Here is a 57,671-nt window from a genome sequence, read left to right on the forward strand (position 1 = left end):
CAGCCTGAGTAGCACGTTCTGAGGGCCGGCCAGCTGGCCGGCCCTCACGCGTCAGCTCCGCCGGCGTCACCGGCACAGTCAGTCCGTCGGCGCCGCCCCGCCGGGCCGACGTCCCTGTCCGGTCGACCCGTGTGCCTCGGCGCCTCGGCTTCGGGTGTCAGGCGCGGTCGCCGTCGTCGGCCGTCCCCTGGTTCGCCGGCACGAGGCCGAATCGGCGGGACAGGTGATGCTGCTGCCCGAGCTGGCGCATCGCCGCGAACGCCTGGTGTAGCAGGACGTTGCGCGCGAGGGCCTCGATGCGCGCGGTGCGGTCGTTCGCGATCCGACCGACCTCGTGCCGGGCGAGCCGGTCCGCTGCCTCCCGGTAGACGTCGAGAAAGTCCGGATCGCAGTCGCAGCCCAGGCGCCGCATCGCGGCGAGCGCGAGGGTGAGGTGTGAGCGGGCGGCGGCGTCCGGGTTGACCTGCCAGCCGGACGATTCGATGATGCGGTTCGCGTCGGCACGGGCGAGATCGAGGCTCTCGTCCTCCTCGGCGGCGGTGTCCTTGCCCGCCATCGACACCTGGTTGAGCACCTCGAACAGCTCGATCGACGACAGGTGCTCGTCCTCGGCGGCGATCAGGAGCCGCCGTACCGACGTGAGGTCGAGTTCGCCGATGGAGGTGAATATCTTGATCAGCCGAAGGCGTCGTAGGTGATTCTTATTGTAAAGTGCCTGGTTGCGTCCCGTGGGTTCGCCGGGTGGGAGCAGGCGTTCGCGCAGGTAGAACTTGATCGTCCCGACCGGCACCCCGGACTGCCGACTCAGGTCAGATATTCGCATCGTGGCTCCCGGTGATCAACGTTTCAGGCCCGTGGATCGCGACCGCTCGTGCTAGCTGTGGCTGCGCCGCGGAAATAACGCTGTCGTTGCGGCGTCGCTGCCGGCGGAGGTCGTCGTGGCTGTCCTGGGCTGGTGTGGACCGAGAAGCACGGGTGATCGGCTCCTTCCGGGTGGTGCCGGATGCGCAATCGAGGTGGCTGATGGTTGCGCCGTCCGATAGGAGACTAGGAGACTCGGACATACTTCGGCAACCCTTAATTACCACACAAACACTGTTAGTAACCAGAGCTGGCCTCCCAATCATGCCCGTCAGTGGCCGGTGAACGGATCGGCGTGACCCGCGTTCCGCGAGCCACGCCCGTTGTCGCGGTTGACCGCACAAATAGAACTGTCCACCATGAAAGCCCTGGCTGAGACACGTATCTGAGGCCCCGCCGGCATGCTGATCACGTATCTGGCCGGTGTTACCGGCGGGTATCGTCGCAGGGGCGGCCGATGACGGCAGGAGGCCGGCCCGACCTGCTGGCACGCCGTCCAGAGTACGTCACCGCCAATCCGCCACGACCGGCTGCGTGCACTCCGAGCAGTGCCAATGGTGATCAATTCCAGTCATGCGCCGACGGATCAAGGCCGCCCGGCCGACCTGGACCGCTTCGGCCACGAGGTGTGCATATATCGGTGATTCACGCTATCCATATCCAGCAGCGCCAATACCCGCTGCTTCTCCACGATTGCGTCGCGCGCTCACCCAGGGTTGATTGCCGACGTGCCGTCCGATAGTGTTGCGATAAGTCGAGAGATCATTCGACGTAATTGACCGCACTGTTCCGGCTTTTATATTCAATTGTCAGGTAGGCGCGCACATATCTGACTGCCACGAGTTGAATGATGCAGCGGAACAGCACCTGGGGGAGTGCCATGAAAGACGTTTCTGAGCAGGCGGTGCTGCGGGCAGTCGCAGCGATGCACGACCGCATGGGTGAACAGTTGACTGTCGACGACATGGCCCGTGCTGCAATGTTCAGCAAATTCCACTTCACTCGCATCTTCCGGCGGGTGACCGGTGTGTCGCCGGCCCGCTTCCTCTCGGCGCTGCGCCTGCAGCGGGCGAAGGACCTGCTCATCACCACATCGATGAACGTCGCGGACATCAGCGTCCGCGTGGGTTACAACAGCGTCGGTACGTTCAGTTGGCGGTTCAGCCGCAGCGTCGGTATGTCGCCCACCGCGTTCCGTCGACACGCCGGCTACACGCAGTCTATCCACCCGCACTTCGAGTGGCGCTCCGGCCGATCGCCGAGCGGCCAGGTGTCGTGCCAGGTCCGTCTCGCCGAGGACGATGACCACCCGCTTATTTTCGTCGGTCTGTTCAGCGGCCGTATCCCGGAAGGACGTCCGGCGCGGTGCGCCGTTCTGCAGCAACCCGGCTGGGTCCACTTCGACGCGGTTCCCCTGGGCTCGTGGTACCTGTTGGCCCAGTCGGTGTCGGCCGATCCGGACGGTGCCGAGCAGCGCGCCGACGTGGCCGATCGTGCCGTGTCGGTGGCGACGTACGGCCCGCTCACGGTCCGCGCCGACTCGAAGGTCACCGCGAACATGGTGCTGCGGCGCAGCAGCGCACTGGATCCGCCGGTGCTGCTCGCCCTGCTCGACGCGCGCAAGTACGCGCTGAGCCAGGCCCAGCACGGCAGTACCGCGGTGCGGGACCGGGTGGGCGCGGCCGCCTGAGGGCGTCACCCCGCAGGGCAGGAGGCGGCCGAGTCCGGCCGTGGGTGTGCCGATGCGCGAGGCGTGCGGTCACCGGCGGGCCCGCAAACAGCGGGAGCAATCGGGGAATCTGACGCGGGAGGTTCTGATGGTCGCGAGACGGGTTGCTTCCTCGGTCGTTCAGAAGCACGTCAGGTTCCTGACCGTCGTGCCCGCCGCGACGGCGCGTGGACTCGTCGCGGCGGTGTATCGCCAGGTCGCCGAGGAATTCCAGATCGTGGTGCCGCCGGCGTTGTTGCACTCGCCGTCCGACGATGTCCTGGCCGCCTACTGGACCCTCACCCGGGAGCCGCTGTTGCCGGCCGGAGTGGTGGACCGCGCTGTCAAGGAAGCGGTCGCGGCAACGGTGTCGGTGGCCAACACCTGTCCCTACTGCGCCGATCTGCACGTGGCGGGCCTCTTCGAACTCTCCGACGAGCGCGACGCCGAGGCGATCGCCGCGGACCGGCCTGACGAGATCGCCGACATCCGAATGCGGCGCTTCGTGCAATGGGCCCGCGGCGCACACCGTGCCGACGGGCCGCCCCTGCCGGCCGGAGTGTCCGAAGTGGAGCGAGCGGAGCTGGTCGGGGTCGTGGTGGGCTTCCATTACCTGAGCCGCGTGGTCAACGTCTTCCTTGCCAACTCGCTGCTGCCGCAGGGCCTCGGCCCACGCGCGCGGCGCCGGCTCAATCAGGGGCTCGGCCGGGTGCTCCGGCCCACCCTCCGAGGACAGCACCTCGCCGGCCGAGCCACCCGCCTGCTCGACGCCGCGCCGCCGACCTCGGACGTCAGTTGGGCCTCGGGCAGCCCACGCATCGCGGACGCGATGGCGCGCTCCTACCGCGTCTTCGAGGTCGCCGGCGAGCGCTCGCTCGACCCCGCGGTCCGCAGCCTCGTGGTGACCCGGCTCGACGGGTGGGCCGGGGAGGACGCCGGCCTCAGCACCCGCTGGTGCGAGGAGCTGATCGAGCCGCTGACCGCACCGCAGCGGGCGGCGGCACGTCTCGCGCTGCTCACCGCGTTCGCCTCCTACCGGGTCGGCCCCGAGGTCGTCGAGGATTTCCGCCGCCACCATCCGGCGGACGCCACGCTGGTCGACGTGGCCGCCTGGGCCAGCTTCGCCGCAGCCCGTCGGATCGGGGCCCGGCAGAGCGCACACGAGGAGAAGAACGGCGGACGCCCGCGGCGTGACAATGGCGCTGTCGTGCCTCGCGAGTCGTGAAAGGCGCGTACGAAGAGCCAACGCCGGTGGGAACCAGTGTCGTTTCTCGTTGGCCCCGTGCTGTGGCGATGCGGCGCGTGAATCGAACCCCACGGAATAGGAGAACCGAATGGTTGTCGCACCGGTTCGCACACTCAACCATGCCTATCACCGGGCAGCGCTCGGTGGCTTCCTGGTGATCACGCTCGCGCACTGGGCCGAACACCTGGTCCAGGCTTACCAGATCTGGGTGCTCGGCTGGGCCCGTCCCCAGGCACGCGGTGTGCTCGGGCAGTTCCTCCCGTGGCTGGTGACCTCGGAATGGATGCACTACGGGTACGCGCTGGTCATGTTGGTCGGCCTGTTCCTGCTCCGCCCCGGCTTCGTCGGCCGGGCCCGGACCTGGTGGACGGTCGCCCTGGTGATCCAGTTCTGGCACCACATCGAGCACTTCCTGCTGCTGTTGCAGGCGCAGCTGCACACCAACTTCTTCGGCGCGGCGGTGCCGACCAGCGTCCTGCAACTGATCTACCCGCGGGTCGAACTGCACCTGTTCTACAACTCGGTCGTGTTCCTGCCGATGATCATCGGGATGTATCTGCACCTGCGCCCGAACGATCGGGAACTGGAGCAGACGCGCTGCAACTGCGTGCAGACGCAGCCGCACCCGAGCGTCGTAGCGGCCTGACCGTGTCCCGTCGGACCCGCCTGCTCATCGCCGCCGTGCTGGTCCTGCTGCCACTGGGTTTGCTCGTCGCGGTCACCGACCGCGCGCCGGCGGTACGCCTGATGGGCAGCTCGCCCGCCGACGCGCAGAGCCTGACGACGGCGCCGGGCGAGGCACGACTGAACCTGTCGGCGGCCGCCGACCCCGCGCTGTCGCACCTCTCGGTCGTCGACAGCGCGGGGCGGCGGGTGGACTCCGGTGCCGTGAGCGCCGGGCCGGGCGACATCCTGCGGGTGCCCGTCCGGATCGAGGCCAACGGCACATACACGGTCGTCTACCACGTCATCGGCGTCGCTGGCGGACAGACCAGCGGCGTCATCCGCTTCGCCGTCGGCACGCAGGCGTCCGGCGCCACGGCCGCCGACGCCGACGCGGGGCACGAGCACGGCGTCGACGGTCTCAGCGCGGTACTGCTCCTGGTCAATCTCGTCACGGTCGTCGTCCTGGCGATCCTGCTCGTCCGCCGACCAGCGCCACGCCGCGTACCTCCGCGGTAGCGCCCTTGACGAGCCGCATGGTGAAGGGCCCCGGATGCCGAGACATCCGGGGCCCTTCACCGTGCGGTTCAGCTCCGCAGGGCCGCGACGAACGAGCGCAGGTCACCGACCAGCAGGTCCGGCTGCTCCATGGCGGCGAAGTGGCCACCCCGCTCGAACTCGGTCCACTGCACGATGTTCGGGAAGCCACGCTCGGCGAAGCGCCGGACCGGCTGGCCGGGGTCGCGGGGGAAGATCGCCACGCCCAGGGGCACCGGCAGGGGCGGGGGAGGCGGCGGGGGAGTCTTGGCGATGGGCAGCAGCTCGGCGTTGTCGTAGTAGAAGTGGGCCGACGACGCGCCGGCGCCGGTCAGCCAGTACAGCATCACGTTGGTGAGGATCCGGTCGCGGTCGATCGCCTCTTCGGGGGCCTTGGTCGAGTCGCTCCACTCGTGCAGCTTCTCGACGATCCAGGCGAGCTGGCCCACCGGCGAGTCGTTCAGGGCGTACGCCAGCGTCTGCGGCCGGGTGGCCTGGATCTTCATGTACCCGGACTGGTCGTCGACGTAGTTCATCAACAGCCCCAGCCGTCCCCCCTCGACCTCGGTCAGCCCGGCCAGGTCGGCGGGGTCGCCCGAGGGTGGCGTCGGCAGGAAGTTCACGTGCGCGCCGATGACGTGCTCGTGATCGAGGCCCGCCAACACCAGGCTGATCCAGGCGCCGAAGTCGCCGCCCTGGACGACGTACCGCTCGTAGCCCAGGCCGGCCATCAGCTCGGCCCAGGCGGCGGCGACCCGCGGCATGGTCCAGCCCGGACCGCTGGGGGGCCCGGAGAACCCGAAGCCGGGAATGGTGGGAATGACCAGGTGGCAGGCGGTCGCGGGGTCGCCACCGTGTGCCCGCGGATCGGTGAGCGGCCCGATGATGTCGGTGAACTCGGCGAAGGAGCCGGGCCAGCCGTGCGTGATGATCATGGGGGTGGCGTCCGGCTCGGGGGAGCGCACGTGCAGGAAGTGCACGGTGGTGCCGCCGACCTCGGTGGTGAACTGCGGGAAGGAGTTGAGCCGGGTCTCGGCGGCACGCCAGTCGTAACCGGTTCGCCAGTACTCCACCAATTCGCGCAGGTAGGTCGCCGGCACGCCCCGGCTCCAGTCCTCGGCGGGCGAGTCGGCAGGCCAGCGCGTGTCGGCGAGACGGCGGCGCAGGTCGTCCACGGCGGCCTGCGGAATGTCGATCCGGAACGGTTTCATGCGGCAATCCTCACTCGATGAGGGAACGGAACGCCATTCCTCGCGACAAGAGACATCGCGGCGGCGTCCGCGGACCATGTTAGCGATGCGAAGGTGGGCCGGAAAGGCTTCCGGAATCCCTTTCCGGACAGAGCATTCTGGAAGAAGAAATGGCGCTTCCGGTCGATACCATAACTGGAAACAATTGATTCTTGTCCCAATCCAGGAGGCTGACGGTAATGGGCGTTCCGCTGATTGCGCATGCGGTGGTCCTCGGCGGCAGCGTCGCCGGATCACTGGCGGCCCGGGTGCTGTCCCCGGCCTGCGAGAGGGTCACCGTCGTCGACCGCGACGACCTCTTCGGGCCGGTGGAGCCCCGTCAGGCGGCGCCACAGGGCCACCACATCCACGCTCTGCTCGCCCGCGGCCAGCAGATCCTGGAGGAGCTGTTCCCGGGTTTCACCGACGAGCTGGTGGCCGGCGGGGTGCCGATCGGCGACTTCGGCACCAGCCTCAGCTGGTACTTCAACGGCCAGATGATCCGTAAGGCCGAGACCGGGCTGGTCTGCGTCGCGAGTGGTCGGCCGCTGCTCGAGTCGCGCGTACGGGCCCGGGTTCGGGCCCTCGCCAACGTCACCTATCGAGAGCGCACCGACATCGTGGGTCTGGTCGCGTCGCCGGACCGGCAGCGGATAGCCGGCGTCCGCGTGCAGGGACGGGCGCCGGGCGCACCCGAGGAGGTCCTCGACGCCGATCTGGTCGTCGACACCACCGGACGCGGCTCGCGGACGCCGCTCTGGCTGGAGGAGCTGGGCTACCAGCGGGTCCCGGAGGAACGGGTCAAGATGGACCTGACGTACACCACTATGGACTTTCGCGGCCCGCTGTCGTTCGACCCGATCGGCGAGGACATCGCGCTGCTCCCGGTCGCCACCCCGGCGCAGCCGCGCGGCGCGATCTTCGCCCGGATGCCCGACCGGTACGCCGTCTCGCTGACCGGCATCCTGGGCGACCGGCCGCCGACCGACCACGAGGGCTTCCTGGCGTACGTGCAGTCCCTGCCCGTACCGGAGATCTACAAGGCGGTCCGCGACGCCGAGCCGATGGGGCCGGCGGCTTCTTTCCGGTTCCCGGCGAGCATCCGTCGACGCTACGATCGGCTGGCGCGGACGCCGGATGGGCTGATCGTCCTCGGTGACGCCGCGTGCGTCTTCAACCCCGTCTACGGCCAGGGCATGACGGTGGCGGCGATGTCCGCCCGATTGCTTGGTGAACACGTGCTCTCCGGTCCGCCGGCGCCGCGGGCCTTCTTCCGCGACCTGTCCCGGCTCATCGACGCGCCCTGGGACATGTCAGCCGGAGCCGACCTCGGCTTCCCCGGTGTCGTGGGCCGACGGACGGCGAAGGTGCGGATGGGCAATCTGTACATCCCCCGCCTGCAGGCGGCAGCGGCTCACGACGGCGTGCTGACGACTGCCTTCCTGCGCTCCGCGGGCCTCGTCGACCCGCCGCAGGCTCTCATGCGCCCCGCGATCATCTCCCGCGTGCTGCGCTCGCGGCGCTGACCCGCTTCAGCCATCGAGACGAAGGACAGCGACATGGACACAGCTCAGCTCGCCGGCACCGCAGCGCCGCCGGACTCGCGCCGATGGTGGGCGCTCGTCCTGCTGTGCACCGCGAACTTCATGGTCATCCTCGACACGCAGATCGTCATCCTGGCGCTGCCGACGATCGGCGCCGACCTGCGACTGGCGCCCAGCGCGGCCCAGTGGGTGCTCAGCGCCAACCTTGTCACCTTCGGTGGCCTGCTGCTACTCGGTGGCCGAGCCGCCGACCTGCTCGGGCGTCGCCGGATGTTCTTCGCCGGCACGGTGCTGTTCCTGCTGGTCTCGCTGGCCTCGGGCTTCGCGTGGAACGGCGAGGTGCTGATCGCCGCCCGGGCCGTGCACGGCCTCTCGGCGGCTCTGATGGCGCCGACCGCGCTCTCGATCCTCACCAGCATGTTCCCGGAGGGCCGCGAGCGGCATCTCGCCCTGGCCGGCTGGGCCGGCATCGCCGGTGTCGGCGCGACCGTGGGTCTGCTCATCGGCGGCTGGCTCACCAGCAGCTTCGGCTGGCCCGCCGTCTTCTTCGTCAACGTGCCGGTGGCGCTTCTGATGCTGGCCCTGATCCCGGTCCTGCTGCGCGAGAGCCGGGACCTGAACGCCACGCGCACGTACGACGTCGCGGGCGCCGTGACGAGCACCGCGGCGCTGGTGCTCGTGATCTACGCCCTCGTGACCGCGCCGGCGGAGGGCTGGCTCAGCGTCCAGACCCTGAGCACCGCCGCCGCCGCGATCGTGCTGGCCCTGGTGTTCGTCGCCATCGAGGCCCGGTCCAGCGTGCCCCTGCTGCCGCTGCGGCTGCTGCGCTCGGCGTCTCTGGTCGGCGGCAACCTGGTCATGGTCACCATGATCATGTGTGCCTTCGGGATGTCGCTGGCGATCGCCCAGTACACCCAGGGCCCGCTCGGGGACACCCCGCTGGAATCCGGCATCCGGCAGTCGATCATGCCACTGATGGCGTTGGTCGGTTCGTACGCCGGGCAGTCGTTCATCACGCGGTACGGCTTCCGGCCGGTGGCGGCGATCTGCCTCGTTCTGCTCGGTGCCGGCAGCCTGCTGCTGGCGCAGGCGGTGGCGGCCGGTGGCTCGTCCGTCGGGCTGTTCATCGGGCTGTTCGTCTTCGGCACCGGCCTGGGGCTCGGCACGGTAGCGGCCTCGGCGGCTGCTCTCGCCGGTGTCGCCGAGACCGATCTCGGCCTCGCGTCGGGGATGAACACCGCCTCCCAGCAGATCGGCGGCGGTCTGGGGATCGCCATCGTGTCGACCGTGCTCGTCTCCTTCTCGGCCGACGCCGGGCCCGCGGCGGGCTTCCGCCCCGCGTTCATCACCTGCGCGATCTTCACCGCCCTCGGGCTCGTCATCGCCATCGCCCTGCTGGGCGGACGCCGGCAGGTCGCCCCCGCCGAACTCGCGACCGTCCCCCGGCACTGACCGGGCTGTCCGGACGCCATCGAACTGAGAGGCAGAACAGTGACCGAACACCAGTATCCCAAGGTGATCGCCGACCTGGCCGCCGACGGCGACGACCTCGACCGCCTGGTCAGCGACCTCGACGTGGCCGCGTGGGCGCTGCCGACCCCCGCGCCCGGCTGGACCGTCGCCCACCAGATCGCCCACCTCGCGGCCACCTTCCGCATGGCCGGACTCGCGGCGGCCGACCCCGACCAGTTCGTCGCCATGACGGGACGGCTGGGCGCCGACTTCAACGCCAACGTGACCGCGGCACTGTCCGGCTACCTCGCCGAGGAACCCGCCGAGTTGTTGCGGCGCTGGCGTGAGGAGCGGGCGTGGGCCGAGAAGGCGCTGGGCGCCCTGCCGATGAACCAGCTCGTCCCGTGGTTGGTGCGCCCGCTGCCGGCGGCGGTGCTGGCCATGGCCGGGATGATGGAACTCTTCGCCCACGGCCAGGACATCGCCGACGCCCTCGGCGTCCGGCGCACGTTCACCGACCGGATCGGGCAGATCGTGGGATTCGCGGTCCGGACCTGGGACTTCGGTTACCAGGCGCGCGGCCTCGAAACCCCGGACGTCGAGTTCCGCTTCGAGATCACCGCGCCGTCCGGCGCGCTGTGGGAGTTCGGCCCAGCCGAGTCGCCGGAGCGCGTCACCGGGCCCGCTGAGGACTTCTGCCTCCTGGTCACCCGCCGCCGGCACAGCGACGATCTCGCGGTCCGTGCCCAGGGGGACGTCGCCACGCACTGGTTGGAGATCGCCCAGGCCTATCGGGGCCCCGCCGGCCCCGGCCGGGAGCCGGGTCAGTTCGCCAACTGATCGAAGCGTCGTCGCCGGGTGGACACACCCGGCGACGACGCCGGTCCCACCCGACCGTGCGCGACCACGCCGAAAGCCCAGCGCAGGGCCGGGAACCGACCGGGCACGCTCGGAGACGCGCGGCTCCTCGAACCCGGCCAGGATGAAATCGTCGCGGTGACCGCCGCCGTGGCACCGAACGAAGGGTGGCCGGTATGTCGAGAGTGTTCGGGTCGATGCGCCGCATGGTTCTCGCGCCTTCGCTGGAGCAGGTCTCCTTCGCCGCGCTCGGATTCCCGGTCACGGCCTCCGCCACCACAGTCCACCTGGAGGCGATCCCGCAGGCGGTGGTCTGCGGCTTCGAGTGGGGGATCGAAGGTCCGAGCGTCGCCGAGCTGGAACGCCGGCTCGCTCTCGTGGACCCGGAACGTCGTGGCTTCGCCTACGAGGGCGCGACGATGGCCTACACCGTGCTCGATGCGACGGCAGGCGGTTCCCGTACCCGTGAGTTGCTGGAAGGGCCGGGGCGCCCGCACTACTTCCTCGCCTGCATCGGCATCGGCTTCGCGATGGCCCGGCTGCCGCGCGTGTTGTGGCGCAAGGTGCTGCCGGACCTCACCGGGATCCCCTACCACCCGACGATGAGCTGGCTGGCCGTCGACGGCTACGGCTTCGACAAGGCGTACTTCGACCAGGCCACCTGGATCGTCGGGCAGCGACGTCCGCGGCCGTACCCGTGGCAGGGGCACGCCGACTACTTCCCGCGGGCGTTCGACCAGGGCGTCGGCCGGGCGCTGTGGTTCCGGCACGCGGCCGATCCGGCGGCGGTGGCCGCGACCGTCGACGGCTTCGCGGCCCCGCGCCGCGCGGACCTGTGGAGCGGTGTGGGACTGGCCGCGACGTTCGCCGGCGGGTGCGACACCGCGGGCTTCGAGTCGTTGCGGTCGCTGGCCGGCGAGTACGGCCCGCACCTCGCCCAGGGCGCGGTCTTCGCGGCCAAGGCGCGGACGTGGGCGGGCTACTGCCCGGAGCACACCGACGCGGCGGCGCGGGCGCTGACCGGCCTGTCGTCGGAGGCCGCCGCCGAGCTGGCCGATGCCGCGGCGGTCGACGCGCCCGCCGACGGCCTGGCCTACGAGGAGTGGCGGCGGGTGATCCGTGAGCGGGTCATTCAGCCCGCCGGCGTCAGCGACAGCTAGGACCCGCGCGCGGACGACGACCAGAGGAGCCTTCGATGACCACCAACAACGCCGATCCGGCGGCGCTGGCGCCCCGTGATCTCGCCATCTTCGTCAAGAGCACCCCGATGCCGGACGTCCGCGCGCTGATGAGTGGGGAACGCCGGGACGCCCTGTTGCAGGAGATCTTTCGGCGGATGCCGGACGTGTTCCGGGCCGACCGGGCCGCCGGTCTCGACGCCGTCATCCACTGGGTGATCGGTGACCGGCCCGACGGCGGAGTCGACCACTACCAGCTGGAGATCGCGGACGGGGTGTGCCGGGTGTCGCCCGTCGCCGATCGCGAGCCGAAGCTGACGCTGACGATCGGCGGCGCCGACTTCCTGCTGGTGGTGACCGGCAACGCGCATCCGGTCGTGCTGACGATGAAGGGCCGACTGCGAACCCGGGGCGACCTCGCGCTGATCGCGAAGTTCCCCTCCCTGTTCGACGTGCCGAAGGTCTGACAGCGCCGCGGGGCCGGCTCGGCCGGCCCCGGCCGGGGCCGGCCGACGTTCGCCGGTCAACCCGCCGTTTCGTACGCCGTGGCGAGCGCGTCGCCGTGCCGGCGTGCCGCGGTCAGGGCGGCCCAGGCCGCCAGGCCGAGCAACGCCGCGTCGTCGTGGCCCTCGGCACGGACCGCGGCCACCGCCGAGTCGGGCACCCGGTACGAGGCGAAGGCGACGAGCATCGCCAGTCGTCCGGTTGCCCGGTCCGCAGAGGACAGACCCGCCAGCCGTGAGTCGAGCCAGTCCGCCACCCCCGCCAGGTCGTCCGGAGCGTCGTCGTCGACGAGGCACTCGCGTACCAGCAGGCGTACGGCAGGAGGCACCGACCGCTGCCCGGCGTCCTCGATCACCGCCGCCGCTCCCGTCATGGCGGCGGCGACGTGTGGCAGCCCCGCCGCCCAGCGGAGGTCGTCCGGCAGGCGCCGCACCGTGCCGGCCGTGCCGGGCAGCAATGGCAGGGACTGCCCGGCCACCGCCTCCCGGCCGGCCAGCCGACCCATCAACCGTGCCGCGACGCTCCGGGCGCCACCGAGCAGGGGAGCGGGAACCGCCGCCAGCGGTGAGTCCCGCAGGAAGACGTTCACCATGCGGTTGAGGTAGTGGAAGTCGACGGCCACGCCGATCAGCTCCGGCGACAGGACCGTCGGAAGCGGCGGCGGCGAGGCGCCCCGGCGCCCGAGCCCGCGTACGGCTGCCTGGTGGACGTCCACGCAGTAGGGACAGGTGTTGGCAGCCGACACCGCGGCCGCCACCGCCTCGCGCTCCCGACGGCTCGTCGTGCCCGAGACGAGCAGGGTCTCCCGCAGGATGCACCAGGCCGCGACGAGCAGTCCCGGCGCGGCGGCGTGCAGGGCGATGGGCGGCGCGAGCAGGCCGAAGTCGCGTTCGACCTGCTCGTACACCTGACGGACCCGCACCGGCGCGGCCTCCGGAGGTACCGGGGAGACGTGTCGCAGGTGCGCGAAGGTGGCCCGCCGCGTGAGCCCGGCGACCGTGAAACTCATGACCGCAGGCGGGCGACCGCACGCCGTCCGGCGGTCTCGCCGTCCGGCGACGGCGCACCGTAGGTCACCTCGACACCCCGCTCCTGTGCGGCCCGCACGATGCCCGGCATGGCGCGTTCGGCGAGGGCCGCGATCGTCGAGGCCGGGTTGACCGTCAACGCGCCGGGCACCGCGGAACCGTCGGTCACGAAGATGCCCGGGTGCCCGCGCAGCTCGTGGCGGTCGTCCAGCGCCGAGGTCGCCGGGTCGTCGCCGATGCGGCACGAGGCGAGGGGATGCACGGTGTACGCGCCCACCAGGTCGTTCGTCCACGGCATCACGCGGGACAGCCCGTCGCGCTCAAGGATGTCCTTGACGTCGGCGTCGGCCAGCGACCATCCGCGCCACGTGTTCGCCGTGGGCCGGTACCGCAGCGGGCCGTGGCCCAGCATCTGCTGCGAGAAGCGGTGGGCGTTGCCGGTCTCCGGCGGCGGGCCGAAGACGCCCTCGTTGTCGTCCTCCGACATCGTGAAGATCGTCAGCCACGACTGCCAGCGGCGCAGCATCTCCTTCTTGTCCCGGCCGAACCAGCTGGGGCTCGCGTCGGGCACCTGCGCCAGGATCGTGCCCAGCGCGGGCGGGAAGTAGAGCTGTTCGAGGGAGTAGCGCTCGAACTCGGGCAGGGCGCCGTCGAGCCGGTCCCAGCTGGCGACCGTCGGACCCCGCCCGATCTGGTACGCCTCGTAGGCCCGTCCGTCCGGCCGCGACAGCTTCAGCACCTCGCGGACCCGGTCCTCGTCGAACACGGCCGTGTTGAGGCGCTCACCGTTGCCGGAGAAGTACCGCCCGACCGCGTGCGGCATCCGGCCCAGGTGTGGCTCCGAGCGTTGCAGGATCACCGGTGTGGCGCCCGCGCCGGCGGCGATCACGACGATCTTCGCGTCGATCGTCCCCTCGCCGTGCAGGATCCGGTAGTCCTCCTCGTCGACGACGCGATAGTGGACCCGGTAGCTGCCGTCGGCGTTACGGACCAGGTGCTGCACCTCGTGCAGCGGCCGGATCTCGGCGCCGTGCGCCAGGGCGGCCGGCAGGTAGTTGAGCAGCAGCGAGCGTTTGGCGTCGAAGCGGCAGCCGGCCATCATCCAGTTGCAGTTCGTGCACATGTCCACGTCGATGGCCGACGGCGCCGGGTTGGCGGTACGTCCGGCGTGGTGGCAGGCGGCGGCGAACAGGCCACCGGCGTACGGGACCCGGTCCCACGTCTGCTGGGTCACCGGCAGCGCCTCGGCCACCCGGTCGTACCAGGGCTCCAGGGTGTCGCGGCTGATGGCGGCGGGCCACATGCGTCGCCCGATGCTGCCGTGGCGCTCGAAGACGAAGCGTGGCGCCCGCGGCATCGTGGCGAAGTAGACCACGCTGCCGCCGCCCACGCAGTTGCCGCCCAGCACGCTCATGCCGTCGCCGATGACGAAGTCGAAGACCCGGGTGTACGACGCGCCCAGCTTGAAGTCGTGCTCGAAGTCGTCGGCCTTGAGCCACGGGCCACGCTCGAAGACCTTCACCCGGGCCCCGCCGGCGGCGAGGTGGTACGCGGCGATGGCGCCGCCGAAGCCGCTGCCGATGACCAGGACGTCGGTGGACTCGGTGGCCGTCATGCCGGGCTCCCCGTGGCGGTGGTGGACGGGTGGGGGTTGGCGAGCTGCCGGCCGTACGAGAACGTGGGGAACCGCCAGAGCCCGTCCGGGTCGGGCGTCTCGTACCCCATCGCCAGCAGGCCCGGATGCCCGGCGGCCAACGCGTCCACGGTGTGCAGGTGTGGCGCGCTGTCGAAGGCCATGTTGCAGAAGAGCGCCAGCCCCACCCACATCTGCTTGTCCGGGTGATCGGGGCTGGTCAGCTTCTCGATCAGCGCGGTCCGGGCCTCGAACGGCAGGCCCACGAAGGGCGGCAGGTCCGGGTTCAGGTCGAGGCCCGTGGCGGCGGCGTGCTCCCGGGCGTACTCGTCGAGTTCCACGCAGATCGTGTCGAGCGCCGGCGCCAGCCCTCCGGCGGGGTCTTCGAGCAGTTCGATCGCGCCGCCCGTGACGGCACCGCCGCCGACGTCGACGCCGGCGATCGCCGCATCGTCAGGGCCGCGTTTCTCGCCCGGGATGATGGTGTCGGCGAATGCCTCCAGAATCATCGTGCGCACCCGGTGTTCGGCCGCTTCGTCGGATTCCACGGCACGCTCCTTTGCGGAAGTCCGGACGTCAATTCCGGAGGTGTCGTTCGGATGCCAGTCATCGTGGTATGGGCCACCCCCCGCGTTCATCTCCTGTGTTGCGCTAACCGGCCCGTAATAGTCATTCCCGCTGTCCACTATCCACTCGACCATTGACCGATCCAGGTGAGCAGCGGAAATATGCCGATCCCCGGACGCCGTCGGCGACCGCCGCAATGCAGGAGAAGTTTCGCTCCACATAGTCGCGTAACAATGAGGTCTCAGCGGGAGGGCCGGAGCATACGATGAGTTCATTGACCAGACTTCGACGCCGTATCATGACCCCCGACGTGGGGCAGACCAGAGTCAGCACGCGCGGATTCCATCTCAAGAACGAGCAGGCCCGCGAGCGCCTCGAAACAGTCGGTAGCTCGTTCCTGCACGGATTCGGGGCGGCCGCCGAGGCGAATGGCCCGGCAGATGCGGCACCCACGGTCGAGGCCACGCCGGCCGCGTACCGGGGCTTCGCCTACGAGGGTGCGGCGATGGCCTTCGCCATCCGCGACGCCCTGCCCGGGCGTCCGCGGCACGTCGCGCGGTTCCTCGCCGACCACGACGAGCACGTCTACATGGCGTACGTCGGAGTGGGCTGGGCGATGGCCCGCCTGCCGCGTCTGCTGTGGCCCCGGCTGTACGCCCCGGACCCGCTGCTGCGCTGGCTCGTCCTTGACGGGTACGGGTTCCACGAGGCGTACTTCAGGACCGACCGGTACGTGCGCCAGCGGCGTCGGCCGTCCACCTTCGCGTGGCCTGCCGACGGCCCCCGGGACTACTCGGTGCGCGCCATCGACCAGGGCATCGGCCGGGCCTGCTGGTTCGTCGCCGGAACGGACCCGGAGCAGCTCGTCCGCCTCCTCGACGCGTTCCCCGCCGACCGCCGGCGCGACCTGTACGCCGGGGCCGGCCTCGCCGTCTGCTACGCGGGCGGCGCGAGTGAGCGGGAACTGACCTGGCTCGCCGAGTGCGCGGGGACGTACCGGCCGGACCTCGCGCAGGGCGCGTCGTTCGGCGCCGCGGCCCGGCTGCGTGCCGATCTCGTCACCCCGCACAACGAGCTGGCGACCCGTGTCCTCTGCGGCATGACGGTGAGCGACGCGACACGGGTGACCGACGAGGCGCGGGTCGGGCTGCCCCCGGACGACGTCCTGCCCGCCTACGAGGTGTGGCGCCAGCGCATCAGGAACGCCTTCGACCCGTCGCCAGCGACCCGAAAGCTGAGTGAGCAATGACCAGTATCGCCGTGGTGGGGATGGCGTGCCGCTACCCCGACGCCCGTTCGCCACAGGAACTGTGGGAGAACGCGATCGCGGGTCGCCGGGCGTTCCGGCGGCTCCCCGACGTCCGGATGAACGCCGACGACTACTTCGACGCCGACCCGGCCGCCCCGGACCGCTTCTACGCCCGCAACGCCGCCGTCATCGAGGGCTACGAGTTCGACCGGGTCGGCTACAAGGTCGCCGGGAGCACGTACCGGTCGACGGATCTGGCCCACTGGCTGGCCCTGGAGACCGCCGCCACGGCACTGGCCGACGCGGGTTTCCCGGCGGGGGAGGGGCTGCCCCAGGAGCGCACGGGCGTCATCGTGGGCAACACGCTGACCGGCGAGTTCTCCCGGGCCAACCAGATGCGGCTGCGCTGGCCGTACGTGCGGCGGACCGTGGCCGCGGCGTTGCGGGCAGAGGGCTGGGACGACGAGAAGCTGTCCGCCTTTCTCGCCACCTACGAGGAGGCGTACAAGAGCCCGTTCCCGCCGGTGAACGAGGACACGCTCGCCGGCGCCCTGTCGAACACGATCGCCGGACGCATCTGCAACCACTTCGATCTCAAGGGTGGCGGCTACACCGTCGACGGCGCCTGCTCGTCCTCGCTGCTGTCCGTGGTGACCGCGTGCCGGGCACTGCTCGACGGAGAACTGGACGTCGCGATCGCCGGCGGTGTCGACCTGTCCATCGACCCGTTCGAGGTCATCGGCTTCGCGAAGACCGGCGCCCTGGCCAGCGGCGAGATGCGGGTCTACGACCGCGCCTCCAACGGGTTCTGGCCGGGTGAGGGCTGCGGCATGCTGGTCCTGATGCGCGCCGACGAGGCCGCCGAGGCAGGTCACCGGATCTATGCCTCGGTGGCCGGCTGGGGCGTCTCGTCCGACGGCCGCGGTGGCATCACCCGGCCCGAGGTCGACGGCTACCAGCTCGCCCTGCACCGCGCGTACGACCGGGCCGGTTTCGGCATCGACACCGTCGGGCTGTTCGAGGGTCACGGCACCGGCACGAAGGTCGGGGACACCACCGAGCTCACCGCGCTGTCCAGCGCTCGCGAGACGGCGAATCCCGACGCGCCGCCGGCCGTCATCGGCTCGGTCAAGGGGATGATCGGTCACACCAAGGCCGCCGCCGGGGTGGCCGGTTTCATCCGCGCCGCCATGGCCGTGCACCACGAGGTGCTTCCCCCGAGCGTCGGCTCCGTCGACCCCCACGAGCTTCTCACCGCCGACGGCGCCCGGCTGCGCACCCTGCGCAAGGCCGAAGCGTGGCCGAGCGCGGTCCCGGTGCGGGCCGGCATCACCGCCATGGGCTTCGGCGGCATCAACACGCACGTCGTGCTCGAACGCCACGGCCCGCGCCGGCCCGTGCCGGATCGCCGCGTCCGTACCCTGGCCGCCTCCGCCCAGGACGCGGAGCTGCTGCTGGTGGACGCGGCCTCCGCGCCGGAACTGGCCGTTCGGCTCGCCGAGCTGGGCACCTTCGTGTCCGCGATCTCGTACGCGGAGCTGGGCGATCTCGCGGCGACGCTCCACCGCGACCTGCAGGACCGGCCGTTCCGGGCCGCGGTCGTTGCCTCGTCACCCGAGGAGGCGCAGTGGCTGCTGACCGCGGCGGGTGAGGCCGCCGAATCCGGCGAGACGACACTGATCCGCCCCGACGGCCGGTTCCTGCTCGGACACGTCAGCGGCCCGGCCCGGATCAGCTTCCTCTTCCCGGGGCAGGGTTCCGGACGCGGTGTCAGCGGTGGCGCGCTGCGGCGGCGGTTCGCCGAGGTCGAGGACGTCTACCTGCGCGCCGCGCTGCCCACCGGCAGCGACGTCGTCGCGACCGAGGTCGCCCAACCGCGCATCGTCGCCGGATCACTGGCCGGGCAGCACGCCCTGGCGCTGCTCGGCATCGAGGCGTCCACCGCGATCGGGCACAGCCTCGGCGAGATCGTGGCCCTGCAGTGGGCCGGCGTCATGGACGAGGACACGCTCCTGCGCGTCGCCGGCGTCCGGGGCCGGACCATGGCCGGGCACAGCCAGGCCGGCACGATGGCCGACATCGGAGCGCCCCCCGAGACGGTCGACGGGATCATCGCGGGGCTGCCGGTGGTCGTGGCCGCCTACAACGGGCCCCAGCACACCGTCGTCTCCGGGTCGGTCGACGCGATCGAGGCGGTCTGCCACAAGGCTCGGGCCGCCGGCCTGAGCGCGACGCGGCTGCGGGTCTCGCACGCCTTCCACTCCCCGCTGGTCGCACCGGCCGCGGACACGTTCGCCGACGCCCTCGCGGGCGAGACCTTCCACCAGGTCGGCGCCCGGGTCGTCTCCACAGTCACCGGTGAGGTGCTGCCCGCCGACACCGACGTGCGCGGCCTCCTGCGCCGCCAGATCACCGACCCGGTCCTGTTCAACCAGGCCGTCGCGTTCGCCGCCAAGAACACCGACCTGTTCGTCGAGGTCGGGCCCGGGCGGGTGCTAACCGGGCTGGCCACGACGGTCACGGACGTCCCGGCGGTCGCCGTGGACACCGACAACGACTCGCTCGCGAGTCTGCTGCGGGTCGCCGGCGCCGCGTACGTCGTCGGCGCGGCCCCGGCCCCGGCGGCGCTGTTCGACGGGCGGTTCGTGCGGCCGCTGGAGGTCGGCGCCGCGTTCTCCTTCCTGACCAGCCCCTGCGAGCAGGCGCCGGAGCTCAGCGCGGCGATCGAGCGCGGGCCGGCCGTGGCGCCGCCGTCCACCACCGCCGATGCGGTCGGGGTGGGGGAGGAGTCCACCGAGGACCTCATGCGGCGGCTCACCGCCGAGCGCGCCGAGCTGCCGATCGAACTCGTCCGGCCGGACAGCCGCCTGCTCGACGACCTGCACCTGAGCTCGATCACGATCGGCCAGGTGGCCAACCAGCTCGCACAGCGTCTGGAGCTGCCACCGGCGCAGATGCCGCTCAACTTCGCGACCGCCACCGTCCGGGAACTCGCGGCGACGATGGAGACCCTCGCGCGTACGGCCCGGGACAGCGACGCCACCGCCACGCCTGTGGTGGCGGGTGTGGCCGGCTGGGCGCGGCCCTGGCGGCTCGACCTCGACGAGGTGCCGTTGCCGGCGGTTCCCGGCGACGCCACCGCCGCGAACGGTCCGTGGCACGCGCACGCGTCAGCGGAGCACCCGTTCGCCGCGACCCTCGCCGCGGCGCTCGAACAGGCCGGGCTCGGTGGCGGCGTTCTGGTCTGCCTGCCACCGGACTGCACCGAGGAGCAACTGGAGCCGGCCCTGCGGGGAGCGCAGCAGGCCCTCGCCGCCGGCAGCACCCGCTTCGTCCTGGTCGGGCACGGTCGGGGCGCGGCGGCCATCGCCCGGACGTTGCATCTTGAGGCGCCGTCCGTGCTGGTCACCGTCGTGCACCTGCCGGCCGCCAGCGACTCGGCGGTGGAGCTGGTGGTGCGGGAGGTCGCCGCGACGACCAGCTTCACCGAGGTGCACTACGACGACGGGGTGCGGCGCGTCCCGACGCTCCGCGCGCTGCCGGTACGCCCCGCGACGGTGGAGGCCCCGCTCGGCGCGGACGACGTGCTGCTGGTGACCGGTGGGGGCAAGGGCATCACTGCCGAGTGCGCCCTCGCCCTGGCCACCGACAGTGGCGCAAGCCTGGCGGTGCTGGGCCGTTCCGACCCCGCCGAGGACGCCGAACTGGCCGCGAACCTGGCCCGGATCGCCACCGCCGGCGTCACCGTGCGGTACGCCCGCGCCGACGTCACCGATGCCGCCGCCGTCCGGCAGGCGGTGCGGGACCTCTCCGCCGAACTCGGGCCGATCACCGGTGTTCTGCACGGCGCCGGCCGCAACGAACCCGCCGGACTGGCGAGCCTGGACCCGGCCGCGTTCCGTCACACCCTGGCACCGAAGGTCGACGGCCTGCGGGCGGTGCTCGACGCGGTCGAGAAGCCCCGGCTCCGGCTGCTCGTGACGCTCGGCAGCATCATCGGCCGGGCGGGGCTGCGGGGCGAAGCGCACTACGCCACCGCCAACGACTGGCTGGCCGAGGAGACCACGGCCTTCTCCCGGGCGTACCCCGAGTGCCGCACCCGATGCCTGGAGTGGTCGGTCTGGTCCGGCGTCGGCATGGGGGAGCGGCTGTCGGTCGTCGAGTCGCTCAGCCGCGAGGGCGTCACGCCCATCACCCCCGACCAGGGCATCGCGATCCTGCGGCGTCTGGTCGCGGACACCACCGCGCCGGTCGTTGTGGTGATCAGCGGCCGCACCGAGGGCATCCACACGGTCCGGTACCACCAGCCGGCGCTGCCGTTGCTGCGCTTCGTCGACCGCGCGCTGATCCGCTACCACCAGGTCGAACTCGTGGTGGAGACGGAACTCAACGTCGGCACCGACCGCTACCTCGAAGATCATGACCTGGACGGCAACCTGCTGTTCCCCGCGGTCTTCGGGATGGAGGCCATGGCGCAGGTGGCCGCGGCCCTCTCCGGCGCCGACGTCCTCCCGGTCATCGAGCGGGCGGAGTTCCTGCGGCCCATCATCGTCGCGCCCCACGGGCACACGAGGATCCGGGTGGCTGCCCTGGTCACCGACGACGACGTCATCGAGGTGGCGATCCGCAGCGAGGAGACCGGCTTCACCGCCGATCACTTCACCGCCCGGCTGCGCCTCGGCGCCGACACGGTGCCCGACGGCCCTCCGGACCAGGTGCCGGACGGTCTCGCGCCGGCCTCGATCGCCCCGCTCGACGACCTGTACGGCGGCACCCTGTTCCAGGGAGGCCGGTTCCAGCGGATCCGGCAGTACCACCGGGCCGCCGCCCGTCACGTGGACGCGATCGTGGAGGCCGACGACTCGACGGCGTGGTTCGCCCCGTACGTCTCCGCGACGCTGCTGCTGGGCGACCCCGGCGTCCGCGACGCGCTCATGCACGGCAACCAGGTGTGCGTACCGGACGCCACGCTGCTGCCCGTCGGTGTGGAACGCATCCACCCCGGCGGGGAGAAGCTGTCGTCCGCCCGCGAGCTGCGGTACTGCGCCACCGAACGCGAGCGCGACGGCGACACGTACGTCTACGACATCGCCCTGCGCACGGAGTCCGGGATGACCGTCGAGCGGTGGGAGGGACTGCGGCTGCGCGCGGTCCGCAAGCAGGACGGCGCCGGCCCGTGGGTGGCGCCGCTGCTCGGCCCCTACCTGGAGCGTGGGCTGGGAGACCTCGGGCTCACCGGCGTCGCCGTCGCCATCGAGCCCGACGCCCCGGCACCCGAGCCCGGCGAGCGCTCCGCCACGCGCCGACGTGACAGCGCCCGCGCCGTCGGGCAGGCGCTCGGGCGGCCGGTCGAGATCACCTACCGGCCGGACGGTCGGCCCGAGGTCGCCGGGGAGCACACCGTCTCGATCGCGCACGGCGCCGGGGTGACGCTGGCCGTCGCCGGGGCGGGCGTCCTGGGCTGCGACCTCGAGAGCGTGGCGCGGCGCAGCCCCGAGGAGTGGAAGGGCCTGCTCGGCCCCCACGCCGGGCTCGCCGAGCAGTTGGCCGGCGACTCGGGCGAGGACGCCGACACCGCCTCGACCCGGGTCTGGACCGCGGTCGAGGCGATGCAGAAGGCCGGCCTGCCGATGCGCGGCCCACTCGTCCTGGGCGGTACGGCCCGTCCCGGCTGGGTGCTCTTCGCCGCCGGCGGCGCTCGGGCCGCCTCGTTCGTCACGAGCCTGCGCGGCAGCGACGGACGAGTCGTCATCACTGTTCTGGCCGGTGCGGAGGGATGAGCATGGAGAGCTACTACGAGCTGCGGCACACCGTCGGGTTCGAGGAGACGAACATCGTCGGCAACGTCTACTACGTCAACTACCTGCGGTGGCAGGGCCGCTGCCGGGAGATGTTCCTGAAGGACCGGGCGCCGACGGTCCTCGCCGACCTGCAGGACGACCTCAAGCTGTTCACGCTCAAGGTCGAGTGTGAGTTCTTCGCCGAGATCACCGCGTTCGACGAGATCGCCGTCCGGATGCGACTGCTCGAACTGGCCCAGACGCAGCTCGAGTTCGGCTTCGACTATGTGCGTACCGGACCGGCGGGCGAGACACTCGTCGCCCGCGGCGCCCAGCGCGTCGCCTGCATGCGCGGCCCGAACAACCGGACCGTTCCCACCCGGGTCCCGGAAGCGCTCGAACGCGCTCTGGAACCCTATGCCGCCGCCGGGGTCCGGCGATGACGACCTTCGGTACGGAAGAGTTGACGGACCCGGTGCTGATGCGCCGCGTCTGCGGGACCTTCGCCACCGGCGTCACTGTGGTCAGCGTCGGCGGGGACGAGCCGCACGCCATGACCGCGAACTCGTTCAGCGCGGTGTCTCTCGATCCGCCGCTGATCCTGGTGTGTGTCGGCCGGGACGCCCTCATGCACCAGGCGCTCAGCCGGGCCGGCGCGTTCGGTGTCTCCGTGCTGGCCGCCGATCAGGAGGCGGTGGCGCGCTACTACGCCGACCGACGCCGCCCGCTCGGACAGGAGCAGTTCGAGTTCGCCGAGTGGCGGCCGGGCGCGCGGACGGCGGCGCCGTTGCTCGGCGGCGCCGCCGCCCACATCGAGTGCGAGCTCTGGCGGTCGTACGACGGAGGAGATCACACGATCTTCCTGGGCCGTCCGTGCGGGATGCGCCGGCACGACGACGGCGACGGCGAGGCTCTCGTGTTCCTCGGTGGCCGGTTCCGCCGGCTCGAGAGGACGCCGTCGGCGGTGGTGACGTCATGACCGCCGTCACCCGCCCCGCGCCGGCCCTCCCCGGTCCGTCGCGCGCGTCGGCCGTCAGCATGCTCATCACGATGGGCCGCGACCGCCTCGGCATGATGACGTCGGCGGCCGCCCGCTACGGCGACGTCGCGCTGCTGCCGGTCGGTCCGAAGGAGCTCTACTTCTTCAACCACCCCGACCACGCCAAGCACGTGCTCGCCGACAACGCGGCCAACTACCACAAGGGCATCGGTCTGGTGCACGCCCGCCGAGCGCTCGGCGACGGGTTGCTGACCAGCGAGGGTGAGCTGTGGCGCAAGCAGCGCAGGGTGGCGCAGCCGGCGTTCCAGAGCCGGCGCATCGCCCAGCAGGCCGGCATCGTCGCCGAGGAGGCGGCGGCCCTCGTCGGCCGGCTGCGGACGCTCGGCCGCCACGGCCCGGTGGACGTGCTCCAGGAGATGACGGGTCTGACCCTCGGCGTGCTCGGGCGCACGCTGCTCGACACCGACCTCGGGAGGTTCCCGTCGATCGGGCGCGACTTCGCCGTGGTGCAGGACCAGGCCATGTTCGAGCTCGCGTCGTTGAGCGCCGTGCCGCCCTGGGTGCCGCTGCCGCGTCAGGTGCGGTTCCGGCGTGCCCGCCGCCGTCTGCAGACGATCGTCGACCAGCTGGTCGCCGAGCGCGGGAGCCACACCGGTGACCGCGACGACGTGCTGTCGCGGCTCATCGTGTCGGCCCGGGCCGAGCCCGACCCTCGGGTCGGACGGCAGCGGCTGCGCGACGAGCTCGTGACCCTGCTGCTCGCCGGGCACGAGACCACCGCCAGCACGCTGAGCTGGGCGCTCTACCTGCTCGACAGGCATCCCGAAGTGCGCCGCCGGCTGCGGGAAGAGGCGATCGCGGTGCTGGGCGACCGGCTGCCGACCTTCGACGACCTGGGCCGCCTGCGGTACACCGCGATGGTCATCGACGAGGTGGTGCGGCTGTACCCGCCGGTGTGGATCCTGCCCCGCAAGGCGCTCGCCGCCGACGTGGTGGGCGGGTACGCGGTGCCGGCGGGCGCCGACGTGCTGGTCTGCCCTTACACGCTGCACCGGCACCCGGACTTCTGGGACCAGCCCGAACGCTTCGATCCGGAGCGCTTCGACCCGGCCCGCACCACCGACCGCCCGCGGTACGCCTACATCCCGTTCGGTGCGGGGCCGCGGTTCTGCGTCGGGAACCACCTGGGCCTGATGGAGGCCGCATTCGTCCTCGCCGTACTGGCCCGGGACCTGACGCTCACGACTGTCGCCACGCACAACGTCGTACCCGAGCCGATGTTGTCGCTGCGCATACGCGGCGGCCTGCCGATGACCGTGCGTCCGGCGGACTGAGGACACCGCCGGGTGACCGCGGACCGCTGTCACCCACGACCGCACCACCCGAACGCCCGACCCGGCCGGGTCGGGCACCACCCGAGGGGGATCGTTGCCACCGAAACCAGTGGGTCCGCTGCGCAGACTCATTCCCGTCGTCTTCGTCCTGGTACTCGTCGCGGGGCTGTTCACGATCTCGCGGCTGCCGTCCGCATCCGCGGCGGACCGGCGCGCGATGGCGTCGCAGTTCGCGTTCACCGAACTGCCCATCGCCCTGCCGCCGGGTCTGCCGCAGCGCACGATCCGGACGGTGAACCCGAAATACGAGCACATCCGGTCCTGGATCTCGTCGGTCGGCGCCGGAGTGGCGGTCAACGACCTCGACGGGCAGGGCGGCGCCAACGACCTCTGCCTCGTCGACCCCCGCAGCGACAGCGCCATCGTGACTCCGGCGCCCGGCGGTGGCGCCCGCTACGCGCCGTTCGTGCTGGACCCGGCGCCGTTGCCGATGGGACCGGCGATCGCCCCGATGGGCTGCACACCCGGCGACTTCAACGTCGACGGCCGGACAGATCTGCTGGTCGTCTACTGGGGACGGACCCCGGTCGTGTTCCTACAGACCGGAAACGCGGCGAGCCTGAGCCTCGCGTCGTACCACCCGGTCGAGCTGATCCCGCAGCAGCAGACCACCGACGGCCGCTACCGGGGGCCGCTGTGGAACACCAACGCCACAGCGGTCGCGGACTTCGACGGCGACGGCCGGCCCGACATCGGGATCTTCAACTACTTCCCGGACTCCCAGGTGCTCGACGCACAGGGCCTGCCGAACGTGCAGATGAACCACTCCATGTCCCGCGCCCAGAACGCCGGCGGGGCGCACATCCTGCGCTGGACCGCGGCCACCACCGGCGCCGAGCCGAGCGTCACCTACGAGGAGCAGAGCGCGATCGACCCCCGGTACGCCACCGGATGGACGCTCGCGTCGGCCTCCGCCGACCTCGACGGGGATCTGCTGCCCGAGCTGTACCTCGCCAACGACTTCGGCAACGACCGCTTCTTCCACAACGTGTCGGCCCCCGGCCGGATCAGGTTCGCCCTGGCGGAGGGGCAACGCGGCCCGCTGGACCCCAAGTCGCTGGTCGTGGGCCACGACTCGTTCAAGGGGATGGCCGTCGACTTCGCCGATCTGCGCGGCAGCGGCCGGTTCGACGCCTTCGTCAGCAACATCACCGAGTCGTGGGGGCTGGAGGAGAGCAACTTCGTCTGGCAGAACACCGCAGCCAACCCACAGGAGGCGCGGGAACGGCTGTCGAAGGGCATCGCTCCCTTCGAGAACAAGGCATCGGCGAAGAACCTCGCCTGGGTCGGCTGGGGCTGGGACGTCAAGATGGCCGACTTCGACAACAGCGGACGGCTCGTCGTGGTGCAGTCCTGCGGCTTCGTCAAGGGCACGGTCAACCGGTTCAACTGGCTGCAGGAGTTGGCCGCCAGCAACGACCTGATGCTGCGGGAGCCGGACATGTGGCCCAACGCGCAGCCGGGCGACGACATCGCCGGCTCGAACGCGCTGGCGTTCTGGGCACCGGAGGACAACGGCCGCTACGTCGACCTGAGCCCGCAGCTCGGACTCGACGACCGGACCCCGACCCGCGGTGTCGCCGTGGGTGACACCGACGGCGACGGCCGCCAGGACTTCGCGGTGGCACGCCAGTGGGGGCCGCCCGCCTACTACCACAACACCAAGGCGCAGGTCGGCGACTTCCTCGGGCTGCGGCTGCACCGGCCCGCGCTCGGCGCCGCCACGGGCAACGATGCCCGCACCCCGGCGTACGGCGCGCAGGCTCGGGTGACCACCGCCGACGGCCGCACCCAGCTCGCCCAACTCGACGGCGGCGGCGGGCACTCGGGCAAGCGCAGCTTCGACCTGTTCTTCGGCCTCGGTGACCAGGGCAGCGTGCCCGTCACCGTCGAACTGAGCTGGCGCGACCTCGACGGTGTCCAGCATCAGCAGACCCTGCCCCTCTCCGCCGGATGGCACGACCTCACGCTCACCGACCGAGCCCAGGAGCTGACCACACCATGACGGACGTCAAACGCGCCCCGGTGGGCGTGACCACCACGGCCGAGGTCGCCGACGCGACCCGCAACGGCAGCGGGCCGGACCGGGCCCGGGCCGGCGTCGACCGGCGACCGCCCGTACCCCGGGTCGACAAGCGCGACCCCCGCTACCTGGCCCTGCGGAACTTCGCCATCTCCATGTCCATCCTCAACGTGCTCGGCTACACGGTGCTCGGGTTCGAGCAGCCCTGGACCTGGCCGCTGTTCGCCCTGGCGATCGGGTACACGGTCGAGCTCGCGATCGAGGCGGTCGCCGCCCGTTCCCTGGGTCGCCGACCGGCCTACAGCGGCAACGGCGCGTGGGGCGTCTACACGTTCCTGCTGCCGACCCACATCACCGCGCTCGCCGCGAACATGCTGCTGTACGCCAACGACCTGTTCTGGCCGATCGCCTTCGCCGTGGTCGTGGCCGTCGGTCAGAAGGCGGTGCTGCAGGCCCCGATCGCCGGACGCATGCGGCACTTCATGAACCCGTCGAACTTCGGCATCACCATCACGCTGCTCGCGTTCTCCTGGGTCAACGTCGCGCCGCCGTACCACTTCACGGAGAACGTGCCCGACGTCTTCCGGATGTTCATCCCGATGGTGGTGCTCACTGCGGGCACGATCCTCAACGCGATGCTCACGAAGAAGGTCGCGCTGATCGTGGGCTGGGTCGGCGGCTTCGTCATCCAGGCCCTGATCCGGCACTTCGTCTGGGACGTACAGCTCTGGTCGGCGCTGAGCATCATGACCGGGGTGGCGTTCGTGCTGTTCACCAACTACATGATCACCGATCCGGGCACCACGCCCTCCAAGCCTCGCTTCCAGTTCATGTTCGGCGCCTCGGTGGCCATGGTGTACGGCGTCCTGATGCTGTTCAACGTCGTCTACACCCTGTTCTTCGCGGTCACGATCGTGTGCCTGGCACGGGGTCTGTTCTGGTGGGGCAGGTGGCTCGCCGAGCGGCGGGGCGCCCGCACCGCGGTGCAGCCGGTGCCACCGCCAGCGGCGGTGGAGCTGCCGATCGCCCGCTGACCCTGTCGATCCGCGTGGCCCGGCCGGCAGTCCTCCCAGGCGGAGATCCGCAGTGCGAGGACGGCCCGGCCGGGCCACGGACGGAGAGCCAGTCAGCGCATCCTGCCGTCGCAGAATTCGAGAGAGGCTGTCATGACCGCCACGCAACGACCGGCCGCGCCCAACGCGGCCACCCCGACGCCGGCACGCTCGGACCGGCGCGGCGCGCTGATCGTGGGCAGTGTGCTCGCGGGAATCGCGCTGTCCCTGCTCTGGTCGTACCAGTTCGTCGACCAGACGATCGGCGACAACGTCGCCAACACCCTGCTGGGCCACGACGCGAAGGCGACCGCGATCGGCGGCACCGCGGCGGGCCTGCTGTTCGCGTTCGTCTCGGGCCTGGCGGGCACGTTCACGGCCTGCAACATCGCCATGGCCGCCTCGATCGGGCCGATGACACACGCCGGCGCCGGCGGCACACCGGCGGCGGGGCTGCGCTTCATGCTCCGGCCGGTGGGCCTGCTGGCGCTGGGCATGGTCGTCGTCTCCGCCACGTACGGCTTCGTCGGAGTCCTGCTCGGCGACTCGCTGCCGCAGCTGTCGACGGCGACGACCGCCGGTGGCATGCCCGTACGACTCGTGCAGTCGGTGGTGGTCTTCGGTCTGATCGGTCTCGCGTTCATCTACCTCGGTCTCGCGGCCCTCGACAAGGTCCCCGATCCGTTCGCGCGCCGCCCGTTCGCCCGCGTCTTCGTGCTCGGCATGCTGGTCGGCGCCTTCCTGATCGGTCGGCCGTACCCGTTGTTCCACAAGCTCTTCCAGTGGGCCGCCGACAACGGAAACCCCCTGTACGGGTCGGCCGCCTTCGTGCTGCAGTCGCTGGGCAACATCGCGATCGTGGGCATCCTGTTCGCACTCGTCGTCCTCGCCACCCGCGGAGGGCTGATCCGCTGGCTGTCCGCGCGACCGGCACGCACCCTCGCGGTCACCGGGTCGCTGCTGCTCGCGCTGGGCGTCTTCACCCTCGTCTACTGGACCGTCCGGGTGCCGGCGATGTTCGGCTACGGCTGGTTCCCGACGATGCCCTACAACTGAGCGCGGGTGTCGGCGTCGTTCGGCGGTGACAGGATCTCGATGTACCCGTCGGTGCCGTGCACCCGGATCCGCTGCCCGTCGCGGATCAGCCTGGTCGCGTCCGCCACCCCGACGACGGCGGGCAGGCCGTACTCCCGGGCGATGACCGCCCCGTGGGTCATGAGGCCGCCCACCTCCGTCACCAGGCCCTGGACCGCGACGAACAGGGGTGACCAGCTCGGGTCCGTGTAGGAGGTGACCAGGATGTCACCGGGTTCCAGCTCGGCCTCGGCGATGTCCAGCAGGACGCGGGCTCGGCCCTCGACGATCCCGCCGGAGACCGGGAGGCCGGCCAGCGCGCCGGCCGGCACATTGTCGCGCCGGTACGCCCCGGCGATGGCCTCACCCTCGGAGGTGAGCACCCGGGGCGGCGTGAGCGTCCGGTGCCAGCGGAACGCGTCCCTCCGCCGCTGGATGAGGTGGTCGTCGACCTGGTGCGTCCGCACGACGTCGCGCAGCTCGGAGAAGGTCAGATAGAAGATGTCGTCCCTCTCGCGGAGCACGCCGGCCCGCACGAGGCGCTCGGCCTCCGGAAGCAGGGCCTGCTTGTAGACGAAGTAGCGGCTGATGATGGCGTACTTCGGATACTCCCGGTACCCGATGAAGGTGCGGACCCGGTCGATCATCCGCGTGGTCTCGTCGGCCTTCCGGTCCCCGTCCGGCAGGGCCCGCAGCCGCTCCAGCAGCGCCTCGCGCTTCTGCTGCGCCTCCTGAAGCCCCTGCTCGAACCGCCGCCCGGCGGCGCCCGGTTCGAGGAGCCTGATGTTGTCGAGGATCAGGGGTACGAGCGTGGTGGGGCGTTCGCTCCAACGCGGTCTGGTGATGTCGATCTCGCCGACGCAGCGCATGCCGTACCGGTCGAGGTAGGCCCGGATGGCGTCGCGCGCCTCGGTCCCGCCCGCGAGCCTCGGCAGCTCGTCGAGGAAGCCGTCGTCCTCGACGTCCCGCAGGAAGGCCACCACCTCCGGATGCGGTCGGATGACGTCCGCGACGTCGAGCAGTGCCAGGCCCATCTCCGACGTGATGTTGCCCGGGGCGGACAGCGTGAGGGTGTCGGCGGCGTTCTTCTCGCCCAGCCATTCGGACAGCTGCTCGTTGAGCCACCAGGTGGCCTCCATCCCCGCCATGATCGCCTGCATGCTCAAGGGATCACTGAGGATCCGCTTGTGCTCCTCGAACGCCTTCAGCAGGAAGTCGAACAGCGCCGGGCCCGTCACCGTCGCGATGTCGTGCCGCAGGGCGGCGAGAGACGCCTCGCTGCGCTCGATCAGCTCGGTGACGATCGCCGGGTCGTTCTCGATCGGGGCGGGCGTGCCGCCGACGGGCGGGCCGCTGGGACCGCCGTCCGGGAGCGTCGGAACGAAGTCGGGGCGGGCGAGGACGGTCTCCAGCGCGTCCCTGGTCAACGGATCGGACCTCTCCGCCATGCGGAGGAAGCCGGCACGGCTCGCGGGCGCTGCCAGCAGCCGGGTGGCGTCGACGAACAACCTCCCGCCGGCCTCGTGCATCGGCGCCATGGCCGTCAGCTGCCACATGGAGAGCCCCAACGGCTTCATGGCGTCGGTCATCATCTGCTGATGGCCGACGGAGAGGTAGACGTGGTTCTCCCGGTCCTCGGCCGCCGGGACGGGGAACAGCGTCGTGATCGCCCGGCTCTGCACGATCGCGACGTCACCGTCGACCAGGCACCATTCGATGTCCTGCGGGTGCCCGAAGTGCGCTTCGATCCGCCGGCCCACGTCCACCAGCCGCAGGACCTGCGCGTCCGTCAGCGCCGGCTGCTCCTGTCGTTCCGGGCTGATCGCCTGCCTCGTGGTCCCGCCGGCCGGCAGCGCCTCGATGGCGAGACGCTTTCTGGCGATCGTCCGGTCGATGATCGCGCCGTCGCGCACCCGGTAGGAGTCCGGGTTCACCAGCCCGGAGACCAGGGCCTCGCCGAGGCCGAAGCTGGCCTCCACGGACGCGACCTTCCGGTTGGACGTGACGGGGTCGGCCGTGAAGAGGACGCCGGCCGCCTGTGGAAACACCATCTTCTGCACGACAACGGCCAGGTGGACCGCCCGATGGTCGATGCCGTTGCGCTGACGGTAGGTGACCGCCCGCTCGGTGAAGAGCGAGGCCCAGCACCGGCTGACGTGCGTGCGAATCGCCGCCGGACCCCTGACGTTCAGGTACGTGTCCTGCTGGCCCGCGAAGGAGGCCGTCGCCAGGTCCTCCGCCGTGGCGCTGGATCGGACGGCGTACGCAGCTTCCTCGCCGTGCTGGCTGAGCGCCCGGCCGATGGCCGCCGCCACGTCGTCGGGCAGGGCGACCCCTTCGATGGTCCGGCGGATCTGGGCGCTGAGGTCGCGGACCTCCTCCCGGTCGTCCGGCCTCAGGCGCGACAGGTGGTCGAGCTGATCGTCGATCGAGGGCACCTCGGCCATGACCCGTCGGAAGGCGTCCGTCGTCACGCAGAAGCCAGCCGGTACGCGGATGCCGTCAATCCGCGACAACGCCCCCAGACGGGCGCCCTTGCCGCCGACGATCGCGACCTGCGTCTCGTCGACCTCGTCGAGATCTCGCACATACTGGTCGATCATCGCGCCCCGTTTCTTCGTCCGTTCCGGTGTCCGGCGGACGATTCTGCGGCAAGACCCGGGTCTTGCGGCAAGACCCCCGTTGCGATATACGTTAAAGTGGGAGCGGATAGCAGTGGTGTTTTTCCCGCTGTGAATGAAATCGTTCCGCTGATTCGTGCCTGGTTCCGCCCTTGCGGCAGGCCGTCCGGCACGTCCTCGCCGGCCCTGCACGCGCCGCACAATCCCCGTCGAAGCGCCCCGCGGCAGCGCGGCACACACCGTTGCCGGCGCACGGCGCCGCGTCGACGCTGCTCGCACCGGGTATCGAACCCGACCCGGGGCGAGCACGCGAGAGGAGATCGTCATGGCAGCGACCGCGCAGATCCTGTTCGTTCAGGGCGCTGGCGCCGGCACGCACGACGAGTGGGACAACAGGTTGGTCGACAGCCTGCGGCGCGAGCTCGGGGACTCGTACGAGGTTCGTTACCCGCGGATGCCCGACGAGGGCGACCCGAGCTACGCCACCTGGAGCGCCGCCATCCGGCGGGAGATCGCGGCACTGGACGACGGCGCCGTCGTCGTGGGCCATTCGGTGGGCGGGGCGATCCTCGTCCACGCGCTCGCCGAGCGGCCATCCGAGCGGGACCTCGCGATGATCGTGCTGATCGCCGCCCCGTTCGTCGGCGCGGGCGGCTGGCCCGGCGACGAGTTCGAGCTGCCGCACGACCTCGGTGCCCGGCTGCCGCGTGGCGTACCGGTGCGGGTGTTTCACGGGCTCCAGGACGAGACGGCGCCGCCGTCGCACGCGGACCTGTACGCGGGCGTGCTCCCGCAGGCGCGGGTGTACCGGCTGCCGGGGCGCGATCACCAGCTGAACGACGACCTCGGTGACGTGGCGAAGGTGATCAGGCTTGACACGTCTGGCTAATTGCATTAGCTTAAAGCTAACGCAATTAGCCGAACATGGAGGATCCCATGACCGAGTACCTGACCGTCGATGGCGGCACCCTGGCGTACGAGGTGACCGGCGCCTCCGGGCCGCTCGTCGTTCTCGCCCACGGCATGGGTGACAGCCGCGAGGCGTACCGCTTCGTCGTGCCGCGCCTGGTGGCCGCCGGCTACCGGGTGACCGCCGTCGACCTGCGGGGTTGCGGCGAGTCGAGCGCGCAGTGGCCCTCCTACAGCCGCACCGACATCGCCGGCGATCTGCTCGCGGTGATCCGCCACCTCGGCGGTCCGGCCGTGTTGGTCGGCCACTCGATCTCCGGCGGGGCCGCCACCATCGCCGCCGCCCAGGCGCCCGAGCTGATCACCGGCATCGTCGAACTGACCCCCTTCACCCGCAAGCAGTCGATCAAGCTGGGCGACCTGCGGGTCGCCCGCTACCGCAAGGGCATGGCCCGGCTGCTCGGCACCGGCCTGCTGGGCAGCGTGCCCCTCTGGCGCAGTTACCTCGACATCGCCTACCCGGCGAAAAAGCCGGCCGACTGGGCCGCTCGCACGGCCCGGATCGACGCCATGATGCGCGAGCCCGGCCGGATGGCGGCGATGCGCAAGATGGGCCAGTCGGCGCCGGTCGACGCCGGGGCGCAGCTGGGTAACGTCCGCTGCCCGGCCCTGATCGTCGAGGGATCGCTCGACCCGGACTGGGCCGACCCGCGAGCCGAGGGGGAGGCGATCGTGGCCGCGCTGCCGGCCGGGTTGGGTCGCCTCGAGGTCATCGAGGGCGCGGGTCACTACCCGCACGTGCAGTACCCCGACGAGACGGCAGCCCTGCTGCTCGCCTTCCTGGCCACGAACGCCCGCGCCTAGGGTCAACGCCCGCCTAGGGTCCTGAGCCCGCCTAGGGTCCTCGGCCCGCCCTGCTCAGGCCAGCAGCTGTTCCCGCATCCGCGCGCCCAGGTTGATCCGTCCCACCGCGCGCGGGCCGGCCGGATCGTGCACGTCCACTGTGTTGTTGCGACGCATCAGCGCACGGATCGGAGGTGGCAACCGGGGCGGGTCGTCCATCGCGGCGAGGATCTGCGCGGCGCTCGTGATCAGTCGATCGACGAAGGCGGCGGCGTCGGTGTCCACCCGCACCCGGCCGTACTCCCAGCCGGCGGTGGTGAGGTCGAGCACCTCGAACACATGGATCACCAGCGGGTTCGGGTCGGTCACCCGATCGAGCCGGGCCGCCCGGCCGCCGACCACCGCGACGGCGGCGGCCACCTGGGCGTACGGGTGGAAGCCGCACGGCAACGCGAACAGCGGCCACCGCAGGCCGGGACCGGCCTCCATCCACAGCGGCCGGTAGTTGCGCCGGTGCACCAGGAGCCGCCGGCCCGTCCGCCGGTGGATGTCCTGCGCCTGCGCCCGCAGATCCACGTGTGCCTCGTCGGCGACCTGGCTCAGAATCCGGGCCGCCACCACCAGGCCGTCGTCGCCGCCCAGCATTCCGGTGGCCGCTTCGACCTGCGCGGGAAACGGGTTCCGGGAGTGCGCGCCGTATCCGTGCTGGAGGTCTCGCAGCAGCGCCTGCTGCCGCCCCGGGTCGAGCTGGACCCGCCCGCCGCCCAGCAACCGCTGGAGCCAACGCATGTCGCCTCGTTTCAGCAGAGCCGTCCCGAACCGTGGCAATGTTATGCGTCGGACGTTCCCCGCGTGCCGCAGGGGTGAGCATGGAGCGGCGTGCGCCGGCCGGGCGACGCGCGGGTCGGTGCCCGCGACCGCGCCCGGCCGGCCCCGCCTACCGGGGCGGGTCGCTCAACTGCGGCTCCACCGCTGGCTGGCTGCGCCGTTGCAGTCCCAGATCTGGGTGCGTGTGCCATTCGCCGTACCGTTGCCCACCAGGTCCAGGCAGCGGCCCGAGGCGACCGCCGTGATCGAGCCGTCGGCGTTGAAGCGCCACTGTTGGTTCGCCTGGCCGTGACAGTCCCAGATGATCACCGATGTTCCGTTGGCGGTGCCGGCGTTGTAGACGTCGAGGCACTTGCCTCCGTAGACCCGCAGCTCCTGAGCGCTGGTCGAGGTCCAGGACTGATTGGCCTGGCCGTGGCAGTCCCAGATGATGGTCGTGGCGCCGTTGGTCTGGGACGCGCCGTTGACGTCCAGGCACCGGCCGGCGGACGTGCTGCGGATCGTCGACGTCGTGCTCGGTGGGGGAGTGCTCGGTGGGGGAGTGCCGCCGCCGGTGACCAGGAACATGGCGGCGCCGTGCGCCGGCACCGACGCGCTGATCGTGCCGGTGGACGTCGCGGTCGTGTGGGACCACAGGTCACGTACGGCGTACGAGCCGGCGCTGCCGAGCCCGAGCGCGCTGGCCGTGGTGGAGATCGTGGTCGTGCCGCTGCCGCGGTTGAGCAGCACTGTGGCCACCCCGCCGGTGGACATCGGCTTGCGCCAGACCTCCAGGTCGCCGGAGTCACTGATCTTACGGCCCTGCTGACCGCCCCAGTCCTGGTTGACGGCGATCACGTCGGTGTTGGTCAGGATCGTGCGGGTGGCCGCCGACATGGTGCGGATGTCGTTGCCCGCCAGCAGCGGGGCGTTCAGCAGCGCCCACAGGCTGAAGTGGGCCCGGGACTCGGTGTCGGTGGGGCCGTTGCCGACCTCCAGCATGTCCGGGTCGTTCCACGCGCCGGGTCGGGCGTACGACTCCTTGCCGACCTGCTGGTCGAGAATGCTCATGATGGAGTTCCAGTTCCCACCGATGTCGCCGGTGGTACGCCAGGAGTTGCCCACCCCCGCGCCCCAGGTCCAGACGCTGTCCTGTCCCCAACTGCACAGGCTGTAGAGGATCGGCCGGTTGGTGGCCGCGAGCGCGTCCCGCATGGCGGTGTAGCGCTGCTGCGCGCTCCGACCGAGGTGGTCGCCGCAGTTGTCGTACTTGAGGTAGTCGATCCCCCAGGATGCCCAGAGGTTGGCGTCGCGTTGCTCGTAGTTGATGCTGGCCGGGTACCCGGCGCAGGTGAGGGTGCCGGCTGAGGAGTAGATGCCGAGCTTGAGGCCCTTGTCGTGGACGTAGTCGGCGAGAGCCTTGATGCCGCTCGGGAACTTCTGCGGATCGGCGACCAGGTCGCCGCTGGCGTTGCGCTGTTTGGTGGACCAGCAGTCGTCGATGTTGACGTAGCGGTATCCGGCCGCGGCCATGCCGCTGGAGACCAGCGCGTCGGCCGTCTGCCGGATGAGCGTCTCGTTGACGTTGCACCCGAACGCGTTCCAGTCGTTCCAGCCCATCTGTGGCGTGCGGGCCAGCCCGTTCTCCAACGCCTGCGCGGGTCGGGTGGTGGTGAGCACCACCGCGCCGCTGACCACCGCGGTGCCGAGGGCGGCCGCGAGGAGCGCGGGGAGCAGTAGGGCGATTCTTCGTCTGAGCACGTGCACTCCTCCGGGTGGTTGGCGGCGAGGGCCGGCTGCCGGTCCACAGGAGCCAGGGATATAGATCACTGCCAATTTAACCCGTACGACATATGACGTCAACGCCGCCGGCATCCGGCGCGGACCTCGAAGGGTCGGAGCCTGTCGCACAGCCCCCCTGACCCACATCGTGGGAAGGTATTTAGTGAGGGTCATCTATATTGACGCCAGCTCGGCGGCGGCGACAGGATCTCGGCACCACCACCACCGCGATCTCCCCTGGGAGGCGTCATGCCCCGTCCCCGCCTGCCGCTCCTGCGGGCAGCCACCCGACTCGCCGCGCTCGCCGCGGCCACCGCCGGTGTGCTGCTCGCCGTCGCCACACCCGCCAGCGCCGCGGTCCCCACCGGCCGCTACGTCGCGCTCGGCGACTCGTACACCGCGGGTCCCCTGATCCCCACCCAGGTCGACCTCAACTGCCTCCGGTCGAACCGCAACTATCCCTCGCTGGTGGCCGCGTCCGCCGGCTCGACGTCGTTCGCTGACGTGAGCTGCTCCGGCGCCACGACCGACGACATCCTCTACGGCGGCAGCGGCGAACTGGGCATCAACGTGCCACCGCAGCTCAACGCGGTCACGTCGAGCACGGCGCTGGTGACGGTGCAGATCGGCGGCAACGACATCGGCTTCTCCGGCATCATCAGCGAATGCGCCGAGGCGAGCCTCAGCAGTCCGCTCGGCTCACCGTGCAAGAACCGGTACACCGCCGGCGGCACCGACCAGCTACAGGCTCGGATCGCGGCCACCGTGCCGAAGGTGACGACCACGCTGCAGGCGATCCGTCGGGCCGCGCCGAGCGCGCGGATCGTGGTGCTCGGATATCCGGCGATCCTGCCCGACAGCGGATACGGCTGCTGGCCCGTCGTCCCGATCGCCTACCAGGACGTGCCGTACCTGCGCGGTATCGAGAAGTCGCTCAACGCCATGCTGGCCAGCGCCGCCGGGGCGAACGGCGCCACCTACGCCGACGTCTACACGCCGTCGATCGGTCGGGACGCGTGCAAGGGCAGCGGCACCCGATGGGTCGAGGGGTTGGTGCCGCAGAACTCGGCCGCGCCCTTCCACCCGAACGCGCGCGGTGAGCAGGGCATGAGCAGCGCGCTGCTCGCCACCCTGAACAGCTGACCGAGCAGGATCGCTCGCGCCGGCCCCGTCACGCGAAGACGGCGGGGCCGGCAGTCGAAGCTGAGCCGGGACGACCGGCGCCCAGTGGTCCGCGTCGCGCCGCTGGCGACATACGTCTGAAAAAGGGGCGTCGAGCGGAAGACGTCACCGCTGTCGGCGGGCGTTGAGCCGGGCGGCCTGGCGCGTCAGGTGGTCGCGTTCGGCGAGGTTGGGGGCCTGGTGGGCCGCCTCGACGTACAGGCGGGCCGCCGTCGCGAGCTGGCCGTCGCGCTCGTGCAGGTACGCCGCCACCGCCGTGTGACGGGGCAGCGAGTCGTCCAACGCCGCGAGCGCCGCCAGACCGGCCCGGGCGCCGTCGGCCTCACCCACGGCCACCGCGCGGTTGAGCCGGACGACCGGGCTGTCGGTCAGGCGTGCCAGCTCGTCGTACCACTCGACGATCTGCACCCAGTCGGTCTCCTCGGCGGTGGGCGCGTCGGCGTGCAGCGCCGCGATGGCGGCCTGGGCCTGAAAATCGCCCAGCCGGTCGCGGGCGAGGGCCGCCTGGAGGATGTCGACACCCTCGGCGATGACGGCGGTGTCCCACCGGCTGCGGTCCTGCACGGCGAGCGGCACCAGGCTGCCGTCGGACGCGGTCCGGCTGGCGCGGCGGGCGTGGTGCAGCAGCATGAGGGCGAGCAGCCCCGCCACCTCGGGATGGTCGATGGCGGCCGCGAGCTGCCGGGTGAGCCGGATGGCCTCGGCCGCGAGGTCGACGTCGCCGGTGTAGCCCTCGTTGAAGACCAGATAGAGGACGCGCAACACGGTGGCGACGTCGCCGGGCTGGTCGAACCGCACGGTGGAGACGGTGCGTTTGGCCCGGCTGATGCGTTGCGCCATGGTCGCCTCGGGCACCAGGTAGGCGTCGGCGATCTGACGGGTGGTCAGCCCGCCGACGGCGCGTAACGTGAGCGCGACGGCGGACGACGGCGTCAGCGACGGGTGGGCGCAGAGAAAGTAGAGCTGGAGGTTGTCGTCCACCGCCGGCGTGGGCCCCGGCGCCGGCTCGGAGTCGACCAGGTCCTCACGACGGCGACGGGCAGCGTCCGTTCTCGTGGTGTCGAGGAACCGGCGCCAGGCCACGGTGATCAGCCAACCCTTCGGGTCCCGCGGCGGGTCGGCCGGCCAGACGCGGATGGCCTCGACCAGCGCGTCCTGCACGGCGTCCTCGGCCGCCGCGAAGTCAGCTCGGCGGCGGACGAGGACGCCGAGCACGCCCGGCGTGAGGCTCCGGAGCAGTGCGTCGTTCATCGCCGAGGTCATTCGGCGATGGTGGGGGGCTCGGTCAGGGACGGAGCCGCGCGCCGTTTCTCGACATGGCCGCCAAGAGAACTTTTGCGGCTCACGGGCGGAGGGCGGCGTCCGGCCGCCGGGAACCGGGCGGCCCGGTGCTGCCCCGCACGACCAGCGCGGTGCCGAGCTCGTACCGCTCCTGGGGCAGGGAATGGCCGTCGGCCAGCGCCAACGCGAGCCGGGCAGCGGTGGCCCCGATCTCGCTGAACGGCTGTCGCACCGTGGTGAGCGGTGGCGTGGTCCAGGTCGCCTGGTCCACGTCGTCGAAGCCGACGACGCTGAGGTCGTCGGGGATTCGCAGACCGGCCTCGTGGGCCGCCGCATAGACGCCGAGCGCCTGGAGGTCGTTGCCGCAGACGACGGCGGTGGGCGGTTCGGCCAGGGTCAGCAACTCACGGCCGAGGTCACGGCCGTCCTCGAAGCTGAAGACTCCGCGTCGTTCGAGGCTGCCGTCGAACGGAACGCCGGCATGGTCCAGCGCGGCTCGGAAGCCGTCCAGGCGAGCCCGCGCGGACAGGTCCTGCTGCGGCCCGGTGACCACTCCGATCCGTCGGTGGCCGAGGTCGAGCAGGTGCCGGGTGGCGGCCAGGGCGCCGCTCCAGTTGTTCGACCCGACGGCGGGCGTGGGGAACAGCTCGCCGACCGGATCGATGGCCACGAGCGGGATGCCCATGGCGGTCAGCTGTCTGCCATGCTCGGCGGTGACCAGGGAGCAGACCGCGATGACGGCGGTGGGCTGCCGCAGCAGCAGGGGCTCCATCCAGGGCAGTTCCGCCGCCACCCGATGGCGGATGTCGATGAAGCCGACCGTGCAGTCCCGGGAGCCGGCGACCTCCTGGATCCCCCGCAGGATCTCCAGGGCGATCGAGGACAGCATCTGGTGAAAGAGCACCTCGATGCAGAGGGTTCTCGCGGCGGTCTCCGGCCGGCGGTAGCCATGGTCCCGCAGCAGGGCCTCCACCCGCTGCCGGGTCTGCTCGCCCACCCCGGCGCGGCCGTTGAGAACCTTGGAGACCGTGGGAGGGGACACCCCGGCGAGCTCGGCGATCGTGGCGATGGGCAGGTCACCGCGCCGGGGCTTGCGGGGGTGGTGCCGCCGGCTCTCCTCGATCACACGGGGAGTCTACGGTGATCCGTCGATGGCGAGCCGGTCCGCGCTCAGTCGATCGGCCGCGCTGCCGGGCGGTAGTCGAACCAGTCGAAGGCGGCGCTGTCCTCGGTCACGTACATGCCGATGACCCGGCCGGTGAAGCCGCCGGCGACCTCGGTGGACAGGTAGCGCCCGTCGAGCTCGGCCAGCAGGACGCGGCCCCCGGAGGTCTCCACCTCGAACGAGATCATGTCGGAGGTGGCGGGGCGTACACCGAAGGGTTCGTCCGCGGCCGCCAGGTCCGCCGCGGAGGTCACGGTCGGCGGGTAGAGGTCGTCGGTCCGGGTGGCGATCGTCAGGACCAGCGGGCCAGCGGGTACGTCGAGGGACGCGAAGACCTGCCGGAACGGCCCGACCCGGCCGACGACGCGGACGCTGCCGGCGCGGACCTCCAGGTCGTAGTGGTGCGCCTCGTCGATTCGGATGGTGAGCCCGGCCGTGCCGCTGCCCGGATCCACCCGGGTGCCGGCACGGCAGTCATGGTGGCGCTGGCGCGTCGCCACGATCGTCGCGCCGGCGCGGTCCAGCGTCGTACCGGTGGCGTGCAGGGTGAGCCATCCGGGCCGCTCGGTCAGCGACCAGGCCGCGTCGGGGCGGGAGCGGGGCGAGATCCAGCCGGGCGCGAGGGCGGTCGCGTCGAAGTCGTCGTGGTAGGTGACCGGGCCGGGCGGGGCCGCGAGGGCCGGTGCGCTGCCGGCGGGTGCGGCGGCGACCTCCCGGACGACGTCCACGACGGGCCACCCGCCGTCCCAGCGAACCGGTACCAGGAACGTCTCGCGTCCGAGCACGTGGAAGGGCGGCCACTGGCCCTTCGCCCGGATGCCGAGAAGGACCATCCACCAGCTGCCGTCCGCGGCCTGCACCAGATCCGCGTGCCCGGCGGCCTGTACGGGCAGGTTGGTGCTGCGGTGCGTGAGGATGGGGTTGGTCGGCGCGGGCTCGAAGGGCCCCCGTGGGCTGCGTGAGCGGGCGACCGAGACGGCGTGGCCGGTGTGCGTGCCGCCCTCGGAGAGCAGCAGGTACCACCAGTCGCCGATCCGGTAGAGGTGCGGCGCCTCCGGGTACTGGCCGCCGGTGCCCGACCAGAGCGGAATCGGCCCCTCCAGCACCTGCCCCTTGTCCGGGTCGATCCGGTAGGCGTCCACTCCGGAGGTCGTCAGCCAGCAGGTGCCGTCGTCGTCCCAGGCCAGGGACGGGTCGACGTGGGGGAGGTCGAGGTAGACCGGCTCGGACCACGGGCCGGTGGGATCCTCCGCGGTGACGATGAGGTGTCGGCCCAGGCTGACGTTGGTGGTGATCACCCAGAACCGGCCGTCGTGGTGGCGGATGGTCGGCGCGAAGATGCCGCGGGACGCGTCGGCGTCCGGCGGGATCTCCAGCTGGCTGGGACGGTCGAGGACGTTGCCGATCTGTCGCCAGTTCACCAGGTCCCGACTGTGCAGGAGCGGTACCCCGGGGAAGTACTCGAAGCTGGAGCAGGCCAGGTAGTAGTCCTCGCCGACCCGGCAGACACTCGGATCGGGGTAGAAGCCGGGGACGACCGGGTTGTGGTAGCCCGAGACGGCCGGCGTGCCTGCGGACACTGGCGCCACCTCCTGCGGGGTGCATACCCTGATGCCACCAAATGTTCGCGATAACATCGTCTGCCCTGGATGCTACGAAGATGGCGTCGGGATGGCAACCCGGTCCGAGCGTCGGGGCGGGGCGGCCGGCCCGCGACCCCGGCGGGACGCTGGCGGGAAACATGGCCGACACCCCTTGACGAGCGGCACTGCCATCTACGAAGGTCTATTGAGGGAGAGGTGACGCGCCGTCGGGAGCTCGGCGCGTCGGTCCCGGCTGTGAACGTTGCTGCAGGGTGCGAACGGGCGGCACCTGTTAACGCTAACACCAGGGTGCCCCACCACACGTCTCGCACGAGACCTCGAACGGCGCGCTGGCCGTGGGCATGTCCACGACATTCGACTTCCTCGGCGGTGGCCCGGCACGGGCGCCGTCCTTCCCCCTCCTGCGCCTCTGAACTGCGCTGATTGGAGAGACCATGCCTGAAGTGACACGAAGGAACGTGCTCAGGGCCGGTGCGGCGGGCGCCGGAGCCGCGCTGCTGCCAGTCGCGTGGTCCGCCGTCGCCCGCGCCGGCTCGGTGGCGCCGCCGCAGGTGCTCGCCGCCGGCGACCTGGCCCTCTGGTACGACGGACCCGCGGGCACCGACTGGCTACGGGCGCTGCCGATCGGCAACGGCCGGCTGGGCGCGATGGTGTTCGGCAACGTCGACACCGAACGACTCCAGCTCAACGAGGACACCATCTGGGCCGGCGGCCCGTACGACTCCGCCAACACCCGGGGGGCGGCCAACCTGGCCGAGATCCGGCGGCGGGTCTTCGCGGACCAGTGGACCCAGGCGCAGGACCTCATCAACCAGACGATGATGGGAACCCCGGGCGGCCAGCTCGCCTACCAGCCGGTGGGCAACCTCCGACTCGCCTTCGGTTCCGCCAACGGGGCGTCGCAGTACAACCGGACGCTCGACCTCACCACCGCCACCGTCACCACGACGTACGTGCTGAACGGTGTCCGGTACCAGCGTGAGGTGTTCGCCAGCGCACCCGATGCCGTGATCGTGCTCCGGCTGACCGCCGACCGCGCCAACTCGATCACGTTCAACGCCACCTTCGACAGCCCGCAGCGGACGACGATGTCGAGCCCCGACGCCACCACGATCGCCGTCGACGGCATCTCCGGCGCCATGGAGGGTGTCAACGGGTCGGTGCGCTTCCTCGCCCTGGCCCAGGCCGTCGCGACCGGTGGCACGGTCAGCAGTTCCGGGGGCACCCTGCGCGTCTCCGGCGCCACGAGCGTGACCGTCCTGATCTCGATCGGTTCGAGCTATGTCAACTACCGCACGGTCAACGGCGACTACCAGGGCATCGCGCGCAGCCGCCTCGCCGCCGCCCGTGGCGTGGGCGTCGACCAGCTGCGCGGTCGCCATCTCGCCGACTACCAGGCCCTGTTCAACCGGGTGACCATCGACCTGGGTCGTACGGCCGCCGCCGATCAGCCGACCGACGTGCGGATCGCCCAGCACGCGAGCACCAACGACCCGCAGTTCTCCGCCCTGCTGTTCCAGTACGGCCGCTACCTGCTGATCTCCTCGTCGCGGCCGGGCACCCAGCCGGCGAACCTCCAGGGCATCTGGAACGACTCCATGACGCCGCCCTGGGACTCGAAGTACACCATCAACGCCAACCTGCCGATGAACTACTGGCCCGCCGACACGACGAACCTGGCCGAGTGCTTCCTGCCGGTCTTCGACATGATCAAGGACCTCACGGTGACCGGTGCGCGCGTCGCCCAGGCGCAGTACGGCGCCGGCGGCTGGGTCACCCACCACAACACCGACGGGTGGCGCGGCGCCTCGGTCGTCGACGGGGCGCTGTGGGGCATGTGGCAGACCGGCGGGGCCTGGCTGTCCACCCTCATCTGGGAGCACTACCTGTTCACCGGCGACACCGGCTTCCTGTCGGCCAACTACCCGGCCCTCAAGGGCGCCGCCCAGTTCTTCCTCGACACCCTGGTGGCCCACCCGACGCTCGGCTACCTGGTCACGAACCCGTCGAACTCGCCCGAGCTGCCGCACCACTCGAACGCCAGTGTCTGCGCGGGCCCCACCATGGACAACCAGATCCTGCGGGACCTGTTCGACGCGGTCGCCCGCGCCAGCGAGGTGCTCGGCGTCGACACGACGTTCCGCTCCCAGGTGCGCACGGCCCGGGACCGGCTGGCGCCCACGAAGGTCGGCTCGCGCGGCAACGTCCAGGAGTGGCTCGCCGACTGGGTCGAGACCGAGCGGAACCACCGGCACGTCTCCCACCTGTACGGCCTGCATCCCAGCAACCAGATCACCCGGCGCGGCACCCCGCAGCTCTACGAGGCCGCGCGCCGGACGCTGGAGCTGCGCGGTGACGACGGCACCGGCTGGTCCCTCGCCTGGAAGATCAATTACTGGGCTCGGCTGGAGGACGGCGCCCGCGCCCACAAGCTCCTGAAGGACCTCGTGCGGACCGACCGGCTCGCGCCGAACATGTTCGACCTGCACCCACCGTTCCAGATCGACGGCAACTTCGGCGCGACCTCCGGCATCGCCGAGATGGTGCTGCACAGCCACACCGGCGAGCTGCACCTGCTGCCGGCGCTGCCGAGCGCCTGGCCCACCGGCCAGGTCGCGGGGCTACGCGCGCGCGGCGGATACACCGTCGGCGTGGCCTGGACCAGCGGGCAGGCCGACGAGATCAGCGTCCGCGCCGACCGTGACGGCACCGTACGACTCCGGGGCCGGCTCTTCACCGGTTCCTTCACCCTCGTCGACGTCACCGACGGCAGCACGCCCACCACCACCCGGCCGGAGACGGATGTCGTCCAATTCGCCGTCCGCGCCGGGCACACCTACCGCGCCGCGCGGCCCGGTGTGACACCGTCGCCGACGCTGAGCAGCACGCCCACGCCCACCGTCACTCCGACCCTGAGCCCGACGCCGACGCCGACGCCGACGCCGACCGTGACGAGCACGCCGTCGCCGTCCGGTGCGCGGGCCACGTACACGGTGACGAGTTCGTGGTCGGGCGGCTTCCAGGGCGAGGTCACCGTGACCGCCGGCGCGGCCCCGATCCGTGGCTGGACCGTCTCCTGGACGTTCCCCAACGGGCAGGTGATCAGCCAGATCTGGAGCGGCGCCCACACGCAGAGCGGCGCGAACGTGCGGGTGACGAACGTCGACTACAACGGGTCGCTGCCGGCGGGCGGCTCGACGACGTTCGGCTTCATCGCCTCCGCGACCGGCGTCAACAACCCGCCGACCGACCTCACCTGCACGACGACCTGACCCGGCGCGTCCTGCGCCTGCGCTTCAGCCCGCCGTCGGCCCGGTGCCGGTGGCGGGCTGGGGCGGCCGGCGTGCGCGTCGCGTCGTCCCGGACCGTCGGCTACCGCCCTCGCTCGCCCGTGGGCCTCGCCTGCCTTCGCCACCGATAATGACGCCACACGGCGACCGCGCACGCCACGGCGACGAGCAGCGCCGCGGTGCCCTTCCACGCACGCTCGAACCACGGGCGGTCGGTGCCGAACGCCGCTTCGCCGGCGACCATGAGCCACAGCCCCGTCCACGCCCACTGCCAGCCGCGTGGCCAGGAGAAGGAGTCGGGCGGGTCGGCGAACGCGCCAGCCACGACGAACGCGGCGCCGACGACGGCGATCAGCGGTACGCCGATGCGCGAGACGACCTCCCAGAGCGACACGGACCGATCATCGCCGGTGGGCGCAAGCGCCAGCGTCACCGCGGGCCGGCGGGCGTGCGGACGGGACCCGGTCCGCCGACCGCGAGCCACCCGATCGCGGCGGTGCTCAGGAGACCGCCGCGCGTACCAGCTCGATGACCCTCTTCTCCACCTCGGGGCTCCACGTCCGCAGCGCGTACGCCACCGGCCAGATATCTCCGTCGTCGAGGTTGGCCGTGTCCTGGAAGCCCAGGGTCGAGTAGCGGTAGTTGAACTTGCCGGAGTCCTGGAAGAAGACGACGATCTTGTCGGCCGCGTTCGCGTAGGCGGGCATCCCGTACCAGGTCTTCGGCGTCAGTTCGGGGGCGGCGGCGGTCACCGCCACGTGCACGCGCTCGGCGAGCGCGCGGTCGTCGGGCGCCATCTGCGCGATCCGGTCGAGGACCGCCTGCAACCCGTCGGCCCTCTTGGCGCCCTTCTTGCCCTCGGCGCGCAGCTCGGCCGCACGCTCCTTCATCGCGGCGCGCTCCTCGGCGCTGAAGCCGTCGGACTCGGTCGTGGAGGTCTTCGCGGACATGTCGGGCTCCCTCTCGATGTTTTCCGGCCCGGCGTGGTGCCGGCTACCTGGGCAAAGGCTAGGCCGGGGCGCCGACCGGGCGCTTCTTGATTCCTGACCGGGTCGAGGACGGCGGACGGGCGGGCCGACCCGGTCCGGCGGGCCGAACGGGCCGGGCGGGGCATCCGGGTGCCGGTGCGGAGCGCTTATGCTCGGAACCGGAGCTGGGCGCGTCCCCGTCGGGGCAGGAATCGATTCGAGGGCGGCGTATGAACATCGGGGAGATCGCCCGGCGGGCGGGGGTGTCCCGCAGCACCGTGTCGTACGTGCTGAGCGGCAAGCGGACCGTCTCGGAGGCGACCCGGCAGCGGATCCAGGCGGTCATCGACGAGCTGGACTACCGGCCGAACGCCAGCGCCCGCGCCCTGAAGGAGGGGCGTACCCGCACCCTCGGGCTGGTGATCCCACCGGCGAGCCAGCGGTTGACCGACATGCAGTTGGGCTTCGTGGCCAGCGTCGTCGAGGCCGCCGCCCGCCACGACCTGGATGTGCTGCTGTCCCCGTCCGGCGGCGACCACGACCGGTCGTTCGAGCGGATCGTCACCGGCCGTCGGGTGGACGGCGTGGTCCTCATGGAGATCCGGTTGGAGGACGACCGGGTCACGCGGCTGGCCAGAACGGGTCTGCCGTTCGTCACGATCGGTCGGACGGCCGAAGCGCACGGCATGAGCTGGGTCGACATCGACTACGCCGGGCTGATCGCGCGCTGCGTGCACCACCTGGCCGATCTGGGGCATCGGCACGTGGCGCTGGTCAACCGCTCCGCCGAGCTGGTGGCGGCGGGTTACGGGCCCAGCCATCGCGCGCTGGCCGGTTTCCAGGCGGCGGTGGCGGAACGAGGTCTGGTCGGCGTGGACGTCTGCTGCGGCGACGACACGGCCTCCGGTGAGGCGTGCGTGGAGCAGTTGCTCGGGACGCATCCGGACGTCACGGCGGTGGCCACCATCAACGAGGCGGCGCTGCCCGGGATGCAGCGTGCGCTGACCAGCGCCGGGCTGTCAGTGCCGGCCGACTTCTCCGTCACCGGGGTCGCCGCCCAGCACTGGGCGGAGGACTTCCGCCCGCCGCTGACCGCGGCGGACGTGCCCATGCGGGACATGGGCGCCGAGGCGGTGTCGCTGCTGCTGGAGATCATCGCGGCCCCCGGCAGCGTGCCGCGGCATCGCCTCTACAGCCCGCCCATCTCGCTGCGGTCCAGCACCGGCCCGGTCCGGACCCACTGACCCTCCACCGGCGCGTGGGCCCCGCCCATCGGCGGGGCCCACGCTGGCCGGCTACCGCCGCGCGGCTCGGCGTTCCTCCTGGGCGGCCGCGAGGATGAGGTAGCTGCTGGCCGTCCAGGTGTACGCGCGATCCCGCAGCCCGGCGCCGGTCTCGGCGTCGAAGTTCTCCGCGAAACCGGACTTCTCACACAGCGCGAGGAAGCGCTGGCTGATGTCGTCGGCGATCGCGGTGTGCCCGGCCCGCCGCAGACCGTCCTCGACCAGCACGGTGGAGGGCGCCCAGATCGGGCCCCGCCAGTAGCCGTCGGCGAGGTAGTGGGCCGAGTCCGTCGGTTCGGTGGCCAGCCCGTGCGTGGTGAGGTGGGTCTCGACGCCCCGGGCCAGCGCGTCGGCGATCGGGGCGGGCAGGTCGGCGCCGAGAGCGACCGGCATCAGGTCGAGCAGGCTGCGGCTTGTCCGCCGCTGCCCGGTGTGCGGGCTGCGGGCGGTGAAGCGCTCGCCGTCCCACAGCTGCCCGATCATGGCCTTCCGGATCCGGTCGGCCTCCCGGGACCACCGGTCGGCAGGTTCGCCCAGCTCGGTGGCGAGGTCGGCCAGGCACCGCAGCTGGGAGACCAGGAACGCGGCGAGGTCGGCGGTCTGCACGACCCGGCCCTCGTCGAACGTGGTGGCGTTGTCCCAGCCGCTGTCGTTGCCGTGCTGGTAGTGCGGCAGGTCGTGGCCGGGCGCGCGGCGCGCGTCGAGCCAGAACCCGGTCCAGCGGGCCAGCCGGTCGTACGTCTGCGCGAGCGCCGCCCGGTCCGGTGACTGGGGGAGGCGTCGGCGCAGGTGACGCAGGGCCCAGCCGTGGATGGGGGGCTTGACGTAGTTGTGCAGCACCTCCGAGTGGGTGACCGAGTCGGGCAGGGCACCCGCGCCGTCCTGGTGGTCGAAGGGCAGGTGGAACTGGTGCCAGGCCAGCTCCGGCTCACCGGCCGCGAGCGCGATCGCGTTGAAGCAGTGGTCCCAGCTCCACACCTTGTCCATCCAGTGCTTGGACATCAGGACGGCGGGCCGGGTGACGAAGCCCGCCGGGGCGACGGTGGCGGACCACAGCACGTACGCGGCCAGTTCGGCGGCCGGGGTGTCCGCGCCGCGCCACGGCGCGACGGCGTCGACGAACGCGGCGAACTCGGCGCTGCGGTCGCGGCACACCCGGTCGAAGGGGACGGCGGCGGCGTACGGCCGGCGGGCGGTGGCGTACTCCTCGACGGCGATCTCCCAGGGTTGGTCGCCGGGGAGGTCCAGGCAGCGGTCGGCGGTGCCGAGCGCCTCGACGCCGTCGGCGCGACGCAGCGCGCCGGAGAGCACCGTGACCCGGTAGCGGCGCCCGGTCTCGTACGAGGTGAAGACGTGTGAGCCGTCGACCGGGTCGAGGTAGAGGTAGGTGCCGCTGAACGGGGTGAGGGTGCCCGCGGCCGCGGCGATCCGCAGGCCGAGGTGCCGGCCCCGGATCCGCAGGGTGTCGGGTGCGTCGTAGGCGGCCTCGATCCGACCGGGACCGGCACGCCAGGTCAGCAGCGCGGGCGTGGCCACGACCGTGGTGCCCGCGGCCGTGGGGGAGAGGCGCAGCACCGGGTGCAGCCCGGTCTGGTGCGACACCAGGTGCAGGTCGTCGGCGTACGTCTTCTCGGCTACCACCGGGGAGATGTTGAACCAGGATCCGCGGTAGCTGAACGGGATGTCCTGGATGGCGAACTCCGGACCGGACGGGGCGACGGTCATGGGTGGCGGGTGCCTTTCTGTGGTGCGGGTGGTCAGTCCTCGACCGCCGCGGATGGTCAATCCTTGACGGCGCCGGCGGTCACGCCCATCGAGACGTACCGCTGCGCCAGGATCAGCAGCACAGCGGCGGGGATCGAGGCGACGACGGCGGTGGCCATGATGGCGTTCCACTGCTGGTTGTTGTTGCCGATGTAGTGGTAGATGCCGAGGGTGATCGGCTGGTGGTCGCCGCCGCCGGCCAGGGTCGAGGCGAAGATGAAGTCCGACCAGGACCACAGGAACGCGAAGAGCGACACCGTGACGATCGAGTTCCGGCTGACCGGCAGCACGATCGACCAGAAGGTACGCAGCCGTCCCGCGCCGTCGACCACGGCGGCCTGGAGCAGCTCGTCGGGGATGCCGGACATGAAGGCCGTGAAGATCAGTACGGCGAACGGCACCGCGAGTGTCGTGTCGGCCAGGATCAGGCCCGGCAGCGTGTTGAGGACGCCGAGGGTGAGGTAGATGGCGTAGAAGCCCATCGCCATGATGATGCCCGGGATCATCTGGGCGATCAGCAGCAGGAAGCTCAGCGCCGGGCCGCCGGGTGGCCGCAGCTTCGCCAGCGCGTACCCGGCGGGGGCGGCGAGCGCCACGGTCAGCGCCACAGTGCCGAGCCCGACGAGGAAGCTGGTGCCGAGGTACGGCAGTTGCTGGTCGAGGACGGCCCGGTAGCCGTCCAGCGTGCCGTCGGTCGGGAACAGGTGCGGCGGACTGGCCCGCATGTCCTGGTCCCGGGTGAACGACACATTGATCATCCAGTACACGGGGAAGAGCATCAGCCCGGTCAGCACCAGACCGACTCCGGTCTTCCACCAGACGCGACGCGGTGACGTGGTCATCGTAGGTGCTGCCTCCGCTGGGACCGGATGTAGACGAGCCCGGCGATCAGGGCCATCACGATGAGCAGGTTGCCGACGGCCGCGCCCGGACCGAACTCGGGCAGCAGGTTGCCGAAGCCGAGCCGGTACGACCAGGTGGCGAGCGTGGCGGAGGAACCGGTCGGGCCACCCCTGGTCATGATCCAGATGATGTCGAAGACCTTCAGCGTGTAGATCAGCCCCAGCAGCAGCGTGATCGCGGAGACCGGGCGCAACAGCGGGAACGTGATCGACCAGAACCGTTGCCAACCGGTCGCGCCGTCGAGCGCGGATGCCTCGTACACCTCGACCGGGATCGCTGCAAGGCCGCTGTAGAGCACCACCAGGTTGAACGGAATGCCGATCCAGACGTTCGCGATGATCACCGAGGTGAGCGACCAGGTCGGCGAGGTGAGCCAGTTGACCGGGTCGATCCCGACGACGCCCAGCGCGGCGTTGACCAGGCCCGAGTCGCTGTTGAGCAGCCACGACCAGGTCGAGGCCGACACGATCAGCGGCAGCAGCCACGGTACGAGGATCAGCGCCCGCAGGGTGCCCGACAGCGGGAAGTTCTGGCGGAAGAAGAGAGCCAGGGCCATGCCGATGCTGAACTGGAAGACGAGCGACGCGCCGGTGAAGACCACTGTGTGCGCCAACGTCGGCCAGAACGCCGGGTCGGCCAGGACGGTGCGGTAGTTGTCCAGGCCGGCGAAGGGTGCGCCCCCCTGCACGAACGAGCGGACGGTGTACTCGCGCAGGCTCAGCTCGACGTTGCGGTAGAGCGGGTAGGCGTAGAAGGCCAGCAGGTAGACGACCGTCGGCGCCAGGAAGCCCCACGCCAGCCAACGTCCGGGCCGGCGGCTTCGAGGCGCGGGGGGCCCGGGTGGGGCGGCCTCAGCCGCCCCACCGTGGCCTCGCGTGATGGTGGAAATCCGCGTCGTGGGGGTCATCGTGTCGGTTCGGCGCGCTTACTTGCTCGTGGCCGAGGCCTGCGCGGCGGTCAGCGCCTCCTGCGGCGACTTCCCGCCGCTCAGGGCTGCCTGCACGGCGGTCCACAGTGGTTCGGAGATCTTCGGGTACTTCGTGCCGAGGTTGTCGCCGGTGCGGCCCTTCGCGGCCCGGACGGCCTCCACCCAGACCTTGAGCTTGGGGTTCTCGGTTGCCTGCCGGTCCTGCACGGCGGCCACCGGCGCGACGTAGGAGAGCGTGGTGTCGGTGGTGAGGAGATTGTCGGCGCTGGTGAGGCAGGTGACGAGCTTCTGCGACGTCGCGTACCGGTCGGTCTTCTTCTGGACCGGGATCGAGACGAACTCGCCACCGGTCGGCGCCGGGGCCGGTCCACCGGCGCTGGCCGGGATCGCGATCGTGCCGTACGAGAAGCCGAGCTTCTCCGCGTTGGCCAACTGCCAGGTGCCGTTCTCGGCGAACGCGAAGTCGCCGGTGGCGAACTCCTGCCAGCTCGTGGTCTGGGTGTTGTTGATGACCGAGTTCGGGGCGTGTCCCTGCCCCAGCCAGTCCGTCCAGAGCGTCAGCGCGGACACCGCCTGCGGCGAGTCCAGGCTGGTCAGCTGGGCGCCCGATCCCCAGAACCAGGGCAGGAACTGGAAGCTGCCCTCCTCGGTGCCGATCGCGGAGAAGGTGATGCCCTTCTTGCCCTTGGCCTTGACCTTCGTCAGCGCCGCGGTCAGTGACGTCCAGTCCTTGACCGAGGCCGGGTCGACGCCGGCGGCGGTCAACAGGTCCTTGTTGTAGTAGAGCGCGAGGGTGTTGGCCCCGATCGGCACCCCGTACGTCTTGCCCCCGCTCTGGCCGGCGCCGAGCAGGTTCGCCGCCATGCTCGACACGTCCAGCTTGTTCTCTTCGGTGGTGGTGAGCGCGCCGGCCTCGGCCAGTGTCGAGATGACCGGGTTGTCGACGATCAGCACGTCCGGCGAGTTGCCCTGCTGGGCGGCGAGCAGCGCCTTGTTGGTGAGGTCGGTGGTGTCGTAGCCGGTCCGCTCGACAGTCACGCCCGCCGAGGTTCCGCACTTCTTGAGCAGGGCGACCCAGTCGGAGTCGTCGGCGAACTGCGGATACGGGTCCCAGACGAGGTACGCGCCGCCGCCACCGTCGGAGTCGCCGGACGACGACGAGCAGGCGCTCGCCGTCACCGCGGCGAGCGCTAGCACGGCAACGGCGGCCAGGCGCCGCCGTCGGTTGAGTCGTGTCATGTGCTGCCTCACTTCAAGTCGATCGTCAGGTGGGGTGTCGTGGGTTGACCGTCGCGGGCCGGACCACGTCCGACCATGAGGCGAACCGATTCGACGAACCGGTTCGCACGAAGATAGGACCGCCCGTGCGCGATGGTCAAGGGCTGGTGAGCGTCCACGGAGGCACTGCTGGGAAACAGCGGCTTCACGCGATCGTCACTTCATTGACACGGATGAGTCTCCGACCTACGATCCCTGCGAATCGATTCGCAAGCGCAGCCCTCCGGAGAGCGTCCCCCGCGCCCCACCAAGGAGCCGCCCGTGAAAACCCCGTCCCGCAGCAGGTCGGGACGAGCCCACGCGCTCGTCGCCCGACTCGTCGTCGGCCTGCTCGCCGCAACCACCGCCGTCACCGTCGCCGCGTCCCCGGCCCAGGCCGCCGACGAGTCGATCAGCGTCAACTTCTCCACCACCACCGGCACGCCGACCTACCGCGCGTCCGGCTGGATCTACGGCATGACCGAGAACGCCAGTGGCCCGCCCGACCACTTCTACCGCGACGTCAACTTCCAGTACATGCGCGCCGGCGGCGCGCAACTGCCCGGCAGCGGCTGGGTCGGTGGAAACTACGACCGCCGCTGGAACGCCACAGTCGCCCAGGCCCGTCGGACCGTCGCCCTGGGCGGGCAGTTCATCCTGTTGCCGCACGACCTGTGGGGCGCCGACGGTGCCGGCATCTCCCGCTTCCCCGGCGACAACGGCAACTGGACCGACTACGACAACTTCCTGACCCGGGTGATCAGCGACGTCCGGGCGTCCGGACTGTCGGTGCAGTGGGACATCTGGAACGAACCCAACATCACCATCTTCTGGAACCGGCCGATCTCCCAGTACCTCGAACTCTGGCGGCGCACGTACCAGCGCCTCCGGACGGAGTTCCCCAACCAGCTGATCGTCGGGCCGAGCTGCGCCTGCGTGCCGTCGACCAACCACGCGTTCTGGAACCAGTACCTGGACTTCGTGCGCTCGACAAACACCGTGCCGGACATCATCAGCTGGCACTCGCTGCCCGGTGACCCGGTCGCCAATGTCGCCGCCGCCAACGCCACCCTCGACCCGCGCGGCATCCCGCATCCCCGCCCCTACCAGATCAACGAGTACGGGGCGAGCAACGAGCAGAACCCGGCCGACGGCGCCTGGTACATCGCCCGCCTGGAGCGGGCCCGGGCGGACGGCCTGCGGGCCAACTGGGCCAGCGCCGGCAACCTGCACAACGACCTCGGCAACCTGCTGGTCCGCAACTCGGCCGGCCAGCATCAGCCCAAGGGCGAGTGGTGGGTCTACCGCTACTACGCCTCCCAGGCCGGGCAGATCGTGTCAGTGACCGGCAGCCAGTCCTACGACGCGTACGCCACGAAGGCGAACGGGGTGGCGAAGGTCCTGGTCGGTGGTGGTCGGACGACCGGGAACCTGAGCGTCAATCTGCAACGCCTCGACACGACGAGTGGCGTGGTGCAGAACAACCAGGTGCGGGTGCTCACGCAGCGCATCCCGTACAACAACGGCGGTGCGGTGCAGGGCCCGGTCACGGTTTCGAACAGCGTCGTCACCGTGTCCAACAACAACGCCACAGTGAACCTGCCGTACGGCAACCAGAACGACACGTACACGGTGACCCTGCTGCCGCCCTCCGAGGGGGGCTTCCAGTCGGTGGCGGTGGCCCAGCACTCCCAGCAGTGCCTGGACAACACCGGCCTGAGCACCACCGACGGCAACGTTCAGCAGCAGTTCTACTGCGAGGGCGGTGACCAGCAGCTCTGGAACTTCCGGCCGGTCGCCGGCGTGGCCGACACCTACACGGTGGTCAACCAGCAGAGCGGCAAGTGCCTCGACGTCAGCGGCGCTTCCACCGCCAACGGCGCCGCCGTGGACCAGTGGACCTGCCAGAACGGGCTCAACCAGCAGTTCACCCTCCGGAAGGTGACCTACTCCGGTAACGACTCGCACGACTACCAGCTCGTCGCCCGGCACAGCGGCAAGTGTGTCGACGTCAACGGGGTCTCCACGGCGGCTCGCGCGACGGTCCTCCAGTGGCCCTGCAACGCGGTCAGCCAGGGCAGCCCGCTGAACCAGACCTGGCGGGTCTGGGGGCGGTAGGCGTCGCGGAAGAGGTCAGGCGGTGGCCGTCGGCACGGGCGGCCACCGCCGGACTCCCGCCGGGCGGGCATTCATTGACACTCATCGAAAATTGATCCTACGATTGCCGCGAATCGATTCGGCTGCCCCCGCCACCACCACCTGCGGCGTCGGCCATCCACGCCGTCACGACTCCGAGGAGCCACCTCGTGCGAACCCCGTCCCCCGCCGGGTCAGGCATGGCCCGCGATCCCATCCCGAGACGTCGCCTCCCACGCCTGGCCGTCCTGGCCAGCGCACTGGCCGGCGTCCTCGTCCTCGTCACCGTCGGTGCGACGGCCGGCGCCGGATCGTCCGCCGCCGAGGCCGCCGCCGCGCCGCTGGCGGCCGCCGCCATCGCGCCCGGGCAGAGCACCACAATCGTCGGCGTCCCGTCCGGTCGATGCGTCGAGGTTCCCAACTCCAGCACCACCAACGGCACCCAGACCCAACTGTGGGACTGCAACGGCGCGGCCGGCCAGACCTGGACCTGGACGTCGAGCAAGCAGCTCACGGTGTACGGCAACAAGTGCCTGGACGCCTCCGGCCGAGGCACCACCAACGGCACCGCGGCGATCATCTGGGACTGCAACGGCCAGACCAACCAGCAGTGGAACGTCAACAGCAACGGCACCATCACCGGTGTGCAGTCCGGGCTGTGCCTGGACGCCAACGGCGCGGCCACCGCGAACGGCACCAAACTGATCCTCTGGGCCTGCAACGGCGGCGCCAACCAGCAGTGGGCCTCGCCGAGCACCCCGCCGACAACGACCCCGCCGACCACCACCCCGCCGACCACGACCCCGCCGCCGAGCGGCGCGCGCCCGTGCGACATCTACGCCTCCGGCGGCACCCCGTGCGTGGCGGCCCACAGCACGACGCGAGCCCTCTACGCGACGTACGCCGGCAACCTCTACCAGGTCCGGCGCTCGTCGGACAACACCACCCGCAACATCGGCCTGACCGGCACGGGCGGCACCGCCAACGCGGCGACGCAGGACTCGTTCTGCTCCGGCACGACCTGCGTGATCACCGTCGTCTTCGACCAGTCCGGGCGCGGAAACGACCTCTGGTACCAGGGGTCCAGCGTGGTTCCGGGCTCGCCGCAGAGCAGGCCGGCGACCGCGACCTCGGAGTCCCTGACGGTCGGCGGCGCCAAGGCGTACTCGCTCTACATCAATCCTGGCAACAGCTACTGGCGCGACGGGCACCTGACCGGCGTGCCGACCGGCGCGGCGCCCGAGGGCATGTACATGGTGACCAGCGGGACCCACGTCAACAGCGGCTGCTGCTTCGACTACGGCAACAGCGAGACGACGCGCAAGGCCGACGCCGCCGGCGCGATGGACGCCATCAACTTCGGCAAGCAGTGCTGGTTCGGCGGTTGCTCCGGCAGTGGTCCCTGGGTGCAGGCCGACCTGGAGTGGGGTCTGTTCCCCGGTGGCAGCAGCTCGTGGAACCCGAACCAGCGGGCGTTCACCAGCAAGTTCGTCACGGCGACGCTCAAGAACAACGGCACGTCCCGCTTCGCCATGAAGGGCAGCGACGCCCAGTCCGGCAGCCTCTACACGCTGTGGGACGGCTCGCTCCCGTCGGGATACAGCCCCATGAAGAAGCAGGGCGCGATCATCCTGGGCAGTGGCGGTGACTGCTGCAAGCCCGACGGGGGCGCGAACCTGAGCGCCGGCACCTTCTACGAGGGGGCCATGGTCGCCGGTTACCCGTCCGACGCGACCGAGAACGCGGTGCAGGCCAACGTGGTGACCGCTGGTTACCGCTGACCCCGTCGACGGCGGGCCTCGTCCGCCGGCCACCAGCGCCGAGAGCGGTGGTGGCCGGCGCGACGGGGCCCGCCGTCGTTCCGCTGTGGCGCTCGCTGGCGGCGGGCCGGCGCGCGCCGTGTCGGGTCGTACACCTGTCGATGGTCAGGTCGTCGAGTCGTCTGCCGGTGCGGCGGCCGACGGGGGAGCGACCTCGGCGAGCGCGGTGCGAACGATCTCCAGCAGGTCGCGACCCGGGTGGTCGATCCAGTGCTGGGTGGCGACGCGCAGGGCGGCCAGGAACGTCGCGGTCAGCAGACGGGAGCGCAGCTCCACAGCCGTGCCGGTGAGCCGGTGCGCAAGCTCCGCGGCCAGCTCGCGCTCGATCGCGGTGTACGCCGCGACCTGCTGCGCGGCCAGGCCGGGGTGCCCGCGTAGCTGCCGGCGTCGGGTCAGCCAGCTGTGGTCGCGATCATCCGATGATTCCCTGGTCACGTGTTCGGCCGCCCGGCTCAGCGCGGTCCACGGCGGCTCGCTGCCCGGCCGCTCGTGCACCAACTGCAACAGCCGGCGCAGGCGCACCGTGTCGCCGTAAAAGAGCGCCTCCTCCTTGCTGGAGAAGTAGTTCGAGAACGTCCGCCGGGAGACGTTCGCGGCGTCGGCGATCGCCTCGATGGTCACGCAGTCCGGGCCCTGCTCGGCCGCGAGGCGCAGGGCTGACTCGTGCAGGGCGAGGCGGGTGGCCGCCTTCTTGCGCTCCCGTAGACCGGTGATCTCGTCCATCGCGCTCAGCGTACGTGGAGTGACCGGCTTCTCAATGCGCAAACTTGCCGACTGGGCAAGATCGGTAGATGCTTGCGTGAGGCAACCAACTCAGGTGCGCGAATGCGCGGGTTCGTGAACCCACGGCGCTCGCCGCGCAGCCCTGTTCGACGTCGCCCTCGCCAACCACGACAAGCTGGAGGCCGCGCGATGAGCGCACCCACCACCACGGCCGGCACCGAGCCGATGACCCATCGGCAGACGCTCGAGGCGCTCAGCGGTCTGCTGCTGGTGCTCTTCGTCGCGATGCTGAGCAGCACGGTCGTCTCGACCGCGCTTCCCAAGATCATCGGGTCGTTGAACGGCTCCCAGAACCAGTACACCTGGGTGGTCACCGCGACCCTGCTCACCGCGACCGCCACCACCCCGATCTGGGGCAAGCTGGCTGACCTGTTCAACAAGAAGCTCCTCATCCAGATCGCCATCGTGGTCTTCCTGCTGGGCTCCGTCATCGCCGGCTTCTCGCAGAGCGCGGGGCAGCTCATCGCGGCCCGCGCGTTCCAGGGCATCGGGGTCGGCGGCCTGCAGGCCCTCGTCCAGGTGGCGATCGCCGCCATGATCCCGCCGCGTGAGCGGGGTCGCTACAACGGCTACCTCGGCGGCGTCATGGCGGTCGCGACCGTCGGCGGCCCGCTGCTCGGCGGCCTCATCGTTGACACGTCCTGGCTGGGCTGGCGCTGGTGCTTCTTCGTGGGCGTGCCGGTCGCCGCCATCGCGCTGATCCTGCTCCAGGCGACCCTGCACCTGCCGACGCTGCGGCGGGAGAACGTCAAGATCGACTACCTGGGTGCCACCCTGATCGCCGCCGGCGTCAGCGTGCTGCTGATCTGGATCTCCTTCGTCGACGGGTCGTTCGCGTGGGTCTCCTGGCAGACCGGGGTCATGGTGGGCGGCGCGCTCCTCCTGCTCGCCCTCGCGGTCTGGGTGGAGTCGCGGGCGGCCGAGCCGGTGGTCCCACTCGGCATCGTGCGCCAGCACACCACCGCGCTGGCCATCCTCGGCAGCCTCGCGGTCGGCATGGCCATGTTCGGCGGCGCGGTCTTCCTCGGCCAGTACTTCCAGATCGGCCGTGGCTACAGCCCGACGGAGGCCGGCCTGCTCACCATCCCGATGATGGCCGGCGTCCTCGGCTCCTCGATCGTCGCCGGGCGGCTGATCACCCGGACCGGGCGGATCAAGCCGTACATCGTCGCCGGTTCGATCCTCCTGGTCGCCGGTTTCGCACTGCTCGGCACCATCGACCACGAGACGTCGCTCGTCCTGGTCGGCGTCGCCATGTTCATCGTCGGCACCGGCGTCGGCATGACCATGCAGAACCTCGTCCTCGCCGTCCAGAACACGGTGGCCCTCAAGGACATCGGCGCGGCCAGCTCCAGCGTCGCGTTCTTCCGGTCCCTCGGCGGCACCATCGGTGTCTCGGTGCTCGGCGCCGTCCTCGCCCACCGGGTCACCGACCAGATCACGCGTGACCTGACCGCCGCCGGGATCCCCGCCTCCGGCGCCGGCGGCGACAGCAACCTCAACATCACCGCGCTGCCCGACGGGATCCAGCACATCGTGCGGGCCGCGTACGGCGACGCCACCGGGCACATCTTCCTCATCTCGGCCGCCATCGGGGTGGTCGGCGTCATCGCCGCGCTCCTGCTCCGGCCGGTGACCCTGCGGACCAGCCTCGACCTGCCGGACGCCGCCACGACGACGGCGGTCGGCGCCGACGCGGTCGACGGGGCGCCCGCGTTCGACCAGGTCTCCGTCGACCCCGCGCCGAGGGGGACGCCCGACCGGC

44 protein-coding genes (2 of these 44 running past the window's edge) are annotated in these 57,671 nt (G+C 71.2%); 26 read left to right on the forward strand and 18 right to left on the reverse strand.

The features are described from left to right. Positions 1-8, forward strand: partial view of an SgcJ/EcaC family oxidoreductase gene (locus ACFYPH_RS13330; protein WP_354856220.1) — the end only. It extends 415 nt beyond the left edge of the window; the window shows 8 of its 423 coding nt (coding positions 416-423); its start codon lies beyond the left edge, outside the window; it ends in the stop codon at positions 6-8. Positions 9-157: 149 nt separating this feature from the next. Here the strand turns inward: ACFYPH_RS13330 and ACFYPH_RS13335 are convergent, their stop codons facing one another. Further along, complete coding sequence (locus tag ACFYPH_RS13335; protein ID WP_354856219.1) at positions 158-823, reverse strand: MerR family transcriptional regulator; 666 nt, start codon at positions 821-823, stop codon at positions 158-160. 918 nt (positions 824-1,741) lie between these two features. Between ACFYPH_RS13335 and ACFYPH_RS13340 the strand changes: the two genes are divergently transcribed. The 4 genes from ACFYPH_RS13340 (at position 1,742) to ACFYPH_RS13355 (ending at position 4,997) form a co-directional block, all read left to right on the forward strand. Beyond that, positions 1,742-2,551 (forward strand): helix-turn-helix transcriptional regulator, encoded by an 810-nt coding sequence (locus ACFYPH_RS13340; protein ID WP_354856235.1) that lies wholly within the window; start codon positions 1,742-1,744, stop codon positions 2,549-2,551. A gap of 127 nt (positions 2,552-2,678) precedes the next feature. After that, entirely contained in the window at positions 2,679-3,794 is a 1,116-nt protein-coding gene (locus ACFYPH_RS13345; protein WP_387181567.1) for a carboxymuconolactone decarboxylase family protein, read from the forward strand. A 109-nt stretch (positions 3,795-3,903) separates the two neighbouring features. Further along, on the forward strand, positions 3,904-4,461 hold the full coding sequence (locus ACFYPH_RS13350) for a hypothetical protein (RefSeq protein WP_354856217.1): 558 nt from the start codon (positions 3,904-3,906) through the stop codon (positions 4,459-4,461). A 2-nt stretch (positions 4,462-4,463) separates the two neighbouring features. Next, a complete protein-coding gene (locus ACFYPH_RS13355) occupies positions 4,464-4,997 on the forward strand; it encodes a copper resistance protein CopC (RefSeq protein WP_387181570.1) in 534 nt (177 codons plus the stop codon). A gap of 68 nt (positions 4,998-5,065) precedes the next feature. On the opposite strand, the gene ACFYPH_RS13360 is transcribed toward ACFYPH_RS13355, so the two are convergent. Then, entirely contained in the window at positions 5,066-6,226 is a 1,161-nt protein-coding gene (locus ACFYPH_RS13360) for an epoxide hydrolase family protein (RefSeq protein WP_355068974.1), read from the reverse strand. Positions 6,227-6,444: 218 nt separating this feature from the next. Here ACFYPH_RS13360 and ACFYPH_RS13365 point away from each other — a divergent pair, with 218 nt between their 5' ends. The 5 genes from ACFYPH_RS13365 to ACFYPH_RS13385 all read left to right on the forward strand — a co-directional run bounded on the left by ACFYPH_RS13365 (position 6,445) and on the right by ACFYPH_RS13385 (position 11,743). Next, positions 6,445-7,770 carry an FAD-dependent oxidoreductase gene (locus ACFYPH_RS13365; RefSeq protein WP_387181574.1) on the forward strand — a complete coding sequence of 442 codons (1,326 nt, stop codon included), beginning with the start codon at positions 6,445-6,447 and terminating at the stop codon, positions 7,768-7,770. A 33-nt stretch (positions 7,771-7,803) separates the two neighbouring features. Then, on the forward strand, positions 7,804-9,240 hold the full coding sequence (locus ACFYPH_RS13370; RefSeq protein WP_355068970.1) for an MFS transporter: 1,437 nt from the start codon (positions 7,804-7,806) through the stop codon (positions 9,238-9,240). 39 nt (positions 9,241-9,279) lie between these two features. Next, positions 9,280-10,080: a TIGR03084 family metal-binding protein gene (locus tag ACFYPH_RS13375; protein ID WP_355068968.1), complete on the forward strand. Its 801-nt coding sequence runs from the start codon at positions 9,280-9,282 to the stop codon at positions 10,078-10,080. A 194-nt stretch (positions 10,081-10,274) separates the two neighbouring features. Next, on the forward strand, positions 10,275-11,258 hold the full coding sequence (locus tag ACFYPH_RS13380; protein WP_354856211.1) for a DUF1702 family protein: 984 nt from the start codon (positions 10,275-10,277) through the stop codon (positions 11,256-11,258). Between the two features lie 35 nt (positions 11,259-11,293). Then, entirely contained in the window at positions 11,294-11,743 is a 450-nt protein-coding gene (locus ACFYPH_RS13385) for an SCP2 sterol-binding domain-containing protein (protein WP_387181578.1), read from the forward strand. A gap of 56 nt (positions 11,744-11,799) precedes the next feature. On the opposite strand, the gene ACFYPH_RS13390 is transcribed toward ACFYPH_RS13385, so the two are convergent. Genes ACFYPH_RS13390 through ACFYPH_RS13400 form a run of 3 tightly spaced genes read right to left on the reverse strand, consistent with a single transcriptional unit; the run spans position 11,800 to position 14,989 of the window. Further along, on the reverse strand, positions 11,800-12,789 hold the full coding sequence (locus tag ACFYPH_RS13390) for a carboxymuconolactone decarboxylase family protein (protein ID WP_387181581.1): 990 nt from the start codon (positions 12,787-12,789) through the stop codon (positions 11,800-11,802). Then, positions 12,786-14,423 (reverse strand): GMC family oxidoreductase N-terminal domain-containing protein, encoded by a 1,638-nt coding sequence (locus ACFYPH_RS13395; RefSeq protein ID WP_387181584.1) that lies wholly within the window; start codon positions 14,421-14,423, stop codon positions 12,786-12,788. Before ACFYPH_RS13395 ends, ACFYPH_RS13390 begins: the two co-directional genes overlap by 4 nt. Beyond that, the gene (locus tag ACFYPH_RS13400) at positions 14,420-14,989 is read right to left on the reverse strand and encodes a DUF5987 family protein (RefSeq protein ID WP_387181586.1); all 570 of its coding nucleotides are present in this window, start codon (positions 14,987-14,989) and stop codon (positions 14,420-14,422) included. Before ACFYPH_RS13400 ends, ACFYPH_RS13395 begins: the two co-directional genes overlap by 4 nt. Positions 14,990-15,273: 284 nt before the next feature. On the opposite strand from ACFYPH_RS13400, the gene ACFYPH_RS13405 reads away from it, so the two are divergent. The 8 genes from ACFYPH_RS13405 (at position 15,274) to ACFYPH_RS13440 (ending at position 28,562) form a co-directional block, all read left to right on the forward strand. Continuing rightward, a complete protein-coding gene (locus ACFYPH_RS13405) occupies positions 15,274-16,257 on the forward strand; it encodes a DUF1702 family protein (RefSeq protein ID WP_387181589.1) in 984 nt (327 codons plus the stop codon). After that, positions 16,254-22,037: a type I polyketide synthase gene (locus tag ACFYPH_RS13410; protein WP_355068026.1), complete on the forward strand. Its 5,784-nt coding sequence runs from the start codon at positions 16,254-16,256 to the stop codon at positions 22,035-22,037. Before ACFYPH_RS13405 ends, ACFYPH_RS13410 begins: the two co-directional genes overlap by 4 nt. 2 nt (positions 22,038-22,039) lie before the next feature. Beyond that, positions 22,040-22,480 (forward strand): thioesterase family protein, encoded by a 441-nt coding sequence (locus ACFYPH_RS13415; RefSeq protein WP_039905788.1) that lies wholly within the window; start codon positions 22,040-22,042, stop codon positions 22,478-22,480. Then, on the forward strand, positions 22,477-23,016 hold the full coding sequence (locus ACFYPH_RS13420; RefSeq protein WP_355068024.1) for a flavin reductase family protein: 540 nt from the start codon (positions 22,477-22,479) through the stop codon (positions 23,014-23,016). The genes ACFYPH_RS13415 and ACFYPH_RS13420 overlap by 4 nt, the downstream gene beginning before the upstream one ends. Further along, positions 23,013-24,371: a cytochrome P450 gene (locus ACFYPH_RS13425; RefSeq protein ID WP_387181593.1), complete on the forward strand. Its 1,359-nt coding sequence runs from the start codon at positions 23,013-23,015 to the stop codon at positions 24,369-24,371. Before ACFYPH_RS13420 ends, ACFYPH_RS13425 begins: the two co-directional genes overlap by 4 nt. Positions 24,372-24,465: 94 nt before the next feature. Next, positions 24,466-26,436, forward strand: a complete 1,971-nt coding sequence (locus ACFYPH_RS13430) for a CRTAC1 family protein (protein WP_387181596.1) — start codon at positions 24,466-24,468, stop codon at positions 26,434-26,436. Beyond that, on the forward strand, positions 26,433-27,488 hold the full coding sequence (locus tag ACFYPH_RS13435) for an enediyne biosynthesis protein (protein ID WP_354856202.1): 1,056 nt from the start codon (positions 26,433-26,435) through the stop codon (positions 27,486-27,488). The genes ACFYPH_RS13430 and ACFYPH_RS13435 overlap by 4 nt, the downstream gene beginning before the upstream one ends. 132 nt (positions 27,489-27,620) lie before the next feature. Continuing rightward, positions 27,621-28,562 carry a hypothetical protein gene (locus tag ACFYPH_RS13440; protein ID WP_355068020.1) on the forward strand — a complete coding sequence of 314 codons (942 nt, stop codon included), beginning with the start codon at positions 27,621-27,623 and terminating at the stop codon, positions 28,560-28,562. Here ACFYPH_RS13440 and rph read toward each other — a convergent pair. Then, complete coding sequence (gene rph / locus ACFYPH_RS13445) at positions 28,553-31,183, reverse strand: rifamycin-inactivating phosphotransferase (protein WP_387181598.1); 2,631 nt, start codon at positions 31,181-31,183, stop codon at positions 28,553-28,555. The two genes, ACFYPH_RS13440 and rph, sit on opposite strands and share 10 nt — an antisense overlap. A gap of 343 nt (positions 31,184-31,526) precedes the next feature. Here rph and ACFYPH_RS13450 point away from each other — a divergent pair, with 343 nt between their 5' ends. Both ACFYPH_RS13450 and ACFYPH_RS13455 read left to right on the forward strand, forming a co-directional pair. Continuing rightward, positions 31,527-32,090 (forward strand): alpha/beta fold hydrolase, encoded by a 564-nt coding sequence (locus ACFYPH_RS13450; protein ID WP_387181601.1) that lies wholly within the window; start codon positions 31,527-31,529, stop codon positions 32,088-32,090. A 47-nt stretch (positions 32,091-32,137) separates the two neighbouring features. Further along, a complete protein-coding gene (locus ACFYPH_RS13455; protein WP_354856198.1) occupies positions 32,138-32,974 on the forward strand; it encodes an alpha/beta hydrolase in 837 nt (278 codons plus the stop codon). 54 nt (positions 32,975-33,028) lie between these two features. On the opposite strand, the gene ACFYPH_RS13460 is transcribed toward ACFYPH_RS13455, so the two are convergent. Both ACFYPH_RS13460 and ACFYPH_RS13465 read right to left on the reverse strand, forming a co-directional pair. After that, positions 33,029-33,742, reverse strand: coding sequence for a hypothetical protein (locus tag ACFYPH_RS13460; protein WP_355068015.1), 714 nt, complete (start codon positions 33,740-33,742; stop codon positions 33,029-33,031). Positions 33,743-33,907: 165 nt separating this feature from the next. Further along, entirely contained in the window at positions 33,908-35,521 is a 1,614-nt protein-coding gene (locus ACFYPH_RS13465; RefSeq protein ID WP_354856196.1) for a ricin-type beta-trefoil lectin domain protein, read from the reverse strand. Between the two features lie 270 nt (positions 35,522-35,791). Between ACFYPH_RS13465 and ACFYPH_RS13470 the strand changes: the two genes are divergently transcribed. Further along, a complete protein-coding gene (locus ACFYPH_RS13470; protein ID WP_354856195.1) occupies positions 35,792-36,685 on the forward strand; it encodes an SGNH/GDSL hydrolase family protein in 894 nt (297 codons plus the stop codon). Between the two features lie 144 nt (positions 36,686-36,829). Here ACFYPH_RS13470 and ACFYPH_RS13475 read toward each other — a convergent pair whose 3' ends face one another. The 3 genes from ACFYPH_RS13475 to ACFYPH_RS13485 all read right to left on the reverse strand — a co-directional run bounded on the left by ACFYPH_RS13475 (position 36,830) and on the right by ACFYPH_RS13485 (position 40,750). Continuing rightward, positions 36,830-37,975: a DUF6596 domain-containing protein gene (locus tag ACFYPH_RS13475; RefSeq protein WP_363936082.1), complete on the reverse strand. Its 1,146-nt coding sequence runs from the start codon at positions 37,973-37,975 to the stop codon at positions 36,830-36,832. 91 nt (positions 37,976-38,066) lie between these two features. Then, positions 38,067-39,131: a LacI family DNA-binding transcriptional regulator gene (locus ACFYPH_RS13480; RefSeq protein ID WP_387181605.1), complete on the reverse strand. Its 1,065-nt coding sequence runs from the start codon at positions 39,129-39,131 to the stop codon at positions 38,067-38,069. A 44-nt stretch (positions 39,132-39,175) separates the two neighbouring features. Further along, positions 39,176-40,750, reverse strand: coding sequence for a glycoside hydrolase family 43 protein (locus ACFYPH_RS13485; RefSeq protein WP_387181608.1), 1,575 nt, complete (start codon positions 40,748-40,750; stop codon positions 39,176-39,178). Between the two features lie 458 nt (positions 40,751-41,208). On the opposite strand from ACFYPH_RS13485, the gene ACFYPH_RS13490 reads away from it, so the two are divergent. Beyond that, positions 41,209-44,046, forward strand: coding sequence for a glycoside hydrolase N-terminal domain-containing protein (locus tag ACFYPH_RS13490; RefSeq protein WP_387181611.1), 2,838 nt, complete (start codon positions 41,209-41,211; stop codon positions 44,044-44,046). Between the two features lie 100 nt (positions 44,047-44,146). Here ACFYPH_RS13490 and ACFYPH_RS13495 read toward each other — a convergent pair whose 3' ends face one another. Together ACFYPH_RS13495 and ACFYPH_RS13500 are read right to left on the reverse strand one after the other, a co-directional pair. Further along, on the reverse strand, positions 44,147-44,458 hold the full coding sequence (locus ACFYPH_RS13495) for a hypothetical protein (RefSeq protein WP_363936064.1): 312 nt from the start codon (positions 44,456-44,458) through the stop codon (positions 44,147-44,149). A 106-nt stretch (positions 44,459-44,564) separates the two neighbouring features. Further along, complete coding sequence (locus ACFYPH_RS13500; RefSeq protein ID WP_354856190.1) at positions 44,565-45,014, reverse strand: hypothetical protein; 450 nt, start codon at positions 45,012-45,014, stop codon at positions 44,565-44,567. 248 nt (positions 45,015-45,262) lie between these two features. On the opposite strand from ACFYPH_RS13500, the gene ACFYPH_RS13505 reads away from it, so the two are divergent. Beyond that, on the forward strand, positions 45,263-46,276 hold the full coding sequence (locus ACFYPH_RS13505; RefSeq protein ID WP_354856189.1) for a LacI family DNA-binding transcriptional regulator: 1,014 nt from the start codon (positions 45,263-45,265) through the stop codon (positions 46,274-46,276). 51 nt (positions 46,277-46,327) lie between these two features. On the opposite strand, the gene ACFYPH_RS13510 is transcribed toward ACFYPH_RS13505, so the two are convergent. Genes ACFYPH_RS13510 through ACFYPH_RS13525 form a run of 4 tightly spaced genes read right to left on the reverse strand, consistent with a single transcriptional unit; the run spans position 46,328 to position 51,149 of the window. Next, positions 46,328-48,040 carry an amylo-alpha-1,6-glucosidase gene (locus ACFYPH_RS13510; protein WP_387181614.1) on the reverse strand — a complete coding sequence of 571 codons (1,713 nt, stop codon included), beginning with the start codon at positions 48,038-48,040 and terminating at the stop codon, positions 46,328-46,330. 56 nt (positions 48,041-48,096) lie between these two features. Further along, on the reverse strand, positions 48,097-48,921 hold the full coding sequence (locus tag ACFYPH_RS13515) for a carbohydrate ABC transporter permease (protein WP_354856187.1): 825 nt from the start codon (positions 48,919-48,921) through the stop codon (positions 48,097-48,099). Beyond that, complete coding sequence (locus tag ACFYPH_RS13520) at positions 48,918-49,889, reverse strand: carbohydrate ABC transporter permease (protein WP_387181617.1); 972 nt, start codon at positions 49,887-49,889, stop codon at positions 48,918-48,920. The genes ACFYPH_RS13515 and ACFYPH_RS13520 overlap by 4 nt, the downstream gene beginning before the upstream one ends. Before the next feature lie 18 nt (positions 49,890-49,907). After that, positions 49,908-51,149 carry an extracellular solute-binding protein gene (locus tag ACFYPH_RS13525; RefSeq protein WP_387181621.1) on the reverse strand — a complete coding sequence of 414 codons (1,242 nt, stop codon included), beginning with the start codon at positions 51,147-51,149 and terminating at the stop codon, positions 49,908-49,910. Positions 51,150-51,449: 300 nt separating this feature from the next. Between ACFYPH_RS13525 and ACFYPH_RS13530 the strand changes: the two genes are divergently transcribed. After that, the gene (locus tag ACFYPH_RS13530) at positions 51,450-53,285 is read left to right on the forward strand and encodes an RICIN domain-containing protein (protein ID WP_387181624.1); all 1,836 of its coding nucleotides are present in this window, start codon (positions 51,450-51,452) and stop codon (positions 53,283-53,285) included. Positions 53,286-53,473: 188 nt separating this feature from the next. Then, entirely contained in the window at positions 53,474-55,084 is a 1,611-nt protein-coding gene (locus tag ACFYPH_RS13535; RefSeq protein ID WP_355139770.1) for an arabinofuranosidase catalytic domain-containing protein, read from the forward strand. Between the two features lie 144 nt (positions 55,085-55,228). Here ACFYPH_RS13535 and ACFYPH_RS13540 read toward each other — a convergent pair whose 3' ends face one another. Next, positions 55,229-55,846, reverse strand: a complete 618-nt coding sequence (locus ACFYPH_RS13540) for a TetR/AcrR family transcriptional regulator (RefSeq protein WP_387181627.1) — start codon at positions 55,844-55,846, stop codon at positions 55,229-55,231. Between the two features lie 189 nt (positions 55,847-56,035). On the opposite strand from ACFYPH_RS13540, the gene ACFYPH_RS13545 reads away from it, so the two are divergent. Beyond that, positions 56,036-57,671, forward strand: partial view of an MDR family MFS transporter gene (locus ACFYPH_RS13545; RefSeq protein WP_355067998.1) — the 5' portion only. It continues 5 nt past the right edge of the window; 1,636 of the gene's 1,641 nt are visible here — the first part of the coding sequence; it begins with the start codon at positions 56,036-56,038; the stop codon falls past the right edge of the window.

The sequence above is a fragment of the Micromonospora sp. NPDC005252 genome (assembly GCF_042872475.1).
Lineage (GTDB): Bacteria > Actinomycetota > Actinomycetes > Mycobacteriales > Micromonosporaceae > Micromonospora.

What these genes read in the sequence shown, in the direction of transcription:
- ACFYPH_RS13425 (WP_387181593.1), top strand. Translation starts at nt 23,013, where the DNA reads ATGACCGCCGTCACCCGCCCCGCGCCGGCCCTCCCCGGTCCGTCGCGC.
- ACFYPH_RS13345 (WP_387181567.1), top strand. Translation starts at nt 2,679, where the DNA reads ATGGTCGCGAGACGGGTTGCTTCCTCGGTCGTTCAGAAGCACGTCAGG.
- rph (WP_387181598.1), bottom strand. Translation starts at nt 31,183, where the DNA reads ATGATCGACCAGTATGTGCGAGATCTCGACGAGGTCGACGAGACGCAG.
- ACFYPH_RS13520 (WP_387181617.1), bottom strand. Translation starts at nt 49,889, where the DNA reads ATGACCCCCACGACGCGGATTTCCACCATCACGCGAGGCCACGGTGGG.
- ACFYPH_RS13415 (WP_039905788.1), top strand. Translation starts at nt 22,040, where the DNA reads ATGGAGAGCTACTACGAGCTGCGGCACACCGTCGGGTTCGAGGAGACG.
- ACFYPH_RS13525 (WP_387181621.1), bottom strand. Translation starts at nt 51,149, where the DNA reads ATGACACGACTCAACCGACGGCGGCGCCTGGCCGCCGTTGCCGTGCTA.
- ACFYPH_RS13385 (WP_387181578.1), top strand. Translation starts at nt 11,294, where the DNA reads ATGACCACCAACAACGCCGATCCGGCGGCGCTGGCGCCCCGTGATCTC.
- ACFYPH_RS13490 (WP_387181611.1), top strand. Translation starts at nt 41,209, where the DNA reads ATGCCTGAAGTGACACGAAGGAACGTGCTCAGGGCCGGTGCGGCGGGC.
- ACFYPH_RS13460 (WP_355068015.1), bottom strand. Translation starts at nt 33,742, where the DNA reads ATGCGTTGGCTCCAGCGGTTGCTGGGCGGCGGGCGGGTCCAGCTCGAC.
- ACFYPH_RS13470 (WP_354856195.1), top strand. Translation starts at nt 35,792, where the DNA reads ATGCCCCGTCCCCGCCTGCCGCTCCTGCGGGCAGCCACCCGACTCGCC.
- ACFYPH_RS13475 (WP_363936082.1), bottom strand. Translation starts at nt 37,975, where the DNA reads ATGAACGACGCACTGCTCCGGAGCCTCACGCCGGGCGTGCTCGGCGTC.
- ACFYPH_RS13540 (WP_387181627.1), bottom strand. Translation starts at nt 55,846, where the DNA reads ATGGACGAGATCACCGGTCTACGGGAGCGCAAGAAGGCGGCCACCCGC.
- ACFYPH_RS13395 (WP_387181584.1), bottom strand. Translation starts at nt 14,423, where the DNA reads ATGACGGCCACCGAGTCCACCGACGTCCTGGTCATCGGCAGCGGCTTC.
- ACFYPH_RS13340 (WP_354856235.1), top strand. Translation starts at nt 1,742, where the DNA reads ATGAAAGACGTTTCTGAGCAGGCGGTGCTGCGGGCAGTCGCAGCGATG.
- ACFYPH_RS13510 (WP_387181614.1), bottom strand. Translation starts at nt 48,040, where the DNA reads ATGACCGTCGCCCCGTCCGGTCCGGAGTTCGCCATCCAGGACATCCCG.
- ACFYPH_RS13515 (WP_354856187.1), bottom strand. Translation starts at nt 48,921, where the DNA reads ATGACCACGTCACCGCGTCGCGTCTGGTGGAAGACCGGAGTCGGTCTG.
- ACFYPH_RS13370 (WP_355068970.1), top strand. Translation starts at nt 7,804, where the DNA reads ATGGACACAGCTCAGCTCGCCGGCACCGCAGCGCCGCCGGACTCGCGC.
- ACFYPH_RS13360 (WP_355068974.1), bottom strand. Translation starts at nt 6,226, where the DNA reads ATGAAACCGTTCCGGATCGACATTCCGCAGGCCGCCGTGGACGACCTG.
- ACFYPH_RS13435 (WP_354856202.1), top strand. Translation starts at nt 26,433, where the DNA reads ATGACGGACGTCAAACGCGCCCCGGTGGGCGTGACCACCACGGCCGAG.
- ACFYPH_RS13380 (WP_354856211.1), top strand. Translation starts at nt 10,275, where the DNA reads ATGTCGAGAGTGTTCGGGTCGATGCGCCGCATGGTTCTCGCGCCTTCG.
- ACFYPH_RS13390 (WP_387181581.1), bottom strand. Translation starts at nt 12,789, where the DNA reads ATGAGTTTCACGGTCGCCGGGCTCACGCGGCGGGCCACCTTCGCGCAC.
- ACFYPH_RS13350 (WP_354856217.1), top strand. Translation starts at nt 3,904, where the DNA reads ATGGTTGTCGCACCGGTTCGCACACTCAACCATGCCTATCACCGGGCA.
- ACFYPH_RS13440 (WP_355068020.1), top strand. Translation starts at nt 27,621, where the DNA reads ATGACCGCCACGCAACGACCGGCCGCGCCCAACGCGGCCACCCCGACG.
- ACFYPH_RS13410 (WP_355068026.1), top strand. Translation starts at nt 16,254, where the DNA reads ATGACCAGTATCGCCGTGGTGGGGATGGCGTGCCGCTACCCCGACGCC.
- ACFYPH_RS13505 (WP_354856189.1), top strand. Translation starts at nt 45,263, where the DNA reads ATGAACATCGGGGAGATCGCCCGGCGGGCGGGGGTGTCCCGCAGCACC.
- ACFYPH_RS13365 (WP_387181574.1), top strand. Translation starts at nt 6,445, where the DNA reads ATGGGCGTTCCGCTGATTGCGCATGCGGTGGTCCTCGGCGGCAGCGTC.
- ACFYPH_RS13335 (WP_354856219.1), bottom strand. Translation starts at nt 823, where the DNA reads ATGCGAATATCTGACCTGAGTCGGCAGTCCGGGGTGCCGGTCGGGACG.
- ACFYPH_RS13420 (WP_355068024.1), top strand. Translation starts at nt 22,477, where the DNA reads ATGACGACCTTCGGTACGGAAGAGTTGACGGACCCGGTGCTGATGCGC.
- ACFYPH_RS13500 (WP_354856190.1), bottom strand. Translation starts at nt 45,014, where the DNA reads ATGTCCGCGAAGACCTCCACGACCGAGTCCGACGGCTTCAGCGCCGAG.
- ACFYPH_RS13405 (WP_387181589.1), top strand. Translation starts at nt 15,274, where the DNA reads ATGAGTTCATTGACCAGACTTCGACGCCGTATCATGACCCCCGACGTG.
- ACFYPH_RS13450 (WP_387181601.1), top strand. Translation starts at nt 31,527, where the DNA reads ATGGCAGCGACCGCGCAGATCCTGTTCGTTCAGGGCGCTGGCGCCGGC.
- ACFYPH_RS13455 (WP_354856198.1), top strand. Translation starts at nt 32,138, where the DNA reads ATGACCGAGTACCTGACCGTCGATGGCGGCACCCTGGCGTACGAGGTG.